Annotated in this window: 52 protein-coding genes, 1 pseudogene and 1 riboswitch (1 of these 54 running past the window's edge); of the genes and pseudogenes, 29 read left to right on the top strand and 24 right to left on the bottom strand. The window is 71.3% G+C overall.

What is annotated here, in order from left to right; genetic code table 11:
- The 3 genes from CG740_RS12135 to CG740_RS12125 all read right to left on the bottom strand — a co-directional run.
- Positions 1-502 carry the beginning of an MFS transporter gene (locus tag CG740_RS12135; RefSeq protein ID WP_100575055.1) on the bottom strand. It extends 722 nt beyond the left edge of the window, so the window shows 502 of its 1,224 coding nt (coding positions 1-502); it begins with the start codon at positions 500-502; its stop codon lies off the left edge, out of view.
- 214 nt (positions 503-716) lie between these two features.
- The gene (locus CG740_RS12130; RefSeq protein ID WP_100575054.1) at positions 717-1,748 is read right to left on the bottom strand and encodes a family 2 encapsulin nanocompartment cargo protein polyprenyl transferase; all 1,032 of its coding nucleotides are present in this window, start codon (positions 1,746-1,748) and stop codon (positions 717-719) included.
- A gap of 76 nt (positions 1,749-1,824) precedes the next feature.
- Positions 1,825-3,222 carry a family 2B encapsulin nanocompartment shell protein gene (locus CG740_RS12125; RefSeq protein ID WP_100575053.1) on the bottom strand — a complete coding sequence of 466 codons (1,398 nt, stop codon included), beginning with the start codon at positions 3,220-3,222 and terminating at the stop codon, positions 1,825-1,827.
- A 172-nt stretch (positions 3,223-3,394) separates the two neighbouring features.
- On the opposite strand from CG740_RS12125, the gene CG740_RS12120 reads away from it, so the two are divergent.
- From CG740_RS12120 to CG740_RS12105, 4 genes are all read left to right on the top strand, one after another.
- Complete coding sequence (locus CG740_RS12120; protein ID WP_100575052.1) at positions 3,395-3,838, top strand: RrF2 family transcriptional regulator; 444 nt, start codon at positions 3,395-3,397, stop codon at positions 3,836-3,838.
- A gap of 126 nt (positions 3,839-3,964) precedes the next feature.
- Positions 3,965-5,155, top strand: a complete 1,191-nt coding sequence (locus CG740_RS12115) for a globin domain-containing protein (protein ID WP_100575051.1) — start codon at positions 3,965-3,967, stop codon at positions 5,153-5,155.
- A 128-nt stretch (positions 5,156-5,283) separates the two neighbouring features.
- Positions 5,284-5,874, top strand: a complete 591-nt coding sequence (locus CG740_RS12110) for an N-acetylmuramoyl-L-alanine amidase (protein ID WP_100575050.1) — start codon at positions 5,284-5,286, stop codon at positions 5,872-5,874.
- Positions 5,875-5,941: 67 nt separating this feature from the next.
- Positions 5,942-6,823, top strand: a complete 882-nt coding sequence (locus CG740_RS12105; RefSeq protein ID WP_100575049.1) for a 1-aminocyclopropane-1-carboxylate deaminase/D-cysteine desulfhydrase — start codon at positions 5,942-5,944, stop codon at positions 6,821-6,823.
- A 230-nt stretch (positions 6,824-7,053) separates the two neighbouring features.
- Here CG740_RS12105 and CG740_RS12100 read toward each other — a convergent pair whose 3' ends face one another.
- Complete coding sequence (locus CG740_RS12100; RefSeq protein WP_100575048.1) at positions 7,054-8,652, bottom strand: Na+/H+ antiporter; 1,599 nt, start codon at positions 8,650-8,652, stop codon at positions 7,054-7,056.
- Positions 8,653-8,708: 56 nt separating this feature from the next.
- On the opposite strand from CG740_RS12100, the gene CG740_RS12095 reads away from it, so the two are divergent.
- The 3 genes from CG740_RS12095 to CG740_RS12085 all read left to right on the top strand — a co-directional run bounded on the left by CG740_RS12095 (position 8,709) and on the right by CG740_RS12085 (position 10,628).
- The gene (locus tag CG740_RS12095) at positions 8,709-8,969 is read left to right on the top strand and encodes a UBP-type zinc finger domain-containing protein (RefSeq protein WP_100575047.1); all 261 of its coding nucleotides are present in this window, start codon (positions 8,709-8,711) and stop codon (positions 8,967-8,969) included.
- A 298-nt stretch (positions 8,970-9,267) separates the two neighbouring features.
- A complete protein-coding gene (locus tag CG740_RS12090) occupies positions 9,268-9,681 on the top strand; it encodes an anti-sigma regulatory factor (protein WP_096626001.1) in 414 nt (137 codons plus the stop codon).
- A complete protein-coding gene (locus CG740_RS12085) occupies positions 9,678-10,628 on the top strand; it encodes an RNA polymerase sigma factor SigF (RefSeq protein ID WP_100575046.1) in 951 nt (316 codons plus the stop codon). Before CG740_RS12090 ends, CG740_RS12085 begins: the two co-directional genes overlap by 4 nt.
- A gap of 91 nt (positions 10,629-10,719) precedes the next feature.
- Here the strand turns inward: CG740_RS12085 and CG740_RS12080 are convergent, their stop codons facing one another.
- Positions 10,720-11,154, bottom strand: coding sequence for a hypothetical protein (locus CG740_RS12080; RefSeq protein WP_100575045.1), 435 nt, complete (start codon positions 11,152-11,154; stop codon positions 10,720-10,722).
- A gap of 94 nt (positions 11,155-11,248) precedes the next feature.
- On the opposite strand from CG740_RS12080, the gene CG740_RS12075 reads away from it, so the two are divergent.
- Complete coding sequence (locus CG740_RS12075) at positions 11,249-12,214, top strand: diacylglycerol/lipid kinase family protein (RefSeq protein ID WP_100575044.1); 966 nt, start codon at positions 11,249-11,251, stop codon at positions 12,212-12,214.
- Between the two features lie 320 nt (positions 12,215-12,534).
- Positions 12,535-12,792: a WhiB family transcriptional regulator gene (locus CG740_RS12070; protein WP_004937597.1), complete on the top strand. Its 258-nt coding sequence runs from the start codon at positions 12,535-12,537 to the stop codon at positions 12,790-12,792.
- A gap of 221 nt (positions 12,793-13,013) precedes the next feature.
- Here CG740_RS12070 and CG740_RS12065 read toward each other — a convergent pair whose 3' ends face one another.
- Positions 13,014-14,480, bottom strand: a complete 1,467-nt coding sequence (locus CG740_RS12065; protein WP_100575043.1) for a sensor histidine kinase — start codon at positions 14,478-14,480, stop codon at positions 13,014-13,016.
- A 301-nt stretch (positions 14,481-14,781) separates the two neighbouring features.
- On the bottom strand, positions 14,782-15,393 hold the full coding sequence (locus CG740_RS12060; RefSeq protein ID WP_100575042.1) for a TetR/AcrR family transcriptional regulator: 612 nt from the start codon (positions 15,391-15,393) through the stop codon (positions 14,782-14,784).
- Positions 15,394-15,495: 102 nt separating this feature from the next.
- Between CG740_RS12060 and CG740_RS12055 the strand changes: the two genes are divergently transcribed.
- Together CG740_RS12055 and nagB are read left to right on the top strand one after the other, a co-directional pair.
- Complete coding sequence (locus CG740_RS12055) at positions 15,496-16,248, top strand: SDR family oxidoreductase (RefSeq protein WP_100575041.1); 753 nt, start codon at positions 15,496-15,498, stop codon at positions 16,246-16,248.
- A gap of 244 nt (positions 16,249-16,492) precedes the next feature.
- Entirely contained in the window at positions 16,493-17,278 is a 786-nt protein-coding gene (gene nagB, locus CG740_RS12050; RefSeq protein ID WP_100575040.1) for a glucosamine-6-phosphate deaminase, read from the top strand.
- 520 nt (positions 17,279-17,798) lie between these two features.
- Here the strand turns inward: nagB and CG740_RS12045 are convergent.
- The 9 genes and pseudogenes from CG740_RS12045 to CG740_RS12010 all read right to left on the bottom strand — a co-directional run bounded on the left by CG740_RS12045 (position 17,799) and on the right by CG740_RS12010 (position 28,654).
- On the bottom strand, positions 17,799-18,986 hold the full coding sequence (locus tag CG740_RS12045; protein ID WP_100575039.1) for an MFS transporter: 1,188 nt from the start codon (positions 18,984-18,986) through the stop codon (positions 17,799-17,801).
- A 7-nt stretch (positions 18,987-18,993) separates the two neighbouring features.
- Positions 18,994-19,512 carry a GNAT family N-acetyltransferase gene (locus tag CG740_RS40850; RefSeq protein ID WP_234376211.1) on the bottom strand — a complete coding sequence of 173 codons (519 nt, stop codon included), beginning with the start codon at positions 19,510-19,512 and terminating at the stop codon, positions 18,994-18,996.
- A gap of 9 nt (positions 19,513-19,521) precedes the next feature.
- Positions 19,522-20,685, bottom strand: a pseudogene (locus CG740_RS12040) (type III PLP-dependent enzyme); the annotation flags it as partial.
- Positions 20,678-21,997 (bottom strand): DUF6271 family protein, encoded by a 1,320-nt coding sequence (locus tag CG740_RS12035; protein WP_100575037.1) that lies wholly within the window; start codon positions 21,995-21,997, stop codon positions 20,678-20,680. The pseudogene CG740_RS12040 and the gene CG740_RS12035, both read right to left, overlap by 8 nt.
- A complete protein-coding gene (locus CG740_RS12030) occupies positions 21,979-23,064 on the bottom strand; it encodes a phytanoyl-CoA dioxygenase family protein (protein WP_100575036.1) in 1,086 nt (361 codons plus the stop codon). The genes CG740_RS12035 and CG740_RS12030 overlap by 19 nt, the downstream gene beginning before the upstream one ends.
- A 797-nt stretch (positions 23,065-23,861) precedes the next feature.
- A complete protein-coding gene (locus tag CG740_RS12025; RefSeq protein WP_100575035.1) occupies positions 23,862-25,391 on the bottom strand; it encodes a glycoside hydrolase family 3 protein in 1,530 nt (509 codons plus the stop codon).
- Positions 25,392-25,400: 9 nt separating this feature from the next.
- On the bottom strand, positions 25,401-26,270 hold the full coding sequence (locus CG740_RS12020) for a carbohydrate ABC transporter permease (protein ID WP_100575034.1): 870 nt from the start codon (positions 26,268-26,270) through the stop codon (positions 25,401-25,403).
- Positions 26,271-26,299: 29 nt separating this feature from the next.
- A complete protein-coding gene (locus CG740_RS12015; protein ID WP_100575033.1) occupies positions 26,300-27,298 on the bottom strand; it encodes a carbohydrate ABC transporter permease in 999 nt (332 codons plus the stop codon).
- Between the two features lie 75 nt (positions 27,299-27,373).
- Positions 27,374-28,654 carry an extracellular solute-binding protein gene (locus tag CG740_RS12010; protein ID WP_100575032.1) on the bottom strand — a complete coding sequence of 427 codons (1,281 nt, stop codon included), beginning with the start codon at positions 28,652-28,654 and terminating at the stop codon, positions 27,374-27,376.
- A gap of 464 nt (positions 28,655-29,118) precedes the next feature.
- Here CG740_RS12010 and CG740_RS12005 point away from each other — a divergent pair, with 464 nt between their 5' ends.
- The 16 genes from CG740_RS12005 to mctP all read left to right on the top strand — a co-directional run bounded on the left by CG740_RS12005 (position 29,119) and on the right by mctP (position 45,940).
- Positions 29,119-29,883 (top strand): GntR family transcriptional regulator, encoded by a 765-nt coding sequence (locus CG740_RS12005; RefSeq protein WP_100575031.1) that lies wholly within the window; start codon positions 29,119-29,121, stop codon positions 29,881-29,883.
- Positions 29,884-30,205: 322 nt separating this feature from the next.
- Positions 30,206-30,394, top strand: coding sequence for a hypothetical protein (locus tag CG740_RS12000; protein WP_159030278.1), 189 nt, complete (start codon positions 30,206-30,208; stop codon positions 30,392-30,394).
- Positions 30,395-30,466: 72 nt separating this feature from the next.
- Positions 30,467-30,679 carry a hypothetical protein gene (locus CG740_RS11995; protein WP_100575100.1) on the top strand — a complete coding sequence of 71 codons (213 nt, stop codon included), beginning with the start codon at positions 30,467-30,469 and terminating at the stop codon, positions 30,677-30,679.
- A gap of 87 nt (positions 30,680-30,766) precedes the next feature.
- Positions 30,767-31,786: a glycosyltransferase family 2 protein gene (locus CG740_RS11990; protein ID WP_100575029.1), complete on the top strand. Its 1,020-nt coding sequence runs from the start codon at positions 30,767-30,769 to the stop codon at positions 31,784-31,786.
- A gap of 77 nt (positions 31,787-31,863) precedes the next feature.
- The gene (locus CG740_RS11985; protein WP_100575028.1) at positions 31,864-32,823 is read left to right on the top strand and encodes a UbiA prenyltransferase family protein; all 960 of its coding nucleotides are present in this window, start codon (positions 31,864-31,866) and stop codon (positions 32,821-32,823) included.
- Positions 32,820-33,776: a lysylphosphatidylglycerol synthase domain-containing protein gene (locus CG740_RS11980; protein ID WP_100575027.1), complete on the top strand. Its 957-nt coding sequence runs from the start codon at positions 32,820-32,822 to the stop codon at positions 33,774-33,776. The genes CG740_RS11985 and CG740_RS11980 overlap by 4 nt, the downstream gene beginning before the upstream one ends.
- Positions 33,777-33,885: 109 nt before the next feature.
- On the top strand, positions 33,886-35,316 hold the full coding sequence (locus tag CG740_RS11975) for an aspartate aminotransferase family protein (RefSeq protein ID WP_100575026.1): 1,431 nt from the start codon (positions 33,886-33,888) through the stop codon (positions 35,314-35,316).
- Entirely contained in the window at positions 35,310-36,356 is a 1,047-nt protein-coding gene (locus CG740_RS11970; protein ID WP_100575025.1) for an NAD-dependent epimerase/dehydratase family protein, read from the top strand. Before CG740_RS11975 ends, CG740_RS11970 begins: the two co-directional genes overlap by 7 nt.
- Before the next feature lie 21 nt (positions 36,357-36,377).
- Positions 36,378-37,448, top strand: coding sequence for a glycosyltransferase family 2 protein (locus CG740_RS11965; RefSeq protein WP_100575024.1), 1,071 nt, complete (start codon positions 36,378-36,380; stop codon positions 37,446-37,448).
- Entirely contained in the window at positions 37,441-38,670 is a 1,230-nt protein-coding gene (locus CG740_RS11960) for an endonuclease/exonuclease/phosphatase family protein (protein WP_159030277.1), read from the top strand. The genes CG740_RS11965 and CG740_RS11960 overlap by 8 nt, the downstream gene beginning before the upstream one ends.
- A 7-nt stretch (positions 38,671-38,677) precedes the next feature.
- Entirely contained in the window at positions 38,678-39,679 is a 1,002-nt protein-coding gene (locus tag CG740_RS11955) for an endonuclease/exonuclease/phosphatase family protein (RefSeq protein ID WP_100575022.1), read from the top strand.
- Complete coding sequence (locus CG740_RS11950) at positions 39,679-40,719, top strand: aldo/keto reductase (RefSeq protein WP_100575021.1); 1,041 nt, start codon at positions 39,679-39,681, stop codon at positions 40,717-40,719. The genes CG740_RS11955 and CG740_RS11950 overlap by 1 nt, the downstream gene beginning before the upstream one ends.
- Complete coding sequence (locus CG740_RS11945) at positions 40,706-42,859, top strand: MMPL family transporter (RefSeq protein ID WP_159030276.1); 2,154 nt, start codon at positions 40,706-40,708, stop codon at positions 42,857-42,859. The genes CG740_RS11950 and CG740_RS11945 overlap by 14 nt, the downstream gene beginning before the upstream one ends.
- 33 nt (positions 42,860-42,892) lie before the next feature.
- Entirely contained in the window at positions 42,893-43,870 is a 978-nt protein-coding gene (locus CG740_RS11940) for a helix-turn-helix domain-containing protein (RefSeq protein WP_100575019.1), read from the top strand.
- 160 nt (positions 43,871-44,030) lie between these two features.
- Positions 44,031-44,318: a DUF3311 domain-containing protein gene (locus tag CG740_RS11935; RefSeq protein WP_100575018.1), complete on the top strand. Its 288-nt coding sequence runs from the start codon at positions 44,031-44,033 to the stop codon at positions 44,316-44,318.
- Complete coding sequence (gene mctP, locus CG740_RS11930; RefSeq protein WP_100575017.1) at positions 44,315-45,940, top strand: monocarboxylate uptake permease MctP; 1,626 nt, start codon at positions 44,315-44,317, stop codon at positions 45,938-45,940. The genes CG740_RS11935 and mctP overlap by 4 nt, the downstream gene beginning before the upstream one ends.
- Before the next feature lie 70 nt (positions 45,941-46,010).
- Here the strand turns inward: mctP and CG740_RS11925 are convergent, their stop codons facing one another.
- Positions 46,011-46,595 carry a Uma2 family endonuclease gene (locus CG740_RS11925; protein WP_100575016.1) on the bottom strand — a complete coding sequence of 195 codons (585 nt, stop codon included), beginning with the start codon at positions 46,593-46,595 and terminating at the stop codon, positions 46,011-46,013.
- A 77-nt stretch (positions 46,596-46,672) separates the two neighbouring features.
- Positions 46,673-46,801: riboswitch (cobalamin riboswitch) on the top strand.
- Positions 46,802-46,925: 124 nt separating this feature from the next.
- On the opposite strand from CG740_RS11925, the gene CG740_RS11920 reads away from it, so the two are divergent.
- A complete protein-coding gene (locus CG740_RS11920) occupies positions 46,926-49,322 on the top strand; it encodes a ribonucleoside-diphosphate reductase subunit alpha (protein ID WP_100575015.1) in 2,397 nt (798 codons plus the stop codon).
- Complete coding sequence (locus tag CG740_RS11915; protein ID WP_100575014.1) at positions 49,322-50,335, top strand: ribonucleotide-diphosphate reductase subunit beta; 1,014 nt, start codon at positions 49,322-49,324, stop codon at positions 50,333-50,335. The genes CG740_RS11920 and CG740_RS11915 overlap by 1 nt, the downstream gene beginning before the upstream one ends.
- A gap of 73 nt (positions 50,336-50,408) precedes the next feature.
- On the opposite strand, the gene def is transcribed toward CG740_RS11915, so the two are convergent.
- The 7 genes from def to CG740_RS11880 form a co-directional block, all read right to left on the bottom strand.
- Positions 50,409-51,041 (bottom strand): peptide deformylase, encoded by a 633-nt coding sequence (gene def / locus CG740_RS11910; protein WP_100575013.1) that lies wholly within the window; start codon positions 51,039-51,041, stop codon positions 50,409-50,411.
- A 56-nt stretch (positions 51,042-51,097) separates the two neighbouring features.
- Positions 51,098-52,078, bottom strand: a complete 981-nt coding sequence (locus CG740_RS11905) for a tetratricopeptide repeat protein (protein WP_100575012.1) — start codon at positions 52,076-52,078, stop codon at positions 51,098-51,100.
- A gap of 117 nt (positions 52,079-52,195) precedes the next feature.
- Complete coding sequence (locus tag CG740_RS11900) at positions 52,196-53,452, bottom strand: HD-GYP domain-containing protein (RefSeq protein ID WP_100575011.1); 1,257 nt, start codon at positions 53,450-53,452, stop codon at positions 52,196-52,198.
- Position 53,453: 1 nt separating this feature from the next.
- Positions 53,454-54,887: an HD-GYP domain-containing protein gene (locus CG740_RS11895; RefSeq protein WP_442802820.1), complete on the bottom strand. Its 1,434-nt coding sequence runs from the start codon at positions 54,885-54,887 to the stop codon at positions 53,454-53,456.
- A gap of 290 nt (positions 54,888-55,177) precedes the next feature.
- Positions 55,178-55,492: a mycothiol system anti-sigma-R factor gene (gene rsrA / locus CG740_RS11890; RefSeq protein WP_100575009.1), complete on the bottom strand. Its 315-nt coding sequence runs from the start codon at positions 55,490-55,492 to the stop codon at positions 55,178-55,180.
- Positions 55,489-56,133 carry a sigma-70 family RNA polymerase sigma factor gene (locus CG740_RS11885; protein ID WP_167157084.1) on the bottom strand — a complete coding sequence of 215 codons (645 nt, stop codon included), beginning with the start codon at positions 56,131-56,133 and terminating at the stop codon, positions 55,489-55,491. The genes rsrA and CG740_RS11885 overlap by 4 nt, the downstream gene beginning before the upstream one ends.
- A gap of 258 nt (positions 56,134-56,391) precedes the next feature.
- Positions 56,392-57,027: an alpha/beta hydrolase family protein gene (locus tag CG740_RS11880; RefSeq protein ID WP_100575007.1), complete on the bottom strand. Its 636-nt coding sequence runs from the start codon at positions 57,025-57,027 to the stop codon at positions 56,392-56,394.
- Positions 57,028-57,059: the final 32 nt, after the last annotated feature.

Below are 57,059 nucleotides of genomic sequence, written 5' to 3'. Positions count from 1 at the left end.
GATAGGCGGTGCGGGTGCCGTAGTGCAGGGCCACCCCGCCGACCGCGGCGCCGACGGCGAGCCCGGCGTTCAGCGTGGACTGGAGGTGCGCGAGGACCTGGGTGCGGTCCCGGCGGTCGACGAGCGCGGACAGGAGCGCCTGGCGGGCGGCGGAGAGTCCGGTCTGCGCGGTCGCGTAGCAGCACGCGGCAAGGACGAAGGGGAGGAAGCCGCGGACGAACAGGAAGGACGCGACCGAGGCGCCCGTGGCCGCGGCGAGCAGGACGGCGACGCCCCGCGGGCCGCGCCGGTCGGCGAGCTGCCCGAGCGGCACCCCGGCGAGCGCCCCGACCGCCCAGGCGAGGGTCAGGCCGAGGCCTATGCGGGTGGCCGGGAGGCCGACGACCCGGCTGAAGTACAGCGCCGAGGTGACCAGGAAGGCGCCGTCGCCGAGGGAGTTGACGAGCTGAGCCGCGGCGAGACCGCGGGCGGGGCCTGCGGGCGGCAGGAGGCGGGAGGTCATGTGCTCATCAAACCAAGCCCAATGGCCCAGGGGTGGGGCCACTTGCCATCGGCTTCAGTGGGCCACTTTCCGCTCGGTCGGACCACGCTCGGCTCGGGCCCGGGCCGCCTTCCGCTCGGGCCGGGCCTTCCACTCGGACGGACCGCCTTCGCCCCGGCGGGCCGCCCTCCGCATGGGCGGTCCACGCTCGGCCCGGGCCGGCCGCTGCGCGGGATCAGCGGGTGCGGCGGGTCACGAACTCGGCCAGGGCGAGCAGTTCGCCCGCGGCGGTGAGGTCGGGCACCGCCCGTGAGAGGTGGTCGACGGCCCGGGCCATCCGGTCGGCGGCGTGCATCTGGGCCCAGTCGCGGCCACCCGCGCGATCCACCGCGTCCGCCGCCCTGCGGACCGCTTCGGCCCCCATCGGGCCCCGGTACAGCTCGGCGAGCTCGGCCGCCGCCGGAGTGCCCGAGTTGAGGGCGGCGACGACCGGGAGCGACTTCTTGTGCGCGGCGAGATCCGCGCCCGCGGGCTTCCCCGTGCGCCCGGGGTCGCCCCAGATGCCGATGAGGTCGTCGATGAGCTGGAAGGCGAGCCCGGCCTCCCGGCCGAACGCGTCCATCGCCGCGACCTCCTCGTCGCCCGCGCCCGCGTACAGCGCGCCCAGCGCGCACGCGCAGCCGAGCAGGGCGCCGGTCTTGGCCATCGCCATGGCGAGGCACTCGTCGAGCGAGACGTCCTGCGGGCCGCGCCCCTCGAAGGCGCAGTCGGCCTGCTGGCCCGCGCAGAGTTCGATGACGCAGGCCGCGATGCGCGCCGAGGCCGCCCCGGAGGCCGGGTGGCCGTCGTCGGCGATCAGCCGGAGCGCGAGGGCGAACAGCGCGTCCCCGACGATGATGGCGTCCGGGGTACCGAAGACCGTCCAGGCGGTCGGGCGGTGCCGCCGGGTGGCATCCTCGTCGATGACGTCGTCGTGCAGCAGCGTGAAGTTGTGGACGAGCTCGACGGCCGCGGCGGCCCGTACCGCCGCCTCCGGCCGGCCGCCGAACGCCGTGGCCGCGGCGAGGACGAGGGCCGGGCGTATCGCCTTGCCCGACTGGCCGCCGGACGGGGTCCCGTCCGCGTGCTCCCAGCCGAAGTGGTACATCGCCACCCGCCGCATGGAGCCGGGCAACGACTCGACGGTGGTGCGCAGTTGGGGGTTGACGACGGTACGGGCCCGCTCCAGGAGATCGCCGGCCTCGCGGCCCTCCATGGCTTCCGGCATGGCCAACTAGGGTGCCCTTCCTGGGAGTTGACGGCGAAGCCGGGCGCACCGGGGTCGGCACGCCCGGACCGGAGGCTCACCGCCAGCGGCTGACCTCGACGTTCTCCAGCACACCGAGCGCGTCGGGCACCAGGATCGCGGCCGAGTAGTACGCCGTGACCAGGTACGAGATGATCGCCTGCTCGTCGATGCCCATGAAGCGGACCGACAGGCTCGGCTCGATCTCGTCCGGGATGCCGGACTGCTGGAGTCCGATCACGCCCTGCTCGGCCTCGCCGGTACGCATGCAGATGATCGAGGTCGTACGCGCGTCGCTGACCGGGATCTTGTTGCACGGGAAGATCGGCACCCCGCGCCAGGCGGGCACGTGGTGTCCCGCGACCTCCACCGACTCCGGCACCAGGCCGCGCTTGTTGCACTCGCGCCCGAAGGCGGCGATGGCGCGCGGGTGCGCGAGGAAGAGCTTGGAGCCGCGCCGCCGCGAGAGCAGCTCGTCCATGTCGTCGGGGCTGGGCACGCCGTCGTGCGGCTGGAGGCGCTGCTCGTAGTCGCAGTTGGTCAGGAGGCCGAACTCCCGGTTGTTGATGAGCTCGTGCTCCTGGCGCTCGCGCAGCGCCTCGACCGTGAGCCGCAACTGCTGCTCGGTCTGGTTCATCGGCTGGTTGTAGAGGTCGGCGACGCGGCTGTGGACCTTCAGGACGGTCTGCGCGACGGAGAGTTCGTACTCGCGGGGCGAGCCCTCGTAGTCGACGTAGGTGTGCGGGATGATCGCTTCGCCCACGTGGCCGGCGGACAGGTCGATCGCGGCTTCGCCGTAGTGGTTGGTGCGCTGCTCGGGCAGCCCCGACACCGTGGCGAGGTGATCGTGCAGCGACTCGGAGCGCTCCGCGAGGTTGAGCACGTCGGCCCGGCTCAGGACGAGCACGGTGCACCCGGTGGTGGCGCGGTAGGTGCACTCCCAGACGGCGTCGCCGGAGACGAGCGCGTCCTCACCGAAGTGCGCCCCGTCCGCGAGGAAGCCCAGCTCCGTCTCGTCGCCGTACTGGCCGGTGCCGATCTTCTCGACCCGGCCGTGCGCGAGCAGGTACACCCGGTCGGCCACATCGCCCGCGGTGGCGATGACCTCGCCCGCCGCGTACTCGCGCTGCTCGCACCGGTTGGCGAGCTCGCTCAGCGCCGCCTCGTCCTCGTAGTCCCGCAGCGCGGGCAGCTCGCCCAGCTCGGCGGGGATGACCGCGACCCGCTCACCGGTCTGGACGAAGGTGATCCTGCCGTCCCCCACCGAATAGCTGAGGCGTCGGTTGACCCGGTACGTACCGCCCTGCACCTGCACCCATGGCAGCATCCGCAGCAGCCAACGGGAGGTGATCTCCTGCATCTGGGGGGCGGACTTGGTGGTGGTCGCCAAGTTCCGCGCGGCGGCTGTGCCGAGACTCTGCTGGGTGCGGTTCTCGGGACCTGCCTCGACCGACATGTGACTCCTTCTGAGCGCTCTCACGATCTTCAAGCTGACTGCGCCGAGAACACTTCCAGCACGGAGAGTCCCGGCGCCATTACTCAAATGAGTGGGATTAGAACATCGACGGCCCGGGCAGCCGTTCTCCTTTAACTTGCAGCCAAGATGCAAGTTATCTACGATTCACGGCATGCGGCTCACCAGATTCACCGACCTGGCACTGCGCGTCCTGATGCGTCTCGCGGTCATCGAGAACGCGGCCGGCCAGGCCCCGCCGACCACACGCGAGGTGGCGGACTCGATGCGCATCCCGTACACGCACACCGCGAAGGTCGTCGCACGGCTCCAGCACCTGGGCCTGATCGAGGCGCGACGCGGCCGGGGCGGCGGGCTCGCGGTCACCGCGGCGGGCCATCTCGCCTCCGTGGGCGGCCTGGTGCGCGAACTCGAAGGCCCGGGTGACGTCGTGGAGTGCGAGGGCGCGACGCCCTGCCCGCTGGCCGCGGCCTGCCGGTTGCGCCGGGCCCTGCACCGCGCGCAGGAGGCGTTCTACGAATCCCTGGACGAACTCACCGTGGACGATCTGGTGACCGCGCCGACCGGCCCCCTGCTGCTCGGCATCACCAGCCGCTGACAGCACCCCGGACGGGGCGGCACCCCTCGTCCCCCACAACTTTAAATACGCATTTCATATGCCGATTACGTCGATCTGTCAGAGCCCCACCCGGAACCAGAGATGTTGACCAAGAGGAGCCCCTCGATGTTGTCCGAAAAGTCGACCGCGACCGTCCGCGCCACTCTGCCCGCCGTCGGGGCGGCCATCGGAACCATCACCGAGCGCTTCTACGAGCGCCTCTTCGCGGACCGCCCCGAGCTGCTTCGCGACCTGTTCAACCGGGGCAACCAGGCGGCCGGACTGCAGAAGCAGGCACTCGCCGGTTCCATAGCCGCGTTCGCGACCCACCTGGTGGATCACCCGGAGGACCGCCCCGACGTGATGCTGAACCGCATCGCCCACAAGCACGCCTCGCTCGGCGTCACCGCCGGCCAGTACGAACTCGTCCACCGGCACCTCTTCGCCGCGATCGCCGAGGTGCTCGGGGAGGCGGCCACCGCCGAGGTCGCCGAGGCCTGGGACGAGGTGTACTGGCTGATGGCGAACGCCCTGACCGGCATCGAGGCCCGGCTCTACGCGGAGCAGAACGTGCTCGCCGGGGACGTGTGGCGCGAGTGGACGGTGGCCGGCCGCACCGAGGAGACCGCCGACTGCGCCACCTTCCGGCTGCGCACCGCCGACGGGTCCCCCGCCCCCGCCTTCAAGCCCGGCCAGTACGTCTCCGTCCAGGTCGAACTCCCCGACGGCGCACGCCAGATACGCCAGTACAGCCTCACCTCGGCACCCGGGGGCGAGCTCCGCTCGATCACGGTCAAGCGCGTCGAGGGCGACCCGGACGGTGAGGTTTCCGGCCACCTGCACACCCACGTCCGCGAGGGCGACCGGCTGCGCGTCTCGGCACCGTACGGCGATCTCGTGCTCGAAGCGGACGGGGCCCCGCTGCTGCTCGCCTCCGCCGGGATCGGCTGTACGCCGATGGTGGCGATGCTGGAGCAGCTGGCGGCCGACGGCCACCGCGCCCCGGTGACCGTGGTGCACGCCGACCGCTCCCCCGCCGAGCACGCGCTGCGCGGGGCCCATACCGCCCTCACGTCCGAACTCCCGGACGCGGCAGCGCACTTCTGGTACGAGACCCCCGAGCCGGGCCATCCGGCGGACCGCACGGGCCTGGTCGATCTGACGCGGCTGCCGGTCGCGCCCGGGACCCGCGCCTACCTCTGCGGGCCGCTCCCGTTCATGCGCGCGATCCGCACCCAGCTCCTCGCCAAGGGGGTCAGGGCGGCCGACATCCACTACGAGGTGTTCGGCCCCGACCTGTGGCTGGCCCAGGACTGAGCGCCTTCGGGACGGCGGGCGGCCTGTCCGGATCGGATCGCACGGCAAAACGAACAGATCGCCCCATAGCGGGAGTTGGGGTACAAGCGGTACGAGACGTTCCGCACCGCTCTGGAAGGGAGCCGGCCATGGCCCCACCCATGTCCGCAGACCAATTCCTCGCCGCCCTGCGCGCCGAGGGCCTCCGCGTCGTCGAGGTAGGCCAGTGGCGCACCCACAACCGGGCCGGCCACGGCGGCTGGGGTCCGATCAACGGCGTAGTCATCCACCACACCGCGACCAGCGGCGCCGACGCCACGGTCCGCATCTGCTACGACGGCTACGACTCCCTGCCCGGCCCGCTCTGCCACGGGGTGATCACCAAGGACGGCACGGTCCACCTCGTCGGCAACGGCCGCGCCAACCACGCGGGCGCGGGCGACTCCAACGTGCTGCGCGCGGTGATCGCCGAGAAGCGGCTGCCGCCGCCGCTGACCAACGACACCGACGGGAACACGCACTTCTACGGATTCGAGTGCGAGAACCTGGGTGACGGCAAGGATCCCTGGCCGGCGGCCCAGCTCGACGCCGTCGAGAAGGCGGCCGCGGCCGTGTGCCGCCACTACGGCTGGACCGAGCGTTCGGTCATCGGCCACAAGGAGTGGCAGGTCGGCAAGATCGACCCGCGCGGCTTCACGATGGACTGGCTGCGGGAACGCGTGCACGAGCGCCTGAAGTGACGGCAGGTGGCTGAAGCGGCGGCAGACGGCTGCTGTGGCAGCGGGTGACCGACGTGACAATGGGTGCATGACCCCCGAAGCGCTCGCCCCCCGCCTCCCCTCCCCCCTCCAGGAGGTGACGGACGAGCGCTTCGGCCGGTACGGGGTGCGGCTACTGCTCAAGCGGGACGATCTGATCCACCCCGACCTGATCGGCAACAAGTGGCGCAAGCTGGTGCCGAACCTGCGCGCCGCGGCCGGCCGGCCGGTCCTCACCTTCGGCGGCGCCTACTCCAACCACCTCCGCGCGACCGCCGCGGCGGGGCGGCTCCTCGGCTTCCCCACGTTCGGCGTCGTACGGGGTGACGAACTGGCCGGCCGGCCGCTCAACCCGTCGCTCGCACAGTGCGCGGCGGACGGCATGCGGCTCCACTTCGTGGACCGCGCGACCTATCGCTGCAAGTCCGACCCGGAGGTCCTGGCGGGTCTCCTGGACCTCCTCTCACCCCGGGCGTACGTCGTGCCGGAGGGCGGCAGCAACTCCCTCGCGGTGCGCGGCTGTACGGAGCTGGGGGCGGAGCTGCGCGGCCTGACGGACGTGGTCGCGGTGGCCTGCGGCACCGGCGGCACCCTGGCCGGCCTCGCCGCCGGCCTCGCCCCTGCCCAGCGGGCGATCGGCGTGCCGGTCCTGAAGGGCGGCTTCCTCGGCGAGGAGGTCCGCGCGCTCCAGGACGCGGCCTTCGGCGGGCCCCGGGGCGCCTGGACCCTGGCCGACCGCTTCCACTTCGGGGGGTACGGGCGCGTACCCCCCGAACTCGACGCGTTCGCGCGGGACTTCGAGGGGCGGCACGGGGTGGGGGTGGAGCGGGTGTACGTGGCGAAGCTGCTGTTCGCGCTGCGGGAGCTGGCGGAGGAGGGGGTGTTCGCCCCCGGCACGACGCTGGCGGCGGTCATCACCGGCCGCCCCTGAACCGCCCCACCGGGCCGGGCCGCGATGCGCGGGCCGGGATGCGCCGGGACTCCGCCTCGGAACCCGGTTCTGGCCCGCGAGTTCGGCCGCTGACCGTGCGTGGCCGGTCGCGCAGTTCCCCGCGCCCCTAGGCGGCACCGGTGCTGGGCACCGGCCCTCAAGGCCTTGGGGGAGATTGGGGACGAGCGCCCTTGAGGCGCGACCGGGGTCTGGGGCGGAGCCCCAGGGGGTCAGGTGTCGGCGTCGCGGTAGGCCGCCGCCTCTTCCAGGTCCAGCCTGCGCAGCAACGTCCGCATCATCTCGTCGTCAATACGGCGATCGTCCCGAAGCGACACGAACACCTTCCGCTCCGCCTCGATCATCTCCCGCGACAACCGCCGGTACGTCGCGTCCGCCGACTCCCCCGTCACCTCGTTGACCGCCCCGAGCCGCTCCCACACCGCGTTGCGCCGCCGCTCAAGGACCGTCCGCAGCCGGTCCGCGAGCGGCGGCGGCAGCGTGCTGCGCGGGTCGGCGAGCAGCTCGTCCAGGCGCGCCTCGGCCGCCTGGGACGCCTCGCTCTGGGCCTGCGCCTCGGCCAGCGTCTCGGCCTGGGTGTCCCGCCCGGGGAGCTTCAGGAGGCGGATCAGCGGCGGCAGGGTCAGGCCCTGCACGACCAGCGTGCCGATGACCGTGGTGAAGGTCAGGAACAGCACCAGGTTGCGTGCCGGGAAGGCCGAACCGTCCGCCGTCGTCAGCGGGATCGAGAAGGCGATGGCCAGCGAGACCACCCCGCGCATCCCGGCCCACCCCACGATCACGGGCGCCGTCCAGTCCGTCTCCGGCTCGCGGCGACGGATCTTCTCGGACAGGGCGCGCGGCAGGAACGTCGCCGGGAAGACCCACACGAAGCGGGCCAGCACCACCAGGACGAACACCCCGATCGCGTACCAGACCGCCTCGCCGACCCCGTACTCCCCAAGTCCCTTGAGAACCACCGGCATTTGCAGACCGATCAGCGCGAACACCGCCGATTCGAGGAGGAAGGAGACCATCTTCCAGACCGCCTCCTCCTGGAGCCGGGTGGCGAAGTCCACCTGCCAGGACCGGTGGCCGAGGTAGAGGGCGACGACCACCACGGCCAGCACCCCGGACGCCCCGACCTGCTCGGCCGCCGCGTACGCGACGAACGGGATGAGCAGCGACAGCGTGTTCTGGAGGAGCGCCTCGCGCAGATGGCGGCGCAGCCAGTGGAGCGGCAGCATCAGGACGAGCCCCACCCCGACCCCGCCGATCGAGGCGAGCGCGAACTCCTTGATCCCGCCGCCCCAGGTGGCGCCCGCACCGACCGCGGCCGCGAGCGCCACCTTGTACGCGGTGATCGCGGTCGCGTCGTTCACCAGGGACTCGCCCTGGAGGATCGTGGTGATACGGCTCGGCAGCCGCAGCCGGCGCGCGATGGCGGTGGCGGCGACGGCGTCCGGCGGCGCGATCACCGCACCGAGCACCAGCGCGGCCGTCAGCGGCAGATCGGGCACCAGGAGGTAGGCGAGATAGCCCACCGCCACCGTCGCGAACAGCGTGTAGCCGACCGAAAGCAGCGCCACCGGCCGCAGGTTGGCCCGCAGATCGAGGTAGGAGCTCTCCAGCGCGGCCGTGTGCAGCAGCGGCGGCAGCACGAGCGGCAGCACGATGTGCGGGTCGAGGGTGTAGGCGGGCACCCCGGGCACGTACGCCCCGATCAGTCCCACCGCCACCAGGAGCAGCGGCGCGGGAACCGGCGTCCTGCGGGCGGCCCCCGCGACCGCCGCGCTCGCCGCGATCAGCCCCACCAGCGGCAATGCATCCATCAGATCCGTCCGTCCCCGTCCACCAGCGCCCCGCGCTCCGTCGTAACCTGGCCATCATGAGCGAGTGTCCGCACGTTGCAGAACTGCCGCGCCCCGAGCCGGCCCCGCTGAACGACACCTGCCCGGAGTGCCTGAAGGACGGTACGCACCCCGTACAGCTGCGTCTGTGCCTGGTCTGCGGGCACGTGGGCTGCTGCGACTCCTCGCCGCACCAGCACGCCACGGGCCACTTCAAGGAGACCGGTCACGCGGTGATGCGGACCTTCGAGCCCGGCGAGAGTTGGCGCTGGTGCTTCGTGGACGGCCTGCTGGTGTGAGAGCGGCCTCCCGCGTTCCCCGTCCGATGCGCGAGGGACGTACGGGAAGGTTCGAAGCGCCCGCCGCCTGGGTACGTCAACCCGGTCCCGCTTCACCGCAATTGGGCACTGCAAACCTCTAGCCACTGTCCGTACTCATAGGCTTACCATGAGTGACAGCCGCCGGGAGAGCTCCCGGCGACAGGGCACCATGGATCGCGATAGCGTCGCCAGTCCAGGTACGGACCCCGTACCCACGGCCCCGGGACCTCCCCCCTCCTTGGGCCTCGACAGAGCTTGTGCCACCTTGGAGGTGAGGGTGTCCCAGATCGCAGGCGAGCCCGGGAATCAGGACTTCGTGGAAGTCCGGCTGCCGGCCGCGGGTGCCTACCTGTCGGTGCTGCGTACGGCCACGGCCGGACTCGCGGCACGTTTGGACTTCACCCTCGACGAGATCGAGGATCTGCGCATCGCGGTCGACGAGGCCTGCGCGATCCTGCTCCAGCAGGCCGTTCCAGGTTCCGTACTGAGTTGCGTCTTCCGCCTCGTGGACGACTCACTGGAGGTCACCGTCTCGGCGCCGACCACCGACGGCCGGGCCCCGGAGCGCGACACCTTCGCGTGGACGGTGCTCTCCGCCCTGGCCGGCAAGGTGGAATCCACCGTCGCCGATGACCGTACGGTCTCCATCAGCCTGTACAAACAGCGCGGCGCGGGACCCGGACCGGCGTGAGCGGGGAGGGTCCGGTGCGGGACGGCGAGCGCACTCCGGAAGCGGTACGCCCCGTGGGCATTCCGGAGCAGCAGGCCCGGCCGCACCCGGTGGACAGCCCTGTGGATGGCCCAGATGGCGTTTTGTACGCGGCGGAGCAGGCAGAGCGGGCGGCCCTTATGAGCGAGCACATCGAGCACAGGCATCACGATCCACACGATCGCAGCGGGGCGCGGGCGATGTTCATCGAGCTGCGCAAGCTGCCCGACGGCTCGTCCGAGAAGGCGGAGCTGCGCAATCAGCTGGTCCGGATGCACCTGCCACTGGTCGAGCACCTGGCCCGGCGCTTCCGCAACCGTGGCGAGCCGCTCGACGATCTGACGCAGGTCGCCACGATCGGTCTGATCAAGTCGGTGGACCGGTTCGACCCCGAGCGGGGCGTCGAGTTCTCGACGTACGCGACCCCCACCGTCGTCGGCGAGATCAAGCGGCACTTCCGTGACAAGGGCTGGGCGGTACGGGTGCCGCGCCGGCTCCAGGAACTGCGGCTCGCGCTCACCACGGCGACGGCGGAGCTGTCCCAGCAGCACGGCCGCTCGCCCACGGTGCACGAACTGGCCGAGCGGCTCGGCATCTCGGAGGAAGAGGTGCTGGAGGGCCTGGAGTCGGCCAACGCCTATTCCACGCTCTCCCTCGACGTGCCGGACACGGACGACGAGTCGCCCGCGGTCGCGGACACCCTCGGCGCGGAGGACGAGGCGCTGGAAGGCGTCGAGTACCGCGAGTCTCTCAAACCACTGCTTGAGGACCTGCCGCCGCGAGAGAAGCGGATCTTGCTGCTCCGGTTCTTCGGCAACATGACCCAGTCGCAGATCGCGCAGGAGGTCGGCATCTCACAGATGCACGTCTCGCGGCTGCTTGCCCGCACACTGGCCCAGCTTCGGGAGAGGCTCCTCGTGGAGGAGTAGCGGGTTTCTCGCACAGGACGCGGTCGGCCGCTCCTTCACCGGGAGGGGCCGGGGTCCGGGGGCTCACCCGCGGACCCCTTCGTGTTCGCGCTCACGCGTCCCGCATCGGCCCGCGGATGCCCAGCGCCCGGGTGGTCGCCGGGTTCACCAGGAGCACCAGACCGGTGATCGCGACCGCGGCGAGCGCGATGCCGGCCGGGATCCAGGGCGCCCCGTCCGAATTGAGGAACATCCAGGCCACGGGCAGCGCCATGATCTGGGTGATCATGGCGGGGCCCCGGCTCCAGCTGCGGCGGCGCAGCAGACCGCGGGCGGCGATCAGCGGGATCAGACCGAGGACCACCAGGGTCAGGCCGCCCATTTCGGCCTGGGTGGGCTTGTCGGGCTTGCCGGTCAGGCCCAGCACGAGCATGAAGAGGCCACCGGCGACCAGGGCGAGCCCTTCCAGCGCGGACACTGCCGCCGCGGCGGTCAGCCGGCCGGGGCGCGGTTCGGCGGGGGCTTCGGGGGTCTGCTCAGTACTCACCCGGCCAGGGTAGCCCGGTCGCGGGGGCCCGCCCCGGGGCGGGCGGTCCGGCCCAGGTGCGCCTCGGTACCCCCCGGTAGGTAGTCTGGCGCCCATGCGTGCACTCCTCGTGGTCAACCCGGCGGCTACCACCACCAGTGCGCGTACGCGTGACGTCCTCATTCACGCGCTGGCCAGCGAGATGAAGCTGGAAGCGGTCACCACCGAGTACCGCGGGCACGCGAAGGACCTCGGCCGGCGGGCCGCCGAGAGCAATGACATCGATCTCGTGGTGGCGCTCGGTGGCGACGGCACGGTCAACGAGGTCGTGAACGGTCTGCTGCACAACGGGCCGAGCCCCGAACTCCCCGAATTCGCCGTGGTTCCCGGCGGTTCGACGAATGTGTTCGCGCGGGCGCTCGGTCTGCCCAATGACGCCGTGGAGTCGACCGGTGTCATTCTCGACGCGCTGCGCGAGGACCGCAGCCGCACGGTGAGTCTGGGTCTCGCCTCCGGGGTGGCCGGCACCGTCGACGAGGGCGTACCGGAACGCTGGTTCACTTTCTGTGCCGGATTCGGATTCGACGCGGGTGTGGTGGGCCGGGTCGAACAGCAGAGGGAGCGCGGCAAGCGCTCCACGCACGCGCTCTATTTGCGCCAGGTGGCGCGCCAGTTCTTCGGCGAGCCCCATCGCAGACACGGCCAGATCACGCTGGAGCGGCCCGGCGCCGACCCCGTCGAGGATCTCGTCCTCTCGATAGTCTGCAACACCTCCCCCTACACCTACCTGGGCAATCGTCCGCTGTACGCGTCCCCCGAGGCCTCCTTCGAGGCGGCCCTCGACGTCCTGGCCCTGACGAAGATGACCACGCCCACGGCGACCCGCTACGCGACCCAGCTGCTCACTTCGACCCCCGATCGGGGTCCGCACGGCAAGCACGCCGTATCACTGCACGACCTGACGGACTTCACCTTGCATTCCAAGGCCCCGCTCCCCTTCCAGATGGACGGCGACCACCTTGGTCTGCGTACGAGCGTGGCGTTCACAGGCGTACGCCGTGCACTGCGTGTGATTGTGTGAGTGGAAGGGCCCAAAGTCCTTTCACTCGAACGTTTAGGCTGGCATCCACCCCATGGAAGTACGACTGTGACCCAGTCGACACCGAGGAATCCAAAAAAACTTTCCTGAAGGGGTTGTATCCGCCGCCGAGGTTTGCGAATCTCTACATGGCGATCGGGACGGCCCGCAACACCGGCCTCCACTGAAAGCCAGAACCCCTCCTCAATCAAGGACCACCACCAGTCCAACTGGAAGATGGCCCTTCCCTTGTTGAGGGATTCGTGAAAGCGTTCACATTCACAAGCACCCCCCTGCACGTAACACCAAGAGAGGTAGCAGCCATGGACTGGCGTCACAACGCCGTTTGTCGTGAGGAAGACCCCGAGCTGTTCTTCCCCATCGGCAACACCGGTCCTGCGCTGCTGCAGATCGAGGAAGCCAAGGCCGTCTGCCGCCGCTGCCCCGTCATGGAGCAGTGCCTGCAGTGGGCGCTTGAGTCCGGCCAGGACTCCGGCGTCTGGGGTGGCCTCAGCGAGGACGAGCGCCGCGCGATGAAGCGCCGTGCCGCTCGCAACCGGGCGCGCAACGCGACCGCCTGAGCCCCCACTTCCCGCCTTAGCAACGCGCGGCGCGTACAGAGCGTACGCACTCACCGCCCCCCGAGCCGCAGCGCGCAGCAGTAACCCACAGCATTCGAGCCCCGAACCGTGTCTCACGGTTCGGGGCTCGCTGCTGTGCGCAGGCCGGGGTGGGGGCGCCGGTGCGGGTAGGCCGGGGTGTGTACGCCGGGGTGTGTACGCCGCGGGGCGTGGGGTACCCGCTACTTCTCGGGGCCCACCGGGATGTCGAGCACGACCTTCGTGCCGCGGTCGGGCGCCGGCACCATGTCGAAGCCTCCGCCCAACTCCCCTTCCACCAGCGTCCGTACGATCTGCAGACCCAGATTCCCGGTGCGCTGGGCGTCGAATCCCTCGGGCAGCCCCCGGCCGTCGTCCCGCACGGTGATCAGCAGCCGGGACTCCTCGCGGGTGCCGCCGCGCAGCGCCGAGACCTCCACCGAACCCTGCTCCCCCGGCGCGAACGCGTGCTCAAGCGCGTTCTGCAACACCTCGGTCAGGACCATGGCCAGCGGGGTGGCGACCTCGGCGTCGAGTATGCCGAAGCGGCCGGTGCGGCGGCAGTTGACCTTGCCGGGCGAGATCTCGGCCACCATGGCGAGGACCCGGTCGGCGATCTCGTCGAACTCGACGCGCTCGTCCAGGTTCTGCGAGAGCGTCTCGTGCACGATGGCGATCGAACCGACGCGCCGGACCGCCTCGTTGAGGGCCTCGCGGCCCTGGTCGGAGTCCATCCGGCGGGCTTGGAGGCGGAGCAGGGCCGCGACCGTCTGGAGGTTGTTCTTCACCCGGTGGTGGATCTCCCGGATGGTGGCGTCCTTGGTGATCAACTCCCGCTCGCGGCGGCGCAGTTCGGTCACATCGCGCAGCAGCACGAGGGAGCCGATGCGCGTGCCCTTCGGCTTCAGCGGGATGGCGCGCAGCTGGATCACCCCGCCGTTGCCCTCGACCTCGGCCTCCCTCGGCGCGTATCCGCTGGCGAGTTTGACGATGGCCTCGTCGACCGGGCCGCGGGCCGGCGCGAGTTCGGAGGTCAGCTGGCCGAGGTGCTGGCCGACGAGGTCGGAGGCGAGGCCGAGCCGGTGATAGGCGGAGAGCGCGTTGGGCGAGGCGTACTGGACGATGCCGTCGGCATCCAGCCGGAGCAGGCCGTCGCCGGCGCGCGGCGAGGCGTCCATGTCGACCTGCTGGCCGGGGAACGGGAAGGATCCGGCGGCGATCATCTGCGCGAGGTCGGAGGCGGACTGGAGGTAGGTGAGCTCCAGGCGCGAGGGCGTACGCACGGTGAGCAGGTTGGTGTTGCGCGCGATGACGCCGAGGACCCGACCCTCCCGGCGCACCGGGATCGACTCGACCCGGACCGGCACCTCCTCGCGCCACTCCGGGTCGCCCTCGCGCACGATGCGGCCCTCGTCGAGCGCGGCGTCCAGGAGCGGGCGCCGGCCGCGCGGCACCAGGTGGCCCACCATGTCGTCCTGGTAGGAGGTGGGGCCGGTGTTGGGCCGCATCTGGGCGACCGACACATAGCGCGTGCCGTCCAGGGTGGGCACCCACAGGACGAGGTCGGCGAAGGAGAGGTCGGAGAGCAGCTGCCACTCCGAGACCAACAGGTGCAGCCACTCCAGGTCGGATTCACTCAGAGCGGTGTGCTGGCGGACGAGGTCGTTCATGGAGGGCACGCTGTGAGCGTACCTGCGTCCCACGACGAAAATGACTGCGGGCCGCGGCGCCAGGACAGGACCCTCAGCCCGTCCGGGCACCGCAGCCCGATTGCCGGCCGGCGGGTGTGCGGTCCCTCCGGCCTCAAGAGAGGTCACGGCGCGGTCAGGGCAGAGAGCGCCGGGGCCTCGGTCCCGCCCGCCTGTGCGGGGTGGGCGGAAGCTCGATGTGTTCATTGTGGACTAGACCATTCTGCCCTGTCCATCCATCTGCACCCCGCAATATTCCGCGCCGGCCCGCCTCTCGCAACCCTCAGCGCGCCCGTGTCCGCTCCGAGGGCCAGGCCAGCATGGCTGCCTCGGCGACGGCTTCGAGTTCGGCGCGGCCCGCCCCGTCGCGAGCCTGCTGGGACATGCCCTGGAAGACCGCCCCGCTGAACCGGGCGAGTGCGCGCGCGTCGGTGCCCTCGGGCAGGTGCCCGGCGGCGATGTCCGCGGCGATCCGGCTCTCGATGACGTCCAGGTTGGCGTTCCGCTGCTCACGCAGGCCCGCGCTGACGGCTTCGGTGGTGCAGTTGGCCGCGGCGCTGATGACCAGGCAGCCGTACGGGTGCGCCGGGTCGGTGAACTCGGCGGCGGCCTCGCGCAGCAGCCGGGCGACGGCCCGGCGTGCGGTCGGCTCCTCGGCCAGGGCCCGCGCCGCGAAGGCCCCGTAGGTCGCCCCGTAAGCGGTCAGGACCTCCTCGAAGAGGGTCCGCTTGTCGCCGAAGGCGGCGTAGAGGCTGGGTGCACCGATGCCCATGGCCCGGGTCAGATCGGCTACCGAGGTCACCTCGTAGCCGTGCCGCCAGAACTCCATCGTGGCCTGTTCCAGGGCCTTGTCCCGGTCGAAGGAGCGGGGGCGGCCGCGCTGTTTCGTCGCCATGCGCCGATCGTACCGCGCTTCTTTAGCGACCACTAAAGAATGTGCTACGTTTCTTTCCGTAGCGACCGCTACATAAATATTCGGGGTGGAAGGAGCGCGGCCATGGGCTCGCTCGACGGAAAGACGGCACTGGTCACGGGCGGCAGCAGGGGCATCGGGCGCGGGATCGCCGAGCGCCTCGGCCGGGACGGGGCGCGGGTGGCCGTGCACTACGGCACGAACGAGGCGGCGGCCAAGGAGACGGTGGCGGCCATCGAGGAGGCGGGCGGCTCCGCCTTCGCGATCGGGCAGGAGCTCGGGGTTCCGGGGGACGCGGCCGCCCTGTGGGAGGCCTTCGACCAGCTGGCCGACGGGGTCGACATCCTGGTGAACAACGCCGGGGTCGGGTACCCCATACCGTTCGGCGAGGTCCCCGAGGAGGCCTACGACCGGTTCTTCGCGGTCAACGCCAAGGCCCCGTTCTTCGTGACGCAGCTCGGCCTGACCCGGCTGCGCGACGGCGGCCGGGTCGTCAACATCTCCAGCGGCCTCGCGCGCGCGGCCATGATGCCGGAGACGCTCACGTACGCCATGACCAAGGGCGCGCTCGATGTGCTCACCCGGAACCTGTCGAAGCTCCTCGGCCCGCGCGGGATCACCGTGAACTCGGTGGCGCCCGGGGTCATCGACACCGACATCAACGCGGGCTGGCTGCGCGACAACGACGACGCCTGGGCGGCGACGGCCGCGATGTCGCCGCTCGGCCGGGTCGGCGAGGCGTCCGACATCGCGGACGTGGTCGGGTTCCTGGCCTCCTCGGACGGGCGCTGGATCACCGGCCAGTGGCTGGACGCGACCGGCGGCGTGATCGCCTAGGACCGGGTGCGCCGACGGCGGGACCGGGGGCACCACCGGCCGAGGGGCCGGCGCGGGGGTGCCCCCTGCGGCCGCACCCCGGACATGCGCCATGCCTCCGAATGGCCGCCTTCGTATGCGTTCCGGCCACCCGGGCGGTCGACCATGGGAGCAGGCGCGAGCCTGCTCCTCGGGGCCGTCACTCTGCTAGATTGGTCTATACCACGCCCGTTGTAGTTTCACGTCTCCAGATCGGCAGGCCCACGTGGAAGTTGTCATCGTCCCGGACGCCAAGGCAGGCGGCGAGCTCATCGCGGAGTCGATCGCCGCCCTGTGGCGCCGCAAGCCCGACGCGCTGCTCGGGGTGGCCACCGGCTCGACCCCGATTCCGATCTACGACGCGCTGACCGCGAAGGTCTCCGCCGGTGACGTGGACGTGTCGCGGGCCCGTGTGTGCCAGCTCGACGAGTACGTGGGGCTGCCGGCCGGGCACCCCGAGTCCTACCGTGCCACCGTGATCCGCCAGGTCGTCGAGCCGCTCGGGCTCGGCGCGGACTCCTTCATCGGGCCGGACGGCTCCGCCGAGGACGTCCAGGCGGCGTGCGAGGCGTACGACCTGGCGCTCGCCTCGGCCGGCGGGGTCGACCTCCAGATCCTGGGCATCGGCACGGACGGGCACATCGGCTTCAACGAGCCCTGCTCCTCGCTCGCCTCGCGCACCCGGATCAAGACGCTGACCGAGCAGACCCGGGTCGACAACGCGCGCTTCTTCGACGACGACATCGAGCAGGTGCCGCACCATGTGATCACCCAGGGCATCGGGACGATCCTGGAGGCACGTCACCTGGTGCTGCTCGCGACGGGTGAGGGCAAGGCCGAGGCGGTCGCGCAGACCGTCGAGGGGCCTGTCGCCGCGGTGGTGCCGGCCTCGGCGCTCCAGTTGCACCAGCACGCGACGGTTGTCGTGGACGAGGCGGCGGCGTCGAAGCTGAAGCTTGCGCCGTACTTCCGGCACACCTTCACCAACAAGCCGGTGTGGCAGGGGCTTTAGCCCCCCTGGGGGCGGGGCCGCCTTCGGCGCGGCCCCGGGCCCCTGAACCGGCTTCCCCCTCGCACCGTGCGTGGCTGATCGCGCAGTTCCCCGCGCCCCCAAAAGCCCGACTCCGCCCTCGGACCGTGCTGGGCCGATCGCGCAGTTCCCGGCGCCCCTCACACCCGATTCCGCCCGCGGACCATGCGTGGTTGCTCGCGCAGTTCCCCGCGCCCCCAAGGGCGCTTGGCCCTGCCGGCACCGCGATCCCTCAGGGCGCTTCGCCCGGCCGCCACGGCACCCCCCAGGGGCGCGGGGAACTGCGCGACCAGCCCCCGCCGGGCCGCGACCGGACCACAAAGCCGACACCCCCCAGGGGCGCGGGGAACTGCGCGACCAGGCCGCGACGAGCCGGGGCCGGACCACAGCAGAACCACCCCCAAGGGGCGCGGGGAACTGCGCGAGCGGCGCAGGGCGCGGCGGGGCCGGGCCGGCGGCGGTCCCGCCCCCGCGTACCCGGAACCGCGGGCCGGCGGAGCCGTTACGCCGGGGTCAGGGCCGGGAAGCGGATCCGGGTGCTGCACAGGGCGACGACCAGGGCCGAGGCCGCGACCGCCCCCATCCCCCACGCCAGACTCGTACCGTTCGCGATGAAGCCGATCACCGCGGGCCCGCCGAGCAACCCCGTCGTGCCCATCGCGGCGACCAGCGCCAGGGCGTCCGAGCCCTGGCGGGCCGCGGCCACGTACACGCACGGCGTCACCGCCGCGATGCCGAGCCCGACGCAGGCGAACCCGAGCAGTGCCGGGACCACCCCGCCGGCCAGCAGGGCGAGCGCGAGGCCCGCGCCGGCCAGCACGCTGCCGACCCGCACGATCCGTTCGTCGCCCCACTTCGTGCGCCAGCCGTCGGCGAAGAGGCGGGCCAGGACCATCATCACCGAGACCACGGCGATGCCCAGCGGAGCCAGCTCCGCCGGCGCACCCGCCGTGTCCTTCAGATAGAGCGCCGACCAGTCGTTCATGGCCCCCTCGGTCACCGTGCCGAACGCCATCGCCAGACCCATCCAGATCGTCACCCGGGTCGGCAGGGTCAGCCCCTTTCGCTTCTCTCCGGCTGCCGGGTCGGAGTCGGACGACTCCGCGTGCTCCGCAGGACTTTGATCCTCCGTCAGCAGACCTCCGCTCGCCGCGAGCACCAGCGCCGCGAGCAGTGCCGTCGCCGTGAGGAAGTGGGCCGGCAGCGCCGAGGACAGCGAGGTGACGCCGGAGGCGAGCAGCGCGGCGAACAGCGAGCCGGCGCTGAACGTCGCGTGCATCTTCGCCATCGTGGTCCGCCGGTACTTCACCTCAAGCGCCGCCGCCTGCGCGTTCATCGCGACGTTCAGACAGCCGACCGCGACCCCGTCGCAGCAGACGATCAACAGCGTCACCGCGTAGTTCGGCGTGACCGACAGCGCGAGCAGGACCGCCCCGAGGGCGAGGGCGGACCCGACCGCGAGCCGGCGGGAGCCGAACCGCCTGGTCAGGACCGCCACCAGCGGGAAGGAGAGGGCGGCCCCGGCCCCGCAGACCATGAGGAGCAGGCCCAGTTCCGCCTCGGACAGGTCGAGCCTCGTCTTCAGCGCGGGAATCCGCGAGACCCAGGTGGCGTACTGGAAACCGAGACAGCAGAACAGTGCCGCGATCGCCGCCTGTGACCGCCGGTATTCATCGCGAAGGCGATACATGCGCGTTTCAGCCTACTTCCATGGACATGTACATCGCGTTCGTGCCGTAGCTCTCCGGCAGTTCGACCTCGGGGTGGGCGCGGTAGCCGAGCTGGGCCCACAGCACATGGGCTCCCCTGACGGCCACCAGGGAGATCTGTTCGTAGCCCAACTCCCGTGCGGTCTCGCGGAGATGGGTGAGCAGCCGGGGGCCGAGGCCCCGGCCGCGCAGGTCCTCGGCGATGACGAGGTCGTGGGCGTGGAGGTTCGGCGAGGGGTGGCCCGACCCTTCGGCGCGGCTCAGGTCCGGGCTGGAGAAGGGCGGGTAGGGCAGCGCCAGGAGATAGCCGCCGACTCGTCCGGACTCCTCCAGCACGAAGCAAGTACCGTCGAAATGACGGGACTTGAGGGCATCCCTGCCCTCGGACAGGCCGTCCTCGGTGTAGGCGTCCGCTTCCAGGGCCACGATCGCGTCCCAGTCGCGCTCGGCCAGCGGGCGGACGACGACATCCGTGTCCGGCAGCAGCCCGGTGTTCGACGGAGGCATCCGCTCCGCACCTCCGATGCAGGTGTAGGGCAGCGGGTCGAAGCCGTTGAAGCCCTGGGTGGTGTAGCCCACGGCGTACGCGCCGCAGGAGTGGATCCAGACCGGGTCGCCGGAAGCCGCCCCCGCGGGGACCTGGACGCGTCCGGACTCGTGGTCGTAGGCGTCGTCGCTGTCGCACGTGGGGCCCGCGACCACGGCCGGGACCTGACGGTCCTCGGCGTGCCCCGGGAACTCCAGGCGGTACTGCAACTCGTCCATCTCGTACAGGCCGTTGAACTTCCCACAGCTCAGATAGAGCCAGTTCTGCCGCTCGCCGTCGCGCTGGCGGCGGGTGGAGAGGCGGGAGACGCGAGCGCGGATGGCGCCGTGGTCGGCCACCAGGTGGCGGCCGGGCTCCATGAGGAAGGCCAGCGGTGACGCCGACTCCTCGCGCAGGCGCTGCATGCCCTCGCGGAGCACGGCGAACATCTTGTCCAGCGGCGGCTCCAGCGGCCGGCCGCGCTTGTCGAGGCAGCCGAGGGCGGGCAGGCCGCCGCCGAGGTTGATGTGGTCGAGCAGGATGCCCCGGCCGCCCAGGACCGCCACCAGGTCCACGAGATCGTCCAGCGCGCCCCGCCAGGCCTCCGAGGTCATCTGCTGCGAGCCGACGTGCACGGACAGGCCCGCCGGGGTCAGACCCGCGTCGCGTGCGGCTTCCAGCACGCGTACGGCGTCGTCGGCCGAGCAGCCGAACTTCTGGCTGAGGCCCCACAGCGCGCCTTCGCCGCTGGTGGCGAGACGGCAGAACACCCTTGATCCAGGGGCGTGTTGGGCGATCGCCGTGACGTCCTCGACGCTGTCGGTCGCGAAGTCCCTGATGCCCAGACGGTAGGCGTCGGCGATGTTCTCGTCCGACTTGATCGTGTTGCCGTAGTGGATGCGCTCGGCCGGCACGCCCGTCGCGAGCGCCTGCTCGATCTCTCGCGGGCTGGCCGCGTCGAAGCCCGCGCCCTGGCGGGCCAGCGCGCCGAGCACCTCGTCCACCGGGCACGCCTTCATGGCGAAGCGGACCGCGATGCCGGGCAGTTGCCGCAGCAGGGCCGCGTACTGGGCCTCGATGCCGCTGAGGTCGAAGAAGATCCGGTCGTCGGTGGCGGCGTCCAGGGCCGCCCTGAGGGCCGCGCTCTCAGGCATCGTCGACACCCCGGGCCGGGCTCTCGGACCTGCTGGCCGTGACCAGCGGGCCCCATGCCTCGATGAGCAGCGCGAAGTCCTCCATGTCGGCCTGCGCCTCGTCGAGCAGCCGCTCGCGCAGCGGACGGATGTGGTCGGCGAACTCCGCGTATTTGCCGCCCAGTTGGCGGTAACAGCGGTCGACGACATCGAGCCTGCGGATGTTCTCGGCCCGGTCCGTGCCCGTGCTGCGTCCGACGAGCTCGCCGATGGTGGCGGCGCGTACGTGGTGGTTCTCGTCGAGCAGCGCCCCGCGGGCCCCCTCCATCGCCGTGTAGACGGGGTAGAGGTAGAGCATCGACAGGAGGAACTTGGTGAACCGCAGCTGGTAGGCGGTGAACCCGGGGCCGGTCCGGCGCTCGGGGGTGTAGTAGTTCACGATGTTCCGGTTGTGCACCACACCGGGCAGCGTCGCGTCGCGGACCAGGTGCAGCAGGAAGTAGTCGCTGCCGATGGTGCTGGTCGCGGGCGGCAGCGGCACCCGCTCGTAGACCTCGTGGTCGAGGCCGATGTTGCACATGTCGATGCGCCAGATGTCGGGGGTGCCCAGGGTGGACTCGTCGTGCGTGAACGGGTCGGTGCCGGCCCCGACGAACGACTCGTCGACCAGCTCGCGCCGCTCCTCGGCGGACGCCCCCTCCTCGGCCCACAGGCCGACGACCTCGTAGTAGAGGGCCGGGTCGAGCTCGCGTATCTCGCCGATGTCCACCGACAGCTCGCCCACGAAGGAACTGCCCACCATGGCCACCGGCTTGTGGATGTCCGCCGGGTCGAGCCGGGTGCGGGTCACGTCGGGGACGGCGTCCACCGCGCGCTTGCCGAGCGAGAGGAGCTCGTGGTGGATGGGGTAGACCGGTTCGCCGTCCAGGGTCTGGTAGACGCTGTCGGAGTCGCGGCGGTGCACGGAGGAGCAGCCGAGCGCGCTCGCGACGAGGAAGGCACGGTTGGTGCAGGCCCCGTACGACACCTCGGCGGGCAGCATCAGATCGAGCAGCAGATCGGGCTTGGTGAGACCGGCGCGTTCGATGACGCGCTGGAGGAAGTGCCGCTGCCGCGCCTCGTCCAGATGGTGCACGACGATCCGCTCGTGCGGTCTCAACCGCCTTATCGCTTCGGCGTGTTCGGCGCGTATCGGCTCCGCGCACGAGTCCAGGACCAGCAGGTGGACCTCGACGTCGAAGTGCTCGACGGCGTACGCGGCCTCTTCGCCCAGCGCCGTGATCGTGGCGGCGCAGGGCCGGTTGGTGGGCAGGGTCAGGCAGATTGCGCGCATGACTGATCTCCGGTCGGCCGCTCGGCGTCCTGTGCTGCCGCGTCCTGTCCGTGCCAGGATTCGAGGCCGAGCAGTTTGGCGCCGAGGTCGTTCAGGGTGGCGGTGGGATACCTGAGGGACTCGTGCCGCCGGGCGTCGCCGACCAGCGTCTTGTTCCAGTCCGGGGTGCTGAGGCTGCGCCAGGATTCGACGCGGGACTTGCGCACCTCCTGGTCCGACTCCAGGGCGGGCATCATCGAGAGGTACTGGACCGCGCGGACACCGTTGTCAGAGGTGTTCCGGGCCACGCCGTGCGCGAGCAGGCCGTTCCAGATCAGCAGGTCGCCGGCCTTGAGCTGGGGCCGGATGACGGGGAACTCCGAGCGGTCGGCGTCGGGCCTGATGGGGTCGCGGTCGGCGGGCTGCCCGATCCGCCACTCGTCGAAACGGCGGAACAGCTCGGGCGAGCACTGGAAGCCGCCGTGGTCGTCCTGGGTGTCGTTGAGCGCGATGATGCCCTGGACGCGCTGCGGCAGCACGCCGAGCGTGGTGTCGACGTCCCAGTGCAGCTCGATGTCGAAGCCCTTGTCGGTGGGTTCGATCAGCGCGCGGTCGCGGTCCTTGATGTTGGGCGGGTTCAGGTTGAGCCGGTCGAGGGTGACCCACAGCTCCTCGCAGTCCCACACGTCGGCGAAGGCGTCGTAGACCCGCTGTGCCTGACGGCTGTCCCACAGGAGCTGGTGGTGGTAGGCCTCGACGAACCCGTAGACGTGCAGGTGCTGTTCGAGCTCGGTGGCGAACTCGCGGTCCTCGGAGTACCAGGTCTCGGGCCGCTCGGGGTCCAGGCCCTGGAAGTCCCAGGTGAAGTCGAGCAGCCGCCGGGCGGCGTCGGCCGGGATGGCCTCCTTCACGACGACGTACCCGTACGTCTGCCAGAACGCGAAGTCCTCCTCGGACAGGACGCGCAGCGGGCGGGACTTCTCGATGTCCCGCAGCTGGGTGCGGGCGAGGTAGGTCTCGCCGCCGTCCGAGCTGAAGTAGGGGACGTCCGAGGCGGCTCGGAACAGATATCGGTCGGGGGCCGTCATGCGATCACTCCAGGTCAGGATGGCCGGTGGCTGAGCGGGTCCCGGGCGGCGCGGGGAGGCGGCCCGGGCGCGGGCGTGCCGAGGACGGGGGCGAGTGCGGGAAGGGTGCGGCCGCCGGAGCGGATCGCGCGGGCCGGGTGAGGTCACGGTCGGCGGCGAATCGCTGTGGGCGGATGGGTTCGGCGGACGGGGTGCTCGCGTCCGGCTGCCGCCTTGCGGCCGTCCGGGGCCGGGGGTGCGGGGTGCCGGGCGATGCGGGGGCGCCCTCGGCACGGTCCTGCGCCGACCGGTTCTCGGCTGGCATTGCGAGGGCAAAGAGGCATGGAGGGAACGGAGTTGGCGACATCGGCGCACCGTCGCGCCGGCCGGTCAACCGGTGGAGCACGTACGTCTCCACGAAGACTGAGCCGGGGTTGCCACCTCCTTGGATGTGGTGCCGCTCGCGAGCCGAGGACACCTGCACCGATCTTGCGTACCTCCAAGGTGGACTAGACCAACTTCCGGTGTCAAGCCCCAAGTTGACGGGCCGCGAGGCGCAAAAGGGGCGGGTTCACGCACCGGACACACAAGGGCTACGTACTGTCAAGTAGACCTTGGCCAAGCCGAGTTGGAACGCTTCGGGAGAGCCAAGCGGAGTTCCACACTCCGGTGCCGGGGCGCAAGTCGGCCCTCGCGTACATCGGAAGTCGGCCCCTTCGTACACCCTCGCCACGCTCCCCTCGCCACACCCGCACATGCAAACGTGGCGGGGTGACGGCCCGCCGGCCGTCACCCCGCCACGTGATCGGTGGGGCGTGTCAGACTCCCGCGATGGCCTCCGCCGCCGCCCGTCCGCACACTCGTGCCGCGCCGTGGGTGGCGATGTGCAGGGCGCCGCGCGGGGTTGCCCGGGGCACGCCCATCTCCACCACGACCGTGTCCGGGCGCGCCGCGAGCAGCGCGTCCAGGGCCGCCGCCATCCACGGGTGGCGGTGCTCGTCACGGACGACCGCGACGATGCGGCGGTCCCCCGCGGCAGCGAGCACATCGGCCGCCGCGGCGTCCGTGCCGAAGGTGCCGCTCTCGGTGCCAGGCAGCAGCCCGTCGAGCTCGGCGCCGATGCTCCAGGGCGTCTCGCTGCTCACCGCGATGTTCATGACCGGCGTGAAGGTGGCGACGTACGGGGCCTGCTTCAGCGCTTGCCACGACGGCGAGGCGGTGACCTTGGCGGCGCGGCGCGCGGCGACCAGGCCGATGTCGCTCGCGATACCGGTGCCGGTGCCGGGCGCGGTCCCCTCCTGCACCGCCGCGCCCGGCGCCGTCACGTCCCCCCTGGCCCGCTGGGCCCACGCGGCGAGCGCACGGACCCGTGCGGCGGCGTCGGCCAGGCGCTCCTCGGCCAGCTCGCCGTCGCGTACCGCCGCGACCAGCGCGTCGCGCAGCCGCAGTACGGTGCCCTCGTCGGACAGGCCGCCGCCGACGCACAGGGCGTCGGCGCCCGCCGCGATCGCGAGGACCGAGCCTCGCTCGATGCCGACCGTCCCCGCGATGGCCTGCATCTCCACCGCGTCCGAGACGATCAGCCCGTCGTAGCCGAGCTCCTCGCGCAGCAGTCCGGTGAGGATGCGCGGGCTGAGCGTGGCGGGACGGGCGGGGTCGAGCGCGGGAAGAAGGATATGCGCGCTCATGACCGACTTGGAACCCGCGGCGATCGCGGCCCGGAAGGGCACCAGCTCACGCGCGTGCAGCGTGTCGAGATCGACGTCGATGCGGGGCATCGCGTGGTGCGAGTCGACATTGGTGTCGCCGTGGCCGGGGAAGTGCTTGGTGCAGGCCGCGACGCCGGAGGCCTGGAGGCCCTCGATGTAGGCGGCGGTGTGCCGGGCCACCAGGTCGGTGTCGGCACCGAAGGCCCGGACGCCGATGATCGGGTTGTCCGGGTTGGAGTTCACGTCCGCGGACGGGGCCCAGTTCAGGTTGACGCCGCACTCGGCGAGCCGCCGGCCCAGTTCGCGGGCCACCGCGCGGGTCAGGTCCAGGTCGTCGACCGCGCCGAGCGCCAGGTTGCCGGGGAAGGACGAGCCGGTGCGGACCTCTATGCGGGTGACATCACCGCCCTCCTCGTCGATGGCCACCAGGAGGTCGTCCCGCTCGGCCCTCAACTGGGCGGTCAGGGCCGCCACTTGAGGGGCCGAGACGATGTTGCGGCCGAACAGGCCGACGGAGGCGAGGCCTTCGCCGATGCGGCGCAGCAGCCAGTCCGGCGCGGTGGTGCCGACGAACCCGGGCTGGAGCACGGCAAGGGCGTCGCGGGTCAGAGTGTCGGAACCCGTGGTCATAGTCGTCATGGGGCGGGGTTATCCCTTCACTGCGCCGGCCGTCAGACCCGCGGCCATCTTGCGCTGGACGAGGAGGAAGAGAATCACGATGGGGACGGCCATCATGGTCGATCCGGCCATCATCGGGGCGTACTCGGTGCCGTGCTGGGTGGTGAAGTTGGAGAGCCACACGGTCGCCGTCTGATGATTCTGGCTCATCAGCATGAGGGCGTAGAGGTACTCGTTCCAGGCCTGGATGAAACCGTAGACCGAGGTGGCCACCATGCCGGGGGCGAGCAGCGGGAAGACCACGCGGAGGAAGGCGCCGGTGCGGGTGCACCCGTCGACCATGGCCGCCTCCTCCAGCTCCTTGGGGACGTTGACGATGAAACCGCGCAGCGTCCACACCGTGAAGGGGAGGATGAAGGTCAGGTACGTGATGATCAGGCCCGAGAGCTTGTCGTACTGACCGAGGTCGTTGAGCAGCAGGAAGACCGGGATGATCATGGCGACGAGCGGGACCATCTGGACCGCGAGGATGCCGATGATGACGATCTTGCGCCCGCGGAAGGCGAACCGGGAGATGGCGAGGGCCGCGAGCAGCCCGACCGCGATGCCGATCAGGACCACGACGACCGAGACGATCACGGACCGGCCGATCGAGCCCCAGAAGTCGCCGATCTGGAGCGCCCGCCGGAAGTTGTCGAGCGTGAAGTGCGTGGGGAACAGATGCGGGTCGGGATCGATCGCGTCCTTGGCGGGCTTGAACGCGGTGTTCAGCATCCAGTAGACCGGGAAGCCCGCGGTGACGAAGACGAGCAGGCCGAGCAGGTTCCAGCCGAGCTTGGTCTTCTTGCGGGTGGGCTTGGCGCGCAGCGCGGCGGGCGCCGTGGCGGTCGAGGCAGCCATCGTTACTCCGTCTTGTCCGTTCGCGATGCTCACTCGACGTCCCCGATCTTGAGCATCTGGCGCATGTACACCGCGATCACACCGAGCAGCAGGAGCACGGTGAGCAGGGCGATCGCGGAGCCCTGCGAGTAGTCGTTGACGACGAAGGCCTTGTCGTACGAGTACGTGGTGAGGAGCTGGTACTCCGGCTCGGGGTGGCCGCCGCGCATCACGAAGACCTGCGGGAAGACACCCATGTCCCAGATCACCGAGAGCGTCGCGAGCATCACGATGATGGGCTTGAGGATCGGCAGCGTGACGTGCCGGAACACGCCCCAGGAGCCGGCGCCGTCGAGCCGGGCGGCCTCTTCCAGTTCCTTGGGGACCTGGGTGAGACCGGCGCTGAGCGTGATGACCACGAACGGCACCGCTCCCCAGACCACGAGCAGCATGATCACGGCGAGGCCCTGGGTGCTGCTGATGAACCAGTTGTGTCCGGTGACGTCGACCCCGGGCAACTGGCTGAGCAGCCAGTTCAGTACGCCATAGTCACTGTCGAACATCCACTTGAAGATGGTGATCGCGACGACGATGGGCATGCCCCAACTCGCCACCAGGGCGATGTTGATGAGGGTCTTGACCCAGCCCGAGACCCGCTGGAGCAGCAGGGCTATCAGCATGCCGATGACCATGGTCAGGACGACCGCGGTGGCGGCGAAGACGATGGTGCGCACGACGACTTGCCAGAACTCGCTGTCGCCGAGGACGTTGGTGAAGTTGTCGAGGCCGACCGACTCGGCGGCCTGGAAGCCCCACAGCTGGGGCTGCCCGAACTTCTCGAAGGACAGGGTGACGAGCCGTACCAGCGGATAGCCGAGGACGAGCGCGAGGACGAGCAGACAGGGCGCGAGCAGTGCCCAGGGCACCGCCGCTCCCCCGCCCGTGCCACGCTTCTTCCCCGGCTTGCCGGGATGACCGGATCCAGCACCCGGTAGTGGGTCGCGCCGCGCCGGCGGCACCTTGGCGGTGGTTGTCTCTGCGGCACTCATCGCGCGCTCCTGGTGATCCCTCTCTGGAACTGGCCAGGCAGGGCCCCGTCACGGTGACGGGGCCCTGCCCAAAGGTCACTTGGTGTTGATGACCTTGTCGATCGCGGCGTCCGCGTCCTTCGCGGCGGCCTCGACCGTCTTCTTACCGGTGCCGATGGCCTGGAGCATGTCCTGGAGGGTCTTGGCCTTCTCGACCTGGCCCCAGCCCGGCGCCATCGGGACGAACCAGCTGGACTCGGCCGCAGTGGCCGGGACGGCCGTCTTCGGGTCCGACTTCAGCGGCGCGAGGTCCGTCTTGTTGTTGGGCAGGTTGCCCTTGGCGACCAGGCCCTTCTGGCCCTGGGTGCCGGTGAACGCGTTGATCCACTCGGCCGCGAGCGCCTGCGCCTTGGACTTGACCGGGACCGCGAGGTCCGAGCCGCCGAGGAAGACCGGCATGGCCTTGCCGGACGGGGCCGGCATCACGAAGGACTCGATCTTGTCGGCGAGCTTGCCGACCTTGTCGTTCTCCGGCAGGGCGGCGTTGGCGCCCTCCCAGGCCGGGCTGAAGACGAGGAAGGACTTGCCCTGGCCGTAGACGATCGGGCGGTCCGCCTCGTCCTTGGTCTTGTCGCCCTTCATGTACTTGTCGACGACGTTCTTGAACTCGGTGAGGCCCTTGATGGACTCCGGCGAGGACAGGTTGGCCTTGAACTTGTCGCCGTCCTGCTTGGCGATGGAGCCGCCGGCGTCGTAGACGAAGGACATGGCCGCGTACCAGTCACGGGTGGGCTGGTACCAGGCGCTGAACTTGTCGCCCTCCTTGGCCTGCACCTTGTCCAGGTCGGCCGTCAGCTCGGCGTAGGTCTTCGGCGTCGCGGTGATGCCCACGTCCTTGGCGATGTCCTTGCGCCAGGTCGCCGTGCGGCCGCCCGCGTAGTAGGGGACGCCGTAGGTCTTGCCGTTGTACGTGACCGACTGCTTCAGCGCGTCGAGCCAGGCGGCGGAGTTGTCGAACTTCGACGCGTCGATCTCGGCGAACGCGCCCTTGACCGTGTAGGGCAGCATCTCGGAGTTGCCCATCTCCACGACGTCCGGCGCCTTGTCGGTGGCGAGGACGGCGTCGAGCTTGGCGTTCTTGTCCGGCCAGCCGTAGTACTCGTGGTTGATCTTCAGGCCGGGGTGCTTGGCGACGATCGCGTCGTCCGCCGCCTTCACCAGCTCGGGCCAGTTCTTCTGGGCGTCGACCGTGAGCCAGACCGTCAGCTCCTTGGCGTCGCCCCCCGCGGCGCCGTCCTTCTTGTCACTGCCGCCGCATGCCGCGGCACCGATCATGATGCCCGCGACGCCGATCGCCGCGATGAGCTTGCGCTTCACGCCACTCTCCTCAGGGATGACTGAAACCCCCCGCCCACCGCGATGCCACATACGACGAGTACTGCCCGTGGGGCTGGGATCTGGTCTTTAATGGTTTAGACCAGTACCGGGAGCTTGGCCTAGACCTATTGGGGTGTCAAGAGTCGATAAGAACGCTGAGACCGTCCGTTATCGGACCGACACCTCACCGCCCCGGACATCCCTCAACTCCGCCCCCACGCGCCCGATCGGTCCCACCACGGGCTGCCCCGAAGGGCCGGCTGGGCTTTAATGGTTTAGACCAACTTGCACACTTCCCCGCACGTCCGCCGCGCGGCGGTGTATAAGAAGGGCTTGTCGATCGCGTTACCGGACCGACACCCTGACGGAGGGCGACGACCCGTGACCGGTCCGTGCCACCATGTGAGCCGCGACAGACGGAGGAGCCGGTGACGGCAGCAGCGCAGCACTCGGGAAGGCAGACCATGGCCGCCGACGCGGGCGGGAACGAGACGGAAGCGGGCGCCGGCGCCCGGACCGCTCGCGTGCCCAAGTACTACCGTCTCAAGCGCCACTTGCTGGAGATGACGGAAACCCTTCCGCCCGGCACCCCGGTGCCGCCCGAGCGGACGCTGGCCGCCGAGTTCGACACCTCCCGCACCACCGTGCGCCAAGCCCTTCAGGAACTGGTGGTCGAGGGCCGCCTGGAGCGCATCCAGGGCAAGGGCACGTTCGTCGCCAAGCCCAAGGTCTCCCAGCCGCTCCAACTCTCCTCGTACACCGAGGACATGAGGGCCCAGGGCCTTGAGCCGACCTCCCAGCTCCTGGACATCGGATACGTCACCGCCGACGACACCCTCGCCGGGCTGCTCGACATCGGCGCGGGCGGCCGGGTGCTGCGCATCGAGCGGCTGCGCCTGGCGAGCGGCGAGCCGATGGCCATCGAGACCACGCACCTGTCCGCCAAGCGCTTCCCGGCACTGCGCCGCTCCCTGGTGAAGTACACCTCCCTCTACACCGCGCTCGCCGAGGTGTACGGGGTGCACCTGGCGGAGGCCGAGGAGACCATCGAGACCTCGCTCGCCACCCCGCGCGAGGCCGGGCTGCTCGGCACCGACGTGGGCCTGCCGATGCTGATGCTGTCGCGGCACTCGCTCGACGGCCAGGGCGAGCCGGTGGAATGGGTGCGCTCGGTCTACCGGGGCGACCGGTACAAGTTCGTGGCCCGCCTGAAGCGCCCGACCGACTGAGCGAAACCCGCCAAGCACCGCGGAAAACGGCCACGCCCCTCGGGGCGTGGCCGTTCGGCGTTCCGGAGCCTTCGCCTCCAACTCCCGCCCGGCTCCGGCACGTTGTGCCTGGCAGCAAGGTGCCCGCACGGGCATATCCCCTGCTGAGCGCGGGGCCCGCGGCGCCGACGGGGGCGGCGGGGGCTGGCACCGTCCTGCCGCGCGGATGCGGCCACCCGTTTTCCGATGACACCCCGCCCGGTGTCGGCCAGTCTTGAACTCGCCAAAGGAAATCCGGTCGGCCCGGAACTCCCGCCGAAAACCTCACCCAAAGGTGGTCCTCATGCGTGCCAGATTCCGTTCGATCGCGGTTCTTCTCCTTCCGGTCGCCGCCTCGGTCGTCTGTGTACTGACCGCGCAGGGAAACACCTCGGGGCCGGCCCATCAGATCGCCGATTCCGTCACCACCGCCGTCACCGCCCCCGCGCCCGTTCCGTCCGGTGACTCCGGCGACGGATTCTCCTGGGGCTGACCCATCTATCTCGTCGGCATTTCGATGACCGCCGCTCCCGGGGACGACGCGGAACCCCCGACGAAGTCACAGGTGATCGAAACGCTCCGGCGCATCGACCCGCCCCGGGACCACGAGGGGCCGGCCCGTGCGCTCGTCATCGGGCGGTCGATCCGACTGGCCCTCTACCTCACGAGTCCGGACGAGAGCGAGGCCGTGAGCCGCGCCCTGGACATCTGTGCCCGACTGCTCGCCGCGTCGCCGGAGTTCGCCCGCTTCCACATCACGGACTTCAGGCTCCTCTGACACCGCCGGACCGCCGGCTCCCCAGAAATGCGGCACGCCGATATCCCCGTGCCTTGTCACCCCCCGTACTCCGGAAATGGAATCGCCATGCCCAGGGCCCGCCCGAGCGTGTCCGTCATCATCCCCAATTTCAATTACCAGAAGACCCTGCGGGCCTGTCTGGAATCGGTGTTCGCCCAGACCCACGCGCCGCTCGACGTCATTGTCGTCGACGACGCGAGCACGGACCGGTCACGCGACATCGCACGCGAATTCCCCTGCGTCCTCATCGCGAGTCCGCGCAACGGGGGCGTGTCCGCCGCCCGCAACCTCGGCGCGGCGGCCGCCCGCGGCGAGGTCCTCTTCTTCCTCGACTCCGACACCGCGCTCGCCCCGGACGCCGTGGCGAACGCCGTCGACCAGCTCCTGGCCGACCCCGGTCTCGGCTGTGTGCACGGGGTGCTCGACCCCGAGCCGCTCTTCGACGACGGCCCCGTCGAGCGCTACCACGCCCTGCACGCCCACTTCTGGCGCCGCCGCGGCGCAGGGGAGGTGCGCACCGCCTTCTTCGCGCTCGGCGCGATCTGGAAGCACGTCTTCGAGGAGATCGGCCCGTTCGACGAGAACCTGCGCGATTCCGAGGACGTCGAGTACAGCGGCCGGCTCGTCGAGAAGTACCGCATCCGGATGTCGGAGACCGTCACCGGGCGGCACGACGACGTCGACCGGCTCGGGCCCATGCTGAGCGAGCAGTACCGGCGCTCCCAGCTGCTGATCGCGGCCGTCGGCCAGATGCGGGCGGGCGGGCTCAGCGCCAACCGGCCGCTCGGCGTGCTCGCCGCGGCCCTCGCGCCGCCCACGCTGCTGCTCGGCCTCCTGTCGCCGTGGCTGCTGCTCGTGCCCGCCCTGTGTCTGCTGCTCTTCGCCTGCGCCGACCCGGGGCTCAGCCGGTTCGTCCTGCGCACCAAGGGTCCCGGGTTCCTCCTGTGGTTCACCGGCGTCCACTTCGTACTGCACCTCGCCCTGGTCCTCGGCGCGGCCCGCGGGGTCGTGCGCTGGCTCACCGAACCGGACTTCGGGCCCACCGTGCGCCGCCGGACCCCGGTGCCCAGCGCCGGCCCCAGGTGACCCACGGCCCCACGCACCGCGACCGCCTCCCCGCCCGGTGTCCCCCGCCACCGCCCGTCAGCAACTGGAGCCTGTCCATGGCCACTCTCGGCCCCACGCTCGCCCAGCAGCCGGCCCGCACCCAGCAGGCCCGGCCTCCCAGCCTCCTCCGCGATCTCCTCTCCCTCGTCCGGCCCGGCCAGTGGTCCAAGAACCTGGTGGTGGTGCCGTTCGGACTGCTCGGCGCCCAGCGCCCGGCCGGGCACATGCTCGGCGGCGCCGCCGCGGCCGTCGTCGCCTTCACCCTGGCGTCCGCGCTCGTCTACCTGGTCAACGACATCAGCGACCGGGACCGGGACCGAAGCCACCCGCAGAAGCGCAACCGCCCGGTCGCCGCGGGGCGGGTCCGGGTGGGCACGGCCGTCACGTTCGCCGCGGTGCTCGTCGTGTTGCTCGGCGCGGCCGTGACCGGCTGCGCACTGCTCGGCGTGACCCCGGCCGCGGCCTGGTGGCCGGTCGTCGCCTACCTCGGCCTCAACGCGGCGTACAGCAGGGGCCTCAAGCACGTGCCGCTGCTCGACGTCTTCATCGTCGCGCTCGGCTTCGTCCTCCGGCTCGTCCAGGGCGCGCTCGCCGCGTCCTCACCCGTGCCGAACTGGCTGGTGCTGTGCGTGTTCTCGCTGTGCCTGATGCTGATCCTCGGCAAGCGGCGCCACGAGATGACCGTGGGCGGTGTGCTGCACCGGCCGGCGCTGCGCGGCTACACGGTCGGCTTCCTCGACCAACTCCTGGGATTCGCGGCCGTGTTGACTGCCATCAGCTATGTGCTCCAGGTGCAGGGCAGTGCGATCTTCGGGCGCCACGGCACCGCCGTCGCGATGCTCACCGCGCCGTTCGCCCTGTTCGGGCTCGCCCGCTACCTCCAGCTGCTCATGGTCGACTCCGGCGGCGGCAACCCGTCCCGAGCCCTGTTCCGGGACCGCGTGACGGTGTCCAACGCGCTGCTGTGGTCCGCTCTGGTCGGCGGCTCCGCCCTGTTCGTGCACACCGCGTCATGACGGCCGCCGAACTCGCCCCCGCCGCCCCGCGGGGCCCGCTGCGCCGGGCCGTGCCCGTCCTGTTCCCGCTCGCCGTCGCCACCGGCATCGGCTTCGCCCTGCACGACCGGATCGGCGACCTGGCCGACCTGGTGGTACGCCCGGGGGCCGTGCCCTATCTGCTCGGCGCGCTCGCCGCCAACGCGGGCGCCGTGCTCCTGTCCATGGCCACCTGGCGCACCCTGCTCGGCGACCTCGGCCCGAGGATTCCGGGCCCGGTCGCCACCCGGATCTTCTTCACGTCCTTCCTCAGCAAGTACCTGCCCGGCGCGGTGTGGGGGGTGCTCGCCCAGGTCAGGATGGGCCGCGCGGTGGGCGTGCCGGGGCCGGTGGTGGTCGCGGTCTTCCTGCTGAACCTGATGGCGGCCGTCCTCACCGGCCTCACCATCGGGCCGGTCGCGGCGCCCTGGACGCTGGGCGGCGACGCCTGGTGGCTGCTGCTCCCGGTCGCGGTCACCGTCGCCTGCGCCGCCCGGCCCGGACTCATCAACTCCCTTGCCGCGCTGGGCGCCAGGCTGGCCCGGCGTCCCGCACCCACCGCCACCGCGAGCGATGCGGGGATGCGCCGGGCGATGGCCTCGGCGGCCGCGTCCTGGGCGGTGTCCGGGCTGCATCTGTGGGCGCTGGCCGTGATGCTGGGCGCGCCCGCCGCCAAGGCGCTGCCGGTGTGCGTGGGCGGGTTCGCGCTGGCCACCGCCGCCGCGAGCCTGGTGGTCGTCCTGCCGGACGGCTGGGGCGCCCGCGAGGCCGTCCTGATGCTCGCGCTCTCCGCGGTGCTGCCCTGGCAGGCCGCCGCAGCGGCGGCCGTCGCGAGCCGGGTCGTCTGCACCCTGAGCGAGGTCCTGGTCGGCGGGGCCGCGCTGCTCCTCACCCGCACCACCGGCCGGCCCGCCGCCCTGGCCACCTCCACCTGACCGCACGCCGCCACGAAGCCCGCCAAGGCTCCGCGGACCTCCCCGCACCTCCCCACATCTCCACGCACCTCCAGAACCTCCAGAACCTCCACGAAGAGGGACCGATCCCATGCCCCAGCTGTACTCCGTCGACGACTGCGAGTCGCTGACCACCAAGCAGGTCCACGGCCTGTACAAGGACCACGTCAACCGCAGCCAGGTCTCGCTCATGACCTCCTTCGGCTTCGGCCAGGAGCTCGTCGAGCGGGCCGAGGGCGCCTACATCCACCAGCGCGACGGCCGCCGCGTCCTGGACTTCACCGGTGGGGTCGGGGTGCTCAACCACGGCCACAACCACCCCCGCATCCTGGCCGCCCGGCAGCGCTTCCAGGCCGAGCACCGGATGGAGGTCCACAAGACCTACTTCTCGCCCTACATCGCCGCCCTCGGACACAACCTGGCCGAACTGCTGCCCGGCGACCTGAACATGTCGTTCTTCCCCAACTCCGGTGCGGAGGCGGTCGAGGGCGCGGTCAAGCTGGCGTACAAGTACCACGGCGGGCGCCGCTCCCGGGTGCTGCGGGCCGACATCAGCTTCCACGGCAAGCTGCTCGGCTCGGGCAGCCTGACCGGGCAGAACCAGTCCACCTTCCAGTTCCCCGGCATCCCCGGCGTCGGCGTCTTTCCGTACGGGGATCTGGCGGCCGTCGAGCGGGAGGTCGCCAAGTCCCGTACGGCGAAAGGCGATTCGGACGTCTACTGCATTCTGATCGAGCCGCTCAGCGCCTCCACCATGAACGTCTGCTCGGAGGAATTCCTGCGCGGGCTGCGGGAGTTGTGCACCCGCGAGGACATCGTGCTGCTCTTCGACGAGATCTACACCGGCTGGGGAAAGACCGGCAGCCTCTTCTACTTCATGCGCTACGAGGGGCTGGTCCCCGACATCCTGACCACCTCCAAGTCGTTCGGCGGCGGCAAGTCCTCCATCTCGGCGTTCATCGCCCGCGAGCCGGTCTTCCGCAAGGCGTACGACAACCTCACGGACGCCCTGCTCCAGTCGACCAGCACCACCTACTACGGCTTCGGCGAGGAGGCGATCACCGCCATCGAGGCGGTCAACATCGCTGTCGAGGACGACTATCCGGCCCGGGCCCGCGCCATCGAGCGCATCCTCGGCCCCGGCCTGGAACGCATCGCCAAGGAGCACCCGGACGTGGTGTCCGAGGTGCGCGGCGCGGGCGCGCTGCACGGGGTGTTCCTGCACAAGGGCCCCAAGATCCTGGAGCTGGCGACCAAGCTGGTGCCGGGCGCGATGACCAAGGACCCGCGCTTCCGCACCAAGCTGATCACGTCCTCGGTGGTGAACGCGCTCTACCGCGACCACGGCATCTACGCCTACTACACGCTCAACGGCGACAACCCGCTGATGGCGGCCCCCTCGCTGATCACCGAGGACCACGAGGTCGAGTACTTCCTGGAGTCCCTGGACGCCACCCTCGCGCAGGGCCTGCCGCGTCTGCTCACCCGTTTCGTCAAGGAGAAGGTGTCGTCGCTGTGGTGACCAGGACAGTCGTGACCGGCGGTGCCGGGATGCTCGGTTCGACGCTCGTACGCCGGCTGCTCGCCGACGGCCACGAGGTGCACTGTGTGGACCTGCGGGCGCCGGCCACCCCGCACGAGCGCCTCACCCACACGGTCACGGACGTACGGGACGCCGTCGCCATGAAGCGCGCGACGGCCGACGCTGACGTGGTGGTGCACTGCGCGGCCGCGCTGCCCAGCTACCCGGCCGAGCAGATCCGCTCGGTGATAGTCGGCGGCACCGAGGCGGTGCTCGGCGCCGCCGAGGCCAACGGCGTACCGCGCTTCGTGCACATATCGTCGACGGCCGTGTACGGGCTCCCCAAGGTGGTGCCCACCCCCGAGGAGTATCCGCGCGAACCGGTCGACACCTACAGCGCGGCCAAGGCGGAGGCCGAGGAGGTGGCCGAGCGGTTCCGGGGCCGGGAGATGTGCCTGCCGATCCTGCGGCCCAAGACGTTCCTCGGGCCCGGCCGCATGGGCCTGTTCGCGATGCTCTTCGAATGGGCCGAGGAGGGACGCCACTTCCCGGTGCTCGGCAAGGGCGACGTCCGCATCCAGATGTTCGACGTGGACGACCTGGTGGACGCGGTCGTCACCGCGATGGAGGCGCCGGCCGAGCGCGCGGACGGCACCTTCAACCTGGGCGCCACCCGGTTCGGCACCCTGCGGGAGGACTTCCAGGCCGTGCTCGACGCGGCCGGGCACGGCAGACGGGTCCGCTCGCTGCCCGCCAGGCCCGCGCTCGCCGTGCTGGGCGCCCTTCAGCGCACCCGCCTCTCGCCGGTCTACGGGCGCCTGCTGCACAAGCTGCTCGACGACTCGTACGTGAGCACCGAGCGGGCCCGCGAGCAGCTCGGCTTCAGCCCGCGCCACTCCAACCAGGACGCCATCCTGCGCACCTACGCCTGGTGGCGGGAGCAGCGGCGGACGAAGAGCGCGCCCGCCAAGGGGCAGGGCGTCACCAGTGTCGAACCGTGGCGGCAGGGAGCCCTCTCCCTGGCCAAGGTGCTGTTCTAAGCGATCCGAGGAGTAACGACCGTGTCCAGCGACCACCAGCCCTTGGTCTCCGTCATCATCCCCAACTACAACTACGGCCGCTCGATCGGCCTCTGCGTGGAAGCCGCGCAGAACCAGACGTACCCGCACACCGAGATCATCGTCATCGACGACTGCAGCACCGACGACTCGGCCGCGACCGCCGCGGCCCTGGGCGCCCGGGTGGTGAGCACCGGCCGCAACAGCGGGGTCGCGGTGGCCCGCAACCTCGGGGCGGAACTCGCCCGGGGCGATGTCCTCGTCTTCCTGGACTCCGACGTGGCGATGCACCCGGACGCCATCGAGCGCTCGGTCGCCCTGCTCGCCGACGGCGTTGACGGCGTCAAGTACGGCGCGGTGTGCGGTACTTACGAGCCCGAGCCGCTCATCCGGGACAGCCTGATCGAGGAGTACCGCTCGCTCCAGCAGTACTACCTGCTGCTGAGGTCCGAGGGTGTCATCGACACCGTGCACACCGCGATCCTGGCGATACCGCGCGCGGTCTACGACGAGGTAGGCCCGTTCAACCCGCTGCTGCGGCACACCGAGGACCAGGACTACGGGCGCCGGATCTCGGAGCACCACAAGGTGCTCAGCTCCCTTGAGGTGCGCGGCCGGCACGACCACGACGACACCGTACGGATCGTCCTGGACAAGGTGTTCAGCCGGGCCCGGCTCGCGGTGCCGCTGATCCTGAGCCGCCGCGCCCTCCAGGGCGGCTTCGTGACCGGCCCGCGCGCGGGCGCCAGCCTCGCGGCGCCGCTCGCGGTGGCCGCCCTGGCCGCGCCGCTGCTGTGGGGCGCGGTGTGGTTCCTGCTTCCCGCGCTGCTGTTCATGCTGTCCGTCCTGGGCGACCTCGACATGTACCGGGTGGTGCGCAGACACCGGGGGCGCCTCTTCCTCGGGTACTTCGTGGCCGTCAACTTCCTGGTGAACCTGACGGTGTTCGCCGCCATCGGGGTGGCGGGAGTGCAGTGGCTGTTCTCGTCCCGCTTCCGGCGGCTCTACGCGCCCCAGCCCCGGCCGTCCCAGAGCGCGGCACTCGGCTCGGCGGTCGGTGTTCCCGGTGTCTGACCTGCGGACCGCGGCCGCCGAACCCCTCACCGGGCCGGGCCCCGCCGTCGCCGCGCCCGTGCGGCGCGCCCGGCGCCGGGCGGGGCGCCTGGTGTGCTGGACGGCGCTCGGCTGGCTGGTGTACCTGGTGGTGGAGTGGTTCGTCGACGGCCGGTACTGGTTCGGTGAACTGGCCGGTGCGGTACCGCCGTTCCTGTTCGTACTGCTGCCGCTGCTGCTCGCCGCGCTGATCCCGGTGGCGCGCGGCGCCGACCGGTGGCGTACGGGGGCCGCGGTGGCCGTGGCGCTCGTGGTCGGCGCGAGCCAGTCCGGGATCAACTTCGGTGCGCTGTGGTCCTCGGACCACGAGCCCGGCCCGGACTCGGTGCGGGTGGTCGCCTGGAACACCAACTCGTGGAACCAACTCCTGGGCACCCAGGACCACTTCTACGCCTTCCTGAAGTCGAAGAAGGCGGATGTGTACCTCCTGCACGAGTACCAGCACGTGACCCCGGACCGCAAGGGCCGACTGCCCATCGACGACCTGGCGCGGCTGCGTGCGGAGTTCCCCGGGTACGAGGTCGCCGTCCAGGGCGAGCTGATCACCGTCTCCCGCTTCCCCGTCGTGGCGAAGCCCGCGGTCGGCCCGGCCCGCGACATCGCGCTGGACGCGGACTGGAACACGCGCTACCGGCAGGCCAAGGTGCTGCGCACCGATCTGCTGGTCAAGGGCCGGACGGTGTCGTTCTACAACCTGCACATGCCGGTCTGGAACAGCATGACCGACGGCCCGCTCTCGGGCGCCTTCTACAGCCACATGCGGGAGAGCTTCGCCCCCCGCGCGCGGCAGTACGCGGGCCTTGAGGAGGATGTGGCCCACAACCCCAACCCGGTGGTGGTGGCCGGGGACTTCAACACGACGGCCGCCATGTCGGAGCTCGACGGCATCCGTTCACGGCTGACCGACGCGGTGGGGGCGAGCGACGACCTCTACCCGACGAGCTGGGAGGAGGGCGGCTGGAAGCCCTTCTGGCGCACCGACTGGGCGTTCACCGGCCACGGCGTGACGGCGGACAAATACTCCTTCGACTCGCCGGAGAAGCTGTCCGACCACGCGGTGCAGGACCTCTGGGTGACCGTGCCGCCCGCGTCGGACGCCAAGAACGCGTCACAGCCGGGATCGGCACAGCCGAAGGCGGCACCGGGCCCCCCGAACGCGTCACAGACCAAGAGCGAAAGGTAAGTCCACCGTGTCCCCCGCTACCGCCGTCGTCCTCTGCGCCCTCGCGTGGACCGTCTTCCTCGGCGCGCATCTGGCCCTCAACGGCCGCTGGTGGCCCTGGCTGGCCGTGTCCCTGCTGCCCCCGCCGCTCTTCGCCGCCGCGCCGCTCGCCCTGCTCCTCGCGGCGGCGGCCTCGGGGAGCGTGCCCGGGGCGGTGCTCGCGGCCGGGTGCCTGCTCGCCGGCTGGCGGCAGAGCGGCGTCAACTCCCGTGCCGTGCGGCGGAGTTCGCCGGAGCGGGCGGGAATCCGGGTGGTGTCGTGGAACACCCAGCACTGGAACCAGGGCCGCGAACCCGACCGGTTCTACGCCTTCCTGCACTCGCTGCCCGCCGACATCTACCTCCTCCAGGAGTATCTGAACGGGTTCGAGGGCGGCGAGGTGTGGGACATCGACGACGAGGAGCGGCTGCGGCGCGAGTTCCCCGGCCACCACCTGTCGGTCGACAACAACTCGGTGACCCTGTCCCGGTTCCCGCCGGCCGGTCCCCCCGTGCCGGTCGGCGCCTGTTCGCTGCGGGTCGATGTGCGCACCCCGGACGGCATCCTGTCCACGTACAACGTGCACATCCCGGTGCAGCTGACGGTGATGAACCCGCTGAGCCGGGCGTTCTTCCAGGACATGCGGCGCCGGCACGGGGCGCGGCGGCGCGAGTACGACGCGCTGGTCGCCGATCTGCTCGCCAACCCCCATCCGTTCCTGGTCTCCGGGGACTTCAACACCAGTGCGGCGATCGGTGACATCCGCCGGATGCCGAGGGCCGCGCACGACGCCATCGGGGCCAACCGCTCGCTGTTTCCGGCGAGTTGGCATGCTCGATGGAGACTGCGGCTCTGGCGCATCGACTGGGTGTTCACCAGCGCCGGGGTCCGCGCCGAGCAGTACACGTTCCGTGACCCGGGCGGCCTCTCCGACCACCTGGCGCAGGACGTCACGATCACCACCACCGCTATCGAGGAGATGAACCGTTGATGCAGTACCGACAGCTGGGCGGCAAGGACGGCCTGCGGGTGAGCACCCTGTGCCTGGGCACGCTCCCCTTCGGCACCCGGATCGACGAGGCGACCGCCTTCTCCGTCCTGGACCGCTTCTACGAGGCGGGCGGCACCTTCCTGGACACCGCGAACACGTACGCGTTCTGGGAGCCGGGCGCGACCGGCGCCGAGAGCGAGCTGGTCATCGGCAAGTGGCTGGCCAGCCGGGGCGTGCGGGACGAGATCGTCCTGGCCACCAAGGTCGGCGCGCTGCCCGAGCCGCTGGACGCGCCGTGGCCGGAGGCCGCCGAAGGCCTGTCCGCGCCGGTGCTGCGCCGCCAGGTCGAGGCCAGCCTGCGCAATCTGGGTACCGATCGGATCGACCTCTACTACGCGCACATCGACGACCGGAAGACGCCGGTCGAGGAGACGATGGGCGCCTTCGCGGACCTCGCCGACGCCGGGAAGATCTCGCTCTCCGGGTGCAGCAATTTCGCGGCCTGGCGCATCGAGGAGTCGCGCGCCGCCGCCGAGCGGGCGGGCGGTCCGGCGTATGCGGCGGTGCAGCAGCGCTACACCTACCTCCAGCCGCGCCCCGGCGCCGAGTTCGGGGTGAACCCGCACGCCTCCGAGGAACTCCTGGACCATCTGGCCGCCCGGCCGGAGCTGACCTTCGTCGCCTACACCACCCAGCTGACCGGGGCCTACAACAACCCCGCGAAGGAGATCCCCGAGCAGTACCGGCACGCCGGTTCGGCCCGTCGGCTCGCGGTGCTCGGCGAGGTCGCCAAGGAGCTGGGGGTGGCTCCCGGGCAGGTCGTGCTCGCCTGGGCGCTCGGCGGGAAGCTGCCCGTCCTGCCGGTGATCGGGGCCAGTTCGGTGGGCCAGCTGGAGGAGTCCCTGGACGCGGTCGACCTGGTCCTGGCCGACGAGGTGAGGGCCCGTCTGGACGCGGCGGGTGTCGACGCGGCGAGCTTCGACACCGCGGGGCCCGATGCGGCGGGGTTCGATGCGGCGGGGTTCGATGCGGCGGGTTGAGCGGTACGCCGTCGGTCTCGTCCGCCTCTCCGTCGGTCACCGCGGGCTCGTGTGCCTGCTGTGGCTGGCGGTGCTCCTGGCGGGCGGGGCCGCGGCGGCGGCGAACCTCGGCCGCCTGGACCAGAGCTTCACGGCCTCCGGCCAGGACGGCTCCCGGGCCAACGCGGCGATCACCCAGCGGTACGGGGCCGGCGCGGGCGTCGCCCCCCTGGTGGCCGTGGTCACCTGGCCGGACGGCACCAGCGGCCGTTCGGCCGGCCCGGCGGCCCGCCTGGAGTCCGGCCTCGCCGCCGCGACGGCACCCGGCACCCGCACCCTCTCGTACGCCGACATCGGCGACGGGGCGTTCCTCTCGCCCGACGGACGCACCACATACGCCCTGGTCTATCCCCGCTCCGGCAAGCCGGACCTGGCCGGGCTCGCCGCGGTGCGGGATGCCACCGAGCGGCTGCGCACGGGGCTGCGGGCGGCGCTTCCCGAAGCGCGGGTGGAGGTGACGGGCGTGCTGCCGCTCCAGGAGGACAGCGCCACCTCCCGGCCCAGCACCCTGCTCCAACTGGCCGAGCTGGCTTGCGCGTTGGCGGCAGTGCTGCTCCTGCTACGGACCTTCCGGCCGCTGCTCTCACTCCTCCCGCTCGCGCTGACGGCGGTGTCGTCGGTGGCTGCCCTCCTGGTGGTCGTCGCGCTCGCGGGCTCCATGGAACTGAGCTTCGTCGTGGTGTACCTGATCCCGGTCACGGCCCTCGCGCTCTCGGTGCGGCGCTCGGCGGCCCTGGTGACGGCCTGGCGGACGGAGCTCGCCCACGGCCGCGACACCCGGCTCGCCCCGCTGCGCGCCGGATCCGTACTGGCGGGCCCGGCGACGGCCGGCGCACTGGCCGGGGCCGCGGCCCTGGCAGCGCTCGCCCTGTTCCCCGCCCCCTTCCTCCGCTCGATCGGCATCGCGGGAGCCGCGGTCTGCCTCACCACCGCGTTGGCCTGTCTGACGCTGGGCCCGGCGCTCCTGTCGTGGGCACCGGACCGGCCGCGAGAGCGACGGACGGGCGGGAGGAGCGGAAGAGTCGTTCGTCAACTTGCCCTCCTGGCCGAGCGGTTGACTGCGCCGATCCGGCTTCCGCGTGCTCCGCGCCTGTTCGCCGCCACCGCTCTCGCCGCCCTCGTCCTCCTCACCGGTGCGGCCGGGTTCCTGACCGCCGGGAATCCCCGGGCCGAGGCGCTGGTGCGCGGCGGCCCGGCCCGGGACGGGCTCGACCAGCTGATCGCCGCCGGATTCCCGGCCGGCGTCCTCAACCCCCTTGAGGTGCTGACCCCTTCGGGCGTCGACCCCGCCGGGGTGGCGTCGAGGGCGGCCCGGGTTCCCGGAGTCGTGACGGCCGTCGCACCCGGGGCTGCCGCGTGGCGCCGGGAGGGAACCGCACTGGTCGCCGTGGTTCCGTCCGGTGAGCCCATGACCGGTCCGGGACGGCGCGCGATGACGGACGTACGGTCCGCGCTGGCCGGCACGGGGGCGCGGACCGGCGGCTCGGGGATGCCCGAACTCGACCTGGTCCAGGGCGTGTACGGCCTGGTTCCGCTCGCCCTCGCGGCGATGGCGCTGCTCGGCTTCGCCGTGGTCGCCCGGCTGCGGTCCGCCGGGGCGGCCGTGCGGGCGGTGGTGTGCGGCCTGGTGTCGGCGCTCGCGGTGAACGGGCTCCTGGTGCTCGTGTGGCAGTACGGTCCCGGTGCCCGGCTGCTCGGCGGGGTCGCGGCGACGGGGGCGGTCACCGGGTGGATTCCGCTGGTGGCGGGCGCCCTGGCGTTCCTCGACGCGCTGGACCGGGCCGTGACGGGCGCGGGATCCCGCGTCCGGCCCGGCCTCGGCCTGGTGACGGCCCTACCGCTTTTGGCCATCGGGCTCGGGCCGCAGGTGGAACTGGCCCTTCTGGTGACGGGACTCGGCGGGGCCGTGCTGCTCAACACCGTGCTGCTCCGGGCCCTCTCCGCGCTGCCCGCCAGGTCACGTCCGTACGTACGCGAAAGGTCCGCGCAACCCGTCACCGGTGCCCTTCCGGCCATCCCGGCGTCATCTTATTGGTCTAGACCTAGATCACCGCTCGGCCATACGATCCCCCTGGCCGAACCGTCGGACCACGCGCAGTGACATCACGGCATACGCGAACCTGGGGGAACCCGCATGCTAGAGGCACTCGGAATCCAGCAGTCCACCGAAACCGTCTACCGACTCCTGCTTGAGCAACCCACCTATGGCGTACCGGAGTTGTCGGAGCAGCTGGGGTGGTCCGAGAGCGAGGTCCGGTCGGCGCTGGCCCAGCTCGCCGATCTGCGGCTCGTCCTCATGGACGACACCTCGGAACCGGTCGCCCCGTTCAACCCCGACGTCGGCTTCGCGTTCCTGCTGTCGCGGGCCGAGGCCGAACTGACCAAGCGCAGACGCCAGGTCGAGGTGGCCCAGCAGGCGGTGGCGGCGATCCTGGCCAAGTTCAGCGAGCGCGGCACCTTCCGGCACGACGTGGTCGACCGCATCCAGGGCGTGGACGCGGTGCGCGAACGCCTGGAGGACCTGGCCTCCAGCGCCCGCGCCGAGTGCCTCTCGCTGCTGCCCGGCGGCGCCCAGCTGCCCGACACCATGGACGCGAGCCAGCCCCTGGACCAGCTGGCCCTCGAACGCGGGGTGCGGATCCGCAGCATCTACCAGGAGAGCTTCCGCAACGACGCGCCCACCCTGGAATACGTGCGCTGGTACTGCGAGTTGGGCGGCGAGGCGCGCACGGTACCCATCGTCCCGATGCTGATGGTGATCGTGGACCGCAGCGCCGCCCTGGTCCCGGTGGACCCGGAGGACGCCCGGGCCGGCGCGCTGGAAGTGCGCAGCCGGGGACTGGTCAACGCACTGGTCGTCCTGTTCGACCATCTGTGGGAGTCGGGCACCCCGTTCGGGGAGGCCCCGCGCCGCAATGAGCACGATCTGTCGCCCCAGGAAAGGGAGTTGCTCCTGCTGCTCGGCATCGGCTGCACGGACGACATCGCCGCCCGGCGGCTCGGGGTCTCGCTGCGGACCGTACGCCGGATGAGCTCCGAACTCATGTCCCGCCTGGGTGCCCGCAGTCGCTTCGAAGCGGGCGTCCGGGCGGCCAAGGAGGGCTGGCTCTGACACTCCGTCAGGCCGGTTCGGCCGCGGGCGCACCCCGTCCGGATTCCGGACGGGGGTTCCCTTGGCCGGGTCTCTCCCCTAGATTTCCTGCGCATTGCCAAGTGATCCGCAATGCCGAGAGATCCAACGCGCAGGTGATCGTGAGGGGACGGAGCCACCCATGCCGGAATCGACGGAAGTGAAGAGACCGGTGATCACGCCCTTGCGCGTGGTCATCGCGCTCTGCCTGATCGCGCCCTTCGTGGCCATGCTGTGGGTGGGTTCGTACGCCAAGACGGATCCCGCGCTCGGCGGCATCCCGTTCTTCTACTGGTACCAGATGCTCTGGGTGCTGATCTCGACGGCGCTCACGATGATCGCGTACAAGCTGTGGCAGCACGACCAGCGTTCACGCACCGCGCCCGCGTCCGGCACCTCCGACGACACCAAGGGGGGTGTGTCCCAGTGAAGGACGGCGTGAACGGCGTCGCACTCGGCGTCTTCATCTTCTTCTTCCTGGCCGTCACGGTCATCGGCTTCATGGCCGCCCGCTGGCGCAAGGCCGAGAACGAGGCGAGCCTCGACGAATGGGGCCTGGGCGGGCGGTCGTTCGGCACCTGGGTCACCTGGTTCCTGCTCGGCGGCGACCTCTACACCGCGTACACCTTCGTCGCGGTGCCCGCGGCGATCTACGCGGCGGGCGCGGCCGGCTTCTTCGCGGTGCCGTACACGATCCTCGTGTACCCGCTGATCTTTACCTTCCTGCCGCGCCTGTGGTCCGTGTCGCACAAGCACGGCTATGTCACCACCTCGGACTTCGTGCGCGGCCGGTTCGGCTCCAAGGGCCTCTCGCTCGCGGTCGCGATCACCGGAATCCTCGCGACGATGCCGTACATCGCGCTCCAACTGGTCGGCATTCAGGCCGTGTTGGACGTGATGGGCGTGGGCGGCGAGTCCGGCAACTGGTTCGTCAAGGACCTGCCGCTGCTCATCGCGTTCGCGGTGCTCGCCGCGTACACCTACTCCTCGGGGCTGCGCGCCCCCGCGCTGATCGCATTCGTGAAGGACGGCCTGATCTACCTCGTCATCGCGGTGGCGATCATCTACATCCCGATCAAGCTGGGCGGCTTCGACGCGATCTTCAGTGCCGCGCAGCACAAGTTCGCGACGCCGAACCCGAAGACCGGGCAGCCGACCGGGGCGATCGCTCCCGGCCACGCCGGCCAGTGGACGTACGCCACGCTCGCGCTCGGCTCGGCGCTGGCGCTGTTCATGTACCCGCACTCGATCACCGCGACGCTGTCCTCGCGCAGCCGCAACGTGATCCGCCGCAACACCACGATCCTGCCGCTGTACTCCCTGATGCTGGGGCTGCTCGCGCTGCTCGGCTTCATGGCGATCGCGGCGGGCGTCAAGGTGAGCAACGGCCAGCTGGCCATCCCGCAGCTCTTCGAGGACATGTTCCCCGACTGGTTCGCGGGCGTCGCCTTCGCGGCGATCGGCATCGGCGCGCTGGTTCCGGCGGCGATCATGTCGATCGCGGCCGCGAACCTCTTCACCCGCAACATCTACAAGGACTTCATCAAGCCGGACGCGTCGCCCGCGCAGGAGGCCAAGGTCTCCAAGCTGGTCTCGCTCGTGGTGAAGGTCGGCGCGCTGGTCTTCGTCCTGACCATGGACAAGACGGTGGCGATCAACTTCCAGCTGCTCGGCGGCATCTGGATCCTCCAGACCTTCCCGGCCCTGGTCGGCGGCCTGTTCACCCGCTGGTTCCACCGCTGGGCGCTGCTCGCCGGCTGGGCGGTCGGCATGGTCTACGGCACGCTCGCCGCGTACGGGGTGGCCTCGCCCACCCAGAAGCACTTCGGCGGCTCCTCCAAGGAGATCCCCGGCATCGGCGAGATCGGCTACATCGGCCTGACGGCCTTCGTGATGAACGTCGTCGTCACGGTGGTCCTGACCTTCGTCCTGCGCGCCGTGAAGGCCCCCGACGGCATCGACGAGACGTCCCCGGCGGACTACACGGCGGACGCCGGCGACCCGGGCGTGATCACGGAACTGCCCCCGGCGACGGCGGGCTCCGCCCACTGAGTTCGCCGTGTCGCACACGAAAGGGCCGCCGCGTCCCGAGAGGGTGCGGCGGCCCTTTCGCGTACGCGGATCAGCGCACCCAGTCCTTGAGCTGCTCGGTCCGGAGGGTGATGCCGACGGGGTCGGGGAGCGCGATGTCCGTGCCGTACGGCACGATGTGGACGCTCTCGTACCGACTGCCGTTGGGCTGGCTGTAGACGGAGACCTCGCACTTGGCCCTGTCCATCAGCAGGTATACGGGGATGCCGGTCTCCGCGTAGGCACGGGGCTTCTCGACGTGGTCCCGCCGGTGGGTATCGGAGTCCCCCGAGGTCACCTCGACCGCCATGAGGACAGCCTCCGGATCCACCCAGTCGCCCTGGCCGACGAAGGCCTCGGACGGGGCGAGGGCCGCGTCCGGGATCGCCCGCCCCGCCCGGTACTGCTGAGCCTTGATCCCCTGCCCCGGGTGCAACCACAGCTCGGGCCGATACTGAAGGCAGATGCGGGTGAGCCACTGGATGATGCGCCCGTGGTCACCGTCCGGCATGGCCTTGCTCCTCACGATCCCATCGAGGAACTCCAGGCGCATCCCCTCCACCTCCCGGGCCGCTATGCGCGCGACGGCCTCGAAGTCCTCCGTCAGCATGTGGGGCCGGTCAGTCGTCGCAGTCATGGCGGCTCGCCGTATGACATCCGGGGTGAAGCTCCCGGCGACACAACATGTGGGGGGTGCCTCAGTGAGCACCCCCCACATGTATGCTCGTCCTCGCTGTCGCCGCAGGGGAATCCGGTGGGAATCCGGAACTGTCCCGCAACGGTATGACCTGTACGTCTATGTACGGGTCGAGTCCGAGCACCTGCCGACGGTGCGTCCGGGTCGTCCGAACCGGATGCCAGACGTCCGGGCCTCGCGGTTGGGCCGGCGGACGACGCGCTGCGGGCTGCCCCGACGCGCGCCGACGCCTCCTCCGAAGGCCCCGTGCCGAGCGAGGAGTGCCCCCACGTGACCATCGCCCCAGCGGATCCCGCTTCAGCGATCACCGAAGAGCTCGCGGATGCCCCCGGGACCGCGCTGCTGCGGACCCTGACGCAGCTCACCGCCGATCTCGCGGACACCGACCCCGGCCGGGTCGCCGCCGCCGCGCTGCGGGGCCGCAACGCCCGTTCCGACGAGGCCGAGCTGCGCGAGCTGGCCACCGAGGCGGCCGCGGGGCTCATCTCCGAGGACCCGGCCTACTCCCGGCTCGCCGCCCGGCTCCTGACGATCACCATCGCCGAAGAGGCCGCCACCCAGGGCGCGGTGTCCTTCTCCGCCTCGGTCGAGGCCGGCCACCGCGAGGGCCTGATCGCGGACCGGACCGTCGAGTTCGTCCGCGCGCACGCGGACCGCCTGAACACCCTGGTGGACACCGCCCTCGCCGACGGCGCCGACGACCGCTTCGGCTACTTCGGCCTGCGCACCCTCTACTCCCGCTACCTGCTGCGCCACCCGATCACCCGCAAGGTCGTCGAGACCCCCCAGCACTTCATGCTGCGCGTGGCGTCCGGCCTCGCCGAGGACGAGTCGGTCCGCGCCCTGGACGAAGTGGCGTCCCTGTACGGCCTGATGAGCCGCCTGGACTACCTGCCGTCGTCCCCCACGCTCTTCAACTCCGGCACCCGGCACCCCCAGATGTCGTCCTGCTACCTGCTCGACTCGCCGCTCGACGAGCTCGACTCGATCTACGACCGCTACCACCAGGTGGCCCGGCTCTCCAAGCACGCCGGCGGCATCGGCCTCTCGTACTCCCGCATCCGCGGCCGCGGTTCGCTGATCCGGGGCACCAACGGCCACTCCAACGGCATCGTCCCGTTCCTCAAGACCCTCGACGCCTCGGTGGCCGCGGTCAACCAGGGCGGCCGGCGCAAGGGCGCGGCCGCGGTGTACCTGGAGACCTGGCACTCCGACATCGAGGAGTTCCTCGAACTGCGCGACAACACGGGCGAGGACCAGCGCCGCACGCACAACCTGAACCTCGCGCACTGGATCCCCGACGAGTTCATGCGCCGCGTCGACGCCGACGGCACGTGGTCGCTGTTCTCGCCCGCCGACGTGCCCGAGCTCGTCGACCTGTGGGGCGAGGAGTTCGACGCCGCCTACCGCGAGGCCGAGGCCGCCGGGCTCGCCCGGAAGACCATGCCGGCCCGGGACCTGTACGGCCGCATGATGCGCACCCTCGCGCAGACCGGCAACGGCTGGATGACCTTCAAGGACGCCTCCAACCGCACCGCCAACCAGACGGCGGAGCCCGGCCACACGGTCCACTCCTCCAACCTGTGCACCGAGATCCTTGAGGTCACGGACGACGGCGAGACGGCGGTCTGCAACCTCGGCTCGGTGAACCTGGGCGCGTTCGTGGTCGAGGGAGCCCGCGGCGGGGAGATCGACTGGGAGCGCCTGGACGAGGCCGTGCGCACCGCGGTGACCTTCCTGGACCGGGTCGTCGACATCAACTTCTACCCGACCGAGCAGGCCGGCCGCTCCAACGCCCGCTGGCGTCCGGTGGGCCTGGGTGCGATGGGCCTCCAGGACGTCTTCTTCAAGCTGCGGCTGCCCTTCGACTCCCCCGAGGCGAAGGCCCTTTCCACCCGGCTCTCCGAGCGGATCATGCTCACCGCCTACGAGGCCTCCACCGACCTCGCCGAGCGGTCGGGCCCGCTGCCCGCCTGGGACAAGACCCGTACCGCGCGCGGTGTGCTGCACCCCGACCACTACGACGTCGAGCTGACCTGGCCGGAGCGCTGGGCGGCCCTGCGGGAGCGCATCGCCAAGGTCGGCATGCGCAACTCGCTGCTCCTCGCGATCGCCCCGACCGCGACCATCGCCTCCATCGCCGGCGTGTACGAGTGCATCGAGCCGCAGGTCTCCAACCTGTTCAAGCGCGAGACGCTCAGTGGTGAGTTCCTCCAGGTGAACGGCTACCTGGTGGAGGAGCTCAAGAAGCTCGGCGTGTGGGACGCGCAGTCCCGCGAGGCGCTGCGCGAGGCCAGCGGTTCGGTGCAGGACTTCGGCTGGATCCCCGCCGACGTGCGCGCCCTGTACCGCACGGCGTGGGAGATCCCGCAGCGCGGCCTGATCGACATGGCCGCGGCCCGCACCCCCTTCCTCGACCAGTCGCAGTCGCTCAACCTGTTCCTGGAGACGCCCACCATCGGCAAGCTGTCGTCGATGTACGCGTACGCCTGGAAGCAGGGCCTGAAGACGACGTACTACCTGCGCTCGCGCCCGGCGACCCGTATCGCCCGCGCCGCCCAGGCCGCCTCCGCCGCCACCACCATCCCCGTCCAGCAGGCGGCCCCCGACGCCGACGCGGTCGCCTGCTCCCTGGAAAACCCCGAGTCCTGCGAGGCCTGCCAGTAATGAGCTCCACCGAAAAGAATCTCCTCGACCCGGGCTTCGAGCTGACCCTGCGTCCCATGCGCTACCCGGACTTCTACGAGCGCTACCGGGACGCGATCAAGAACACCTGGACCGTCGAGGAGGTCGACCTCCACTCCGACGTCGCCGACCTCGCGAAGCTGACGCCGGGCGAGCAGCACATGATCGGCCGTCTGGTCGCGTTCTTCGCGACGGGCGACTCGATCGTCTCCAACAACCTGGTGCTCACGCTCTACAAGCACATCAACTCCCCCGAAGCGCGGCTCTACTTGAGCCGTCAGCTCTTCGAGGAGGCCGTGCACGTCCAGTTCTATCTGACGCTGCTCGACACCTATCTGCCCGACCCGGAGGACCGCGCGGCCGCGTTCGACGCGGTCGAGGAGATCCCCTCCATCCGTGAGAAGGCGCAGTTCTGCTTCAAGTGGATCAACGAGGTGGAGAAGCTCGACCGGTTGGAGACCAAGGCCGACCGCCGCCGCTTCCTGCTGAACCTGATCTGCTTCGCGGCGTGCATCGAGGGCCTGTTCTTCTACGGCGCCTTCGCCTACGTCTACTGGTTCCGCAGCCGGGGTCTGCTGCACGGCCTCGCCACCGGCACCAACTGGGTGTTCCGCGACGAGACGATGCACATGAACTTCGCCTTCGAGGTCGTGGACACCGTCCGCAAGGAGGAGCCCGAGCTCTTCGACGACGAGCTGGAGCAGCAGGTCACCGACATGCTGAAGGAGGCCGTCGCCGCCGAGCTGCAGTTCGGCCGTGACCTGTGCGGCGAGGGTCTGCCGGGCATGAACACCGAGTCGATGCGCGAGTACCTGGAGTGCGTCGCGGACCAGCGGCTGACCCGCCTCGGCTTCCCGGCGGTCTACGGCTCGCAGAACCCGTTCTCGTTCATGGAGCTCCAGGGCGTCCAGGAGCTGACGAACTTCTTCGAGCGCCGCCCGTCGGCCTACCAGGTCGCGGTCGAGGGCTCGGTCGGCTTCGACGAGGAGTTCTAGGCCGCAGTCGAAGCAAGCGTTGAGGCCCCACTCCCTCGGGGGGAGTGGGGCCTCAACGCGCTGGTGGCGTACGTCAGTTGTTGGGCACGGTCTCGTAGCGCGGGGTGCCCTCCGCCATCTGCTTCAGCGCGTCCTTGCGGTCCCGCTTGGAGAGGCGGTCGATGTACAGGTAGCCGTACAGGTGGTCCGTCTCGTGCTGGAGGCAGCGCGCGAAGTAGCCGGTGCCGCGCACCTTGATGGGGTTGCCCTCGGCGTCCTGGCCGCTGACCACCGCGTAGTCGGGGCGGGCCAGCTCGGCGTACGCGGTCGGCACGGACAGGCAGCCCTCGTTGGACTCGTCCAGGACGCGCTGCTCGGCCGGGAGCTCTTCGAGCACCGGGTTGCAGACGACGCCGACGTGGCGCACCCCGTCGTCGTCCGGGCAGTCGTACACGAAGACCTTCAGGTCCACGCCGATCTGGTTGGCCGCGAGGCCCACGCCCTCGGCGGCCTTCTGGCTGGCGAACATGTCGTCGATGAGCCGGGCCAGCTCCCCGTCGAAGGCGGTGACGTCCTTGCACTCCTTGTGGAGCACCGGGTTGCCGACGACCGTGACCGGGCGGGCGGTGCCGCGCTCGCGGTAGGCCAGCTCACGCGCCTCGCAGTCCTCCGTGTCCACGACGAACCCGTCGTTCTCGACCTGCTGGTCCGTCTGCTGCTGCGCCATGTCCGCCGTACGCCTTCCTGAAAACCCGATTCGATCCGTACAAGCCTAAGGCCGGTTCAGCAGACTTCTTCCAGATCCCGCCACTCCCGGCTGTCCGGGTTGTCCGCCACCCAGCCGTCGAGCAGGCCGCGCACCAGGCCCGCGGGGGCCGCGATGCCGCATTCGCGCTCGGGGACCCACAGGTCGCCATTGGTGCGGTGGCCGAGCGGGCCGGGGTGGCCGGGCTCGCTGTGATCGTGCGGGTCGAGGTGCTCGCCGTCGCCCTCGTCGCTGGGCATCTCCGACTCGGAGCAGGCCCGGCACAGCAGGCGTACCGAGGAGGACCAGTCCTCGGCGGCGAAGCCGGCGTCGGCCGCCAGCCGCTCCAGAGCGTCCCGGTCGGTCTCGGTGGCGGCCTCCAGGAGGACCACCCAGGTGGGCACCGGCGAGGGCGCCCACAGCTCGATCTCGTCGAACACCGGGAAGGACGGGCCCGCGGCGGTGACGCGCTCGCCGTGCGGGACGCCGTCGTGCAGCACGACCTCGCCCCAGCGGCGGCCGGATGAGGGCAGCGGGATGGAGAGGACCTCCATGCGGGCCGGGTCCAGCCTGCGGCCCCACACCACCTCGGCCTCGCCCTCGGGCGACAGGCGCACGGCGGCGCTGCCCAGCTCCATGCCGACGGGCTCGCCGCTACCGGTGGCCTCGCCCGGCACCTTCAGGCCGTACGCCTGCCAGGCGCGGCGGGCCAGCGGCCAGTCCTGGAGGGCGGTGGCCGCGATGCCCACGTTCCACCAGTCGGGGGCGCCGCTCTCCTTGTCGAGCAGCGCCACGGCCCGCAGCCCGGCGGCCCGCGCCTGCTCCCAGTCGTGCCGGAACTTGTGCAGGAGCGCCAGGTTGAACCAGGACTCGGACAGCCAGGGCTCCAGGTCCGCCGCGCGCGTCAGCAGCGCCCCGGCGTCCTCGTACCGGCCGTCGCCGATCAGCGTGAACGCACGGTCTGTGGCCTGCCGCCACGAGGCGGAGGGCCGGTGCCGTCCCTTGCCGAAGATCCTCACGATTCCCGCCTGCCCAGACCGGCCCCGACTACCGGGTCGGTCTTACGGTCTCCCAGTTTTCTGGGTTCTTTTCGCATCCAACCATGCCCGGCCGGAAGGCCGCTCATTACTCCTGGGTTACCCAGGAGGCACCCGGGTCAGACAGCCTCGGGCCAGCACACGTGCCAGGGATTCGACAACCTGGGGATGGTAGTCGTGGCCGGTGCCCAGGCGCAGCTGTTCGAGTGCGTTCAGGGATCCGCCGGGCCCTTCGGCGCCCTCCGCCAGATCGTCGTAGGCGTTCACCGCCCGCACGATCCGGGCGGGCAGCGGCTGCTCCCGGTACGGGTCGGCCTGCCGCTCGACGATGAGGGCCACATCGGACGGCACCCCGGTCTGGCGCACCACCGCGCCGCCGAGCAGCGCGATCCTGCGCTGTTCGGCCGCGGGCAGCCGGGCGGTGGCCCCGGAGGGGACCGGGTCGAGCAGGGAGAGCTGCCCGATGTCGTGCATGAGGGCCGCGTACTCCAGGACGGTCAGCTCGCCCTCGGACAGGCCCAGCTCGCGCCCTACGGCCCGGCTGAGCTCGGCGACCCGGCGGGCGTGGCCCGGCTCGGTGTACCCGGCGATCTCGGTGGCGCGGGCCAGTGAGGTGATGGTCTGGCGGTAGGTGGTCCGCACGGCCGCGTACCGCCTGAAGGCCAGCTGGGTGAGGAGCAGCGGCGCACAGAACACCGGCAGCGCCCACAGCCCGGCGACCGCGACCGCGAGGGCGATCACGGTGCCGGTCGCGCACACGGCGGAGGCGATGCCGAGCAGTCCGCGCAGCTCGTCCCCGAGCAGCGGCCCGAAGGGGTAGCGGGTACGGGCGCGCAGGAGCAGCGCGGCCACCACCGCGTCGCACAGCGCGGTGAGCAGGAGGAGCAGCAGGAGGACGAACGCGAAGTACGGTCCGCGCCCGAACCAGTCGTCGAGCCGTCCGGAGTGGTACAGCGGCTGGAAGCAGACCGCGGCGAACGCGACGGTCAGCACCCGCCGGGCCGCCTGGTCCGGGCGGGGCCCGCGTCCCACGGCGACATGCGGTACGGATCCCAGCAGCGCGGAGGCGACCACCACGGCGATCACCTGGAGCACCCCGTGCCCACTGGCGTGCCCGGCGTTCTCGCCGAGCAGCGCGTAGCCGAGCGCTCCCGCGGAGGCGAGCGGCGCCGGATCCCGCTCGCCCTCCCGCGCGCCCCAGCGGGCCAGCTCGCCCACCGCGATGAGCGTGCCGAAGGCGGCCGCGGTGCCGGGGTCGGCGAGCCCGTCGCGCAGGGTCGCCGCGATCGCCCAGACGCTGAGCGCCCCGGCGAGGGCGTGCACGGCGAGCGCGAGGGCCGGCGGCCGGGGGGCCATGTCAGGCCCCCTTGACGTCGGAGGGGCGGGGCTCGGGGCGCCGCGCGGGCTCGGCGGGACGGTCCGGACCCGGGTCCGCCCCGGGGGCGCGCGGCGGCCGGGGCGGAGGCACGTTTCCGCGCGCGGCCGGGGTTCCGGCCTGGTCCGCGGTGACCTCCACGTGCCAGCCGTACCGGGACAGCGCCCGCACCAGGCCCGCCACCATCCGGGGGTCGAACTGCGCGCCCGCACACCGTTCCAGCTCGGTGACGGCGGCGGCGACGGGTCTGGCCCGCCGGTAGGAGCGGGTGGACGTCATGGCGTCGAACGCGTCGGCCACCGCCACCACGCGCGCCGCCTCGGGGATCTGGCCGCCGGCCAGGCCGTAGGGGTAGCCGCTGCCGTCGAGCCGCTCGTGGTGGTGCAGGATCGCACCGCGGGCCTCGCCGAGGAAGCCGATGCCGCGCACCATCTCGTGGCCGTACTCGGGGTGCAGTTCGATCACCGCCCGTTCCTCGGGGGTGAGCGGCCCGTCCTTCCTGAGGACCCGGGTGGGCACCCCGAGCTTGCCGACGTCGTGCAGGATCCCGGCGAACCGGATGACCTCCAGCCGCCCTTCCTCCATGCCGAGTTCGCGCGCGATCATCTCCGAGGCGCGGCCCACGCGTTCGCTGTGGCCGCGGGTGTAGCGGTCCTTGATGTCGACGGCCTGGACGAGGGCGCGGATGGTCGCCTGGTGGGCGGCGCGCTCGCGCTGGTACTGGGCGAAGACCCAGCAGGAGATGTACATCGGCAGCAGCACGAACAGCGCCGCGGGCGGCCCGAACCGGCTGCGCCACAGCACCGCCATCATCAGTCCCGCGAGCCCGTGCACACAGTGCGGGGCGAGCGAGCGCAGCAGGAGGCCGCGCCAGGCGGTGCGCACCGGGCGGCGCTCGGCGGTGGCGAGGATGAGGCCGTCGAGCGCGGTCAGGACCAGGCAGAAGACGAGAGCGGCGACGGCCGCGGGCACCAGAGCGTACGGAAAGTCGGGGGCCGCCGCCGAGCTGCCGCCGCCCAACGCCTCTCGCCCGCCGAGGAGTTGATGGGCGCAGGCCGCCGCGGCGGCGGCGATGGCGAGCTCGGCGGCCCGCCAGGCCCGGCGCACCCGGCGCGGCTCGTCCTCGACGTACGCGATGAGTGCGCCCGGCACCGCGACGAGGGCGGCGGCGGGGGGCGGGAGCAGGAAGACGGCGGCGAGCAGCACCGGGAAGAAGGAGCCGGAGGCGGTCGGCACACTGACCCGGCCGGCCAGGATCGGGCAGCGGGCCGGCCACTCGCACAGCGCGTACAGGCCCGCGAGCAGGGCGACGGCCGCCCAGGGCACGCCCCCGCGGAGCACGGGCAGGGCGCAGGCGCCCGCCCCCGCGGCGGCGGCGACGACCGCGAGGCGCGCGCCCGCCGGAACGTCCCGCAGTCCCCTCGACTCCGCCATGGCCCCCACCTCCCCATCCGCCCGGGCAGTCCATTGCGTACGGCTTCGCGAGGATAGGCCCGTGGGCGGCGGCGTTCAGGCGCATGGTCGGAATAGGCCGTTTCGAGCCACCCGGATTAGCACCTTCGGGTGACGCGTCGCGGGGAAAGCGGAGAGCGGCCCCGGGCCGATGGCCGGGGCCGCTCTCAACTGTCCTGCCGGAAGCGGCAGTTCACCGTTCTTGATCGTCCGCGTCACAGCGGCGGACGGTCCGGGTCGCGCGGGACCCGGGGTCACTCGGGGCGCAGCGTCGGGACCTCTCCGGTGACGACGTCCTGCTCCGGCACGGCCTGGCCGGAGCGGATCAGGTCGATCCGGCCCATGACCTTGGACCGCAGGTCGCTCGGCACGTCGTCCGAGCCGCAGCAGCGCTTCACCAGCTTCTTCACGGCCTGCTCCAGGCCGTACTTCTCCAGGCACGGCGAGCACTCCTCGAAGTGCACCTCGAACTTGTCGCAGTCCGTGGGGGGCATCTCGTGGTCGAGGAACTCGTAGAGATGGTCCAGGACCTCAGAGCAGTCCGTCTCGTGCGGCTCTCCGCAGCTCATGAGCCCGAGCCTTTCGCTTCGTCCGACTCGCCGGCGCCGGCCGGGACGAGCCCGCGGTCCCGGGCGTAGTCCTCCAACATTCCGCGCAGCTGGCGGCGGCCCCGGTGCAGTCGGGACATCACCGTACCGATGGGTGTACCCATGATGTCGGCGATCTCCTTGTACGCAAAGCCCTCTACGTCCGCGAGATACACGGCGATGCGGAACTCTTCCGGAATGGCCTGGAGGGCCGCCTTCACGTCCGAGTCGGGCAGGTGGTCGAGTGCCTGCGACTCGGCTGAGCGCAGACCTGTGGACATGTGCGACTCGGCGCGGGCGAGCTGCCAGTCCTCGATCTCCTCGGCGGCGCTGCGCTGGGGCTCGCGCTGCTTCTTCCGGTAGGAGTTGATGAACGTGTTGGTGAGAATCCGGTAGAGCCAAGCCTTCAGGTTGGTGCCCTCGCGGAACTGGTGGAAGGACCCGTACGCCTTGGCGTACGTCTCCTGGACCAGGTCCTCCGCATCGGCCGGGTTGCGCGTCATGCGCAGGGCCGCGGAGTACATCTGGTCGAGGTAGCCGAGCGCGTCCCGCTCGAAGCGCGCGTTGCGCTCGGCGGTGGTCTCTTCCACGTGGCCGTCGTCGGTCCCTGTGACCGGACCCACCTCCTCGAACGCAGTGACGGGTCCGAATGCGGACCCACTCGAATCGGAGGATAGACGACGATCCGCTCCGCCCGCCGCTCGAACAGGAGCGGTCCTGGCCGCGGAAAGCACCGTCCACTCCAGGTCAGAGGCGGCCTTGCGGCTCGGGCAGATGGTCGAACCCATGCGACGGACTCCCTCTCCACAGCTGGTCTGCGTATCCCTTACGTCCGCCATAACAGCGGCCCCGCACCGCGCATTCCCGGAGCCGACGGAGGGTCAGGGGGACAGACCGCCCAGCCATGCGCCGACCGACCCGGTGATCACGTCCAGCGCGTCCTCCTGGGTGAGGGAGGCACGCTTGGGCACGGCGAACCCGTGGTCGGCGAACGGCACTTCCACGAGCTGGTACGCCCCTTCGGGGAACTCGGCGGGCTTCCCGAAGGGATCGTTGCCGCCCTGGACCACCAGGGTGGGCGCGCCCGCGCCGAGCAGCTCGGGCGCCCGGGACTTCTCCGGCCTGCCCGGCGGGTGCAGCGGGAAGCTCAGGGCGAGGACTCCGGCCGCGCCCAGCTCCGCCGCCGTGCGGCAGGCGACCCGCGCCCCGGCGCTGCGGCCGCCCGCGACGACGGGCAGGCCCTTCTCCGCGACGGCCGGCCACAGCTCCCGCCACCCGGTGTCCAGCGTCTTCGGGGCCGGGGCCAGCTTCTTGCCGGCCACCCGCCAGGGCTGCTCCACCAGGGCCACGCTCACCCCGAGCGGCGGCAGCGCGCCGGCCAGCGCCTGGAGGTCGCGGGCCTCGATGCCGCCGCCCGCGCCATGGCTGACGGCCAGCACCAGGCGGGCCTTCTTCGCGGGGTGCCAGGTGATGCGCGCGTCCCCCGCGCCGGTCTCGATGATCTCGCTGTCGGTCACGGGGCCATCCTGCCCCGCCCCCTGCCCGGCCC

The organism is Streptomyces sp. CB01201 (assembly GCF_002803085.1).
Classification (GTDB): domain Bacteria; phylum Actinomycetota; class Actinomycetes; order Streptomycetales; family Streptomycetaceae; genus Streptomyces; species Streptomyces hundungensis.
The sequence above is the reverse complement of the archived record's forward strand: the minus strand, read 5'-3'. Positions and strand labels throughout refer to the sequence as shown.

Excerpts from the sequence above, each read along its gene's own strand:
- CG740_RS12130 (WP_100575054.1), bottom strand. The coding sequence starts at position 1,748 with ATGCCGGAAGCCATGGAGGGCCGCGAGGCCGGCGATCTCCTGGAGCGG.
- CG740_RS12125 (WP_100575053.1), bottom strand. The coding sequence starts at position 3,222 with ATGTCGGTCGAGGCAGGTCCCGAGAACCGCACCCAGCAGAGTCTCGGC.
- CG740_RS12120 (WP_100575052.1), top strand. The coding sequence starts at position 3,395 with ATGCGGCTCACCAGATTCACCGACCTGGCACTGCGCGTCCTGATGCGT.
- CG740_RS12115 (WP_100575051.1), top strand. The coding sequence starts at position 3,965 with ATGTTGTCCGAAAAGTCGACCGCGACCGTCCGCGCCACTCTGCCCGCC.
- CG740_RS12110 (WP_100575050.1), top strand. The coding sequence starts at position 5,284 with ATGGCCCCACCCATGTCCGCAGACCAATTCCTCGCCGCCCTGCGCGCC.
- CG740_RS12105 (WP_100575049.1), top strand. The coding sequence starts at position 5,942 with ATGACCCCCGAAGCGCTCGCCCCCCGCCTCCCCTCCCCCCTCCAGGAG.
- CG740_RS12100 (WP_100575048.1), bottom strand. The coding sequence starts at position 8,652 with ATGGATGCATTGCCGCTGGTGGGGCTGATCGCGGCGAGCGCGGCGGTC.
- CG740_RS12095 (WP_100575047.1), top strand. The coding sequence starts at position 8,709 with ATGAGCGAGTGTCCGCACGTTGCAGAACTGCCGCGCCCCGAGCCGGCC.
- CG740_RS12075 (WP_100575044.1), top strand. The coding sequence starts at position 11,249 with ATGCGTGCACTCCTCGTGGTCAACCCGGCGGCTACCACCACCAGTGCG.
- CG740_RS12070 (WP_004937597.1), top strand. The coding sequence starts at position 12,535 with ATGGACTGGCGTCACAACGCCGTTTGTCGTGAGGAAGACCCCGAGCTG.
- CG740_RS12065 (WP_100575043.1), bottom strand. The coding sequence starts at position 14,480 with ATGAACGACCTCGTCCGCCAGCACACCGCTCTGAGTGAATCCGACCTG.
- CG740_RS12060 (WP_100575042.1), bottom strand. The coding sequence starts at position 15,393 with ATGGCGACGAAACAGCGCGGCCGCCCCCGCTCCTTCGACCGGGACAAG.
- CG740_RS12055 (WP_100575041.1), top strand. The coding sequence starts at position 15,496 with ATGGGCTCGCTCGACGGAAAGACGGCACTGGTCACGGGCGGCAGCAGG.
- CG740_RS12045 (WP_100575039.1), bottom strand. The coding sequence starts at position 18,986 with ATGTATCGCCTTCGCGATGAATACCGGCGGTCACAGGCGGCGATCGCG.
- CG740_RS40850 (WP_234376211.1), bottom strand. The coding sequence starts at position 19,512 with ATGCCTCCGTCGAACACCGGGCTGCTGCCGGACACGGATGTCGTCGTC.
- CG740_RS12035 (WP_100575037.1), bottom strand. The coding sequence starts at position 21,997 with ATGCGCGCAATCTGCCTGACCCTGCCCACCAACCGGCCCTGCGCCGCC.
- CG740_RS12030 (WP_100575036.1), bottom strand. The coding sequence starts at position 23,064 with ATGACGGCCCCCGACCGATATCTGTTCCGAGCCGCCTCGGACGTCCCC.
- CG740_RS12025 (WP_100575035.1), bottom strand. The coding sequence starts at position 25,391 with ATGACGACTATGACCACGGGTTCCGACACTCTGACCCGCGACGCCCTT.
- CG740_RS12020 (WP_100575034.1), bottom strand. The coding sequence starts at position 26,270 with ATGGCTGCCTCGACCGCCACGGCGCCCGCCGCGCTGCGCGCCAAGCCC.
- CG740_RS12015 (WP_100575033.1), bottom strand. The coding sequence starts at position 27,298 with ATGAGTGCCGCAGAGACAACCACCGCCAAGGTGCCGCCGGCGCGGCGC.
- CG740_RS12005 (WP_100575031.1), top strand. The coding sequence starts at position 29,119 with ATGGCCGCCGACGCGGGCGGGAACGAGACGGAAGCGGGCGCCGGCGCC.
- CG740_RS12000 (WP_159030278.1), top strand. The coding sequence starts at position 30,206 with ATGCGTGCCAGATTCCGTTCGATCGCGGTTCTTCTCCTTCCGGTCGCC.
- CG740_RS11990 (WP_100575029.1), top strand. The coding sequence starts at position 30,767 with ATGCCCAGGGCCCGCCCGAGCGTGTCCGTCATCATCCCCAATTTCAAT.
- CG740_RS11985 (WP_100575028.1), top strand. The coding sequence starts at position 31,864 with ATGGCCACTCTCGGCCCCACGCTCGCCCAGCAGCCGGCCCGCACCCAG.
- CG740_RS11980 (WP_100575027.1), top strand. The coding sequence starts at position 32,820 with ATGACGGCCGCCGAACTCGCCCCCGCCGCCCCGCGGGGCCCGCTGCGC.
- CG740_RS11975 (WP_100575026.1), top strand. The coding sequence starts at position 33,886 with ATGCCCCAGCTGTACTCCGTCGACGACTGCGAGTCGCTGACCACCAAG.
- CG740_RS11950 (WP_100575021.1), top strand. The coding sequence starts at position 39,679 with ATGCAGTACCGACAGCTGGGCGGCAAGGACGGCCTGCGGGTGAGCACC.
- CG740_RS11945 (WP_159030276.1), top strand. The coding sequence starts at position 40,706 with ATGCGGCGGGTTGAGCGGTACGCCGTCGGTCTCGTCCGCCTCTCCGTC.
- CG740_RS11940 (WP_100575019.1), top strand. The coding sequence starts at position 42,893 with ATGCTAGAGGCACTCGGAATCCAGCAGTCCACCGAAACCGTCTACCGA.
- CG740_RS11935 (WP_100575018.1), top strand. The coding sequence starts at position 44,031 with ATGCCGGAATCGACGGAAGTGAAGAGACCGGTGATCACGCCCTTGCGC.
- CG740_RS11925 (WP_100575016.1), bottom strand. The coding sequence starts at position 46,595 with ATGACTGCGACGACTGACCGGCCCCACATGCTGACGGAGGACTTCGAG.
- CG740_RS11915 (WP_100575014.1), top strand. The coding sequence starts at position 49,322 with ATGAGCTCCACCGAAAAGAATCTCCTCGACCCGGGCTTCGAGCTGACC.
- def (WP_100575013.1), bottom strand. The coding sequence starts at position 51,041 with ATGGCGCAGCAGCAGACGGACCAGCAGGTCGAGAACGACGGGTTCGTC.
- CG740_RS11900 (WP_100575011.1), bottom strand. The coding sequence starts at position 53,452 with ATGGCCCCCCGGCCGCCGGCCCTCGCGCTCGCCGTGCACGCCCTCGCC.
- rsrA (WP_100575009.1), bottom strand. The coding sequence starts at position 55,492 with ATGAGCTGCGGAGAGCCGCACGAGACGGACTGCTCTGAGGTCCTGGAC.